The organism is Pseudarthrobacter sp. LMD1-1-1.1, assembly GCF_040676255.1.
In the GTDB taxonomy this organism is placed as follows: Bacteria; Actinomycetota; Actinomycetes; order Actinomycetales; family Micrococcaceae; genus Arthrobacter.
Window position 1 is genome coordinate 628,591 of sequence record NZ_JBEGHP010000022.1, and the last position, 54,173, is coordinate 682,763.

At 64.5% G+C, this 54,173-nt stretch carries 47 protein-coding genes, 1 tRNA gene, 1 rRNA gene and 2 pseudogenes (1 of these 51 running past the window's edge); 18 read left to right on the forward strand and 33 right to left on the reverse strand.

The window, feature by feature from the left end:
* On the forward strand, positions 1 to 46 hold the 3' portion of the coding sequence (locus tag MRBLMD1_RS13365; RefSeq protein ID WP_364400313.1) for a sacsin N-terminal ATP-binding-like domain-containing protein. It extends 5,303 nt beyond the left edge of the window; only the last 46 of its 5,349 coding nucleotides appear in the window; its start codon lies off the left edge, out of view; it ends in the stop codon at positions 44 to 46.
* A gap of 23 nt (positions 47 to 69) precedes the next feature.
* On the opposite strand, the gene MRBLMD1_RS13370 is transcribed toward MRBLMD1_RS13365, so the two are convergent.
* Positions 70 to 405, reverse strand: coding sequence for a hypothetical protein (locus MRBLMD1_RS13370; protein WP_364400316.1), 336 nt, complete (start codon positions 403 to 405; stop codon positions 70 to 72).
* Positions 406 to 575: 170 nt separating this feature from the next.
* On the opposite strand from MRBLMD1_RS13370, the gene MRBLMD1_RS13375 reads away from it, so the two are divergent.
* Positions 576 to 1,172, forward strand: a complete 597-nt coding sequence (locus MRBLMD1_RS13375) for a hypothetical protein (RefSeq protein WP_364400319.1) — start codon at positions 576 to 578, stop codon at positions 1,170 to 1,172.
* A gap of 44 nt (positions 1,173 to 1,216) precedes the next feature.
* The gene (locus tag MRBLMD1_RS13380) at positions 1,217 to 1,468 is read left to right on the forward strand and encodes an IS3 family transposase (protein WP_364400322.1); all 252 of its coding nucleotides are present in this window, start codon (positions 1,217 to 1,219) and stop codon (positions 1,466 to 1,468) included.
* A gap of 108 nt (positions 1,469 to 1,576) precedes the next feature.
* On the opposite strand, the gene MRBLMD1_RS13385 is transcribed toward MRBLMD1_RS13380, so the two are convergent.
* Positions 1,577 to 1,831, reverse strand: coding sequence for a helix-turn-helix domain-containing protein (locus MRBLMD1_RS13385; protein ID WP_364400325.1), 255 nt, complete (start codon positions 1,829 to 1,831; stop codon positions 1,577 to 1,579).
* A 270-nt stretch (positions 1,832 to 2,101) separates the two neighbouring features.
* Here MRBLMD1_RS13385 and MRBLMD1_RS13390 point away from each other — a divergent pair, with 270 nt between their 5' ends.
* From MRBLMD1_RS13390 to MRBLMD1_RS13400, 3 genes are all read left to right on the forward strand, one after another.
* Positions 2,102 to 2,434, forward strand: a complete 333-nt coding sequence (locus tag MRBLMD1_RS13390) for a hypothetical protein (protein WP_364400328.1) — start codon at positions 2,102 to 2,104, stop codon at positions 2,432 to 2,434.
* Entirely contained in the window at positions 2,415 to 2,741 is a 327-nt protein-coding gene (locus MRBLMD1_RS13395) for a hypothetical protein (protein WP_364400331.1), read from the forward strand. Before MRBLMD1_RS13390 ends, MRBLMD1_RS13395 begins: the two co-directional genes overlap by 20 nt.
* Before the next feature lie 112 nt (positions 2,742 to 2,853).
* Entirely contained in the window at positions 2,854 to 3,873 is a 1,020-nt protein-coding gene (locus tag MRBLMD1_RS13400) for an ATP-dependent DNA ligase (RefSeq protein ID WP_364400334.1), read from the forward strand.
* 76 nt (positions 3,874 to 3,949) lie between these two features.
* Here MRBLMD1_RS13400 and MRBLMD1_RS13405 read toward each other — a convergent pair whose 3' ends face one another.
* The gene (locus MRBLMD1_RS13405; RefSeq protein ID WP_364400337.1) at positions 3,950 to 4,720 is read right to left on the reverse strand and encodes a DUF6994 family protein; all 771 of its coding nucleotides are present in this window, start codon (positions 4,718 to 4,720) and stop codon (positions 3,950 to 3,952) included.
* A 422-nt stretch (positions 4,721 to 5,142) separates the two neighbouring features.
* On the opposite strand from MRBLMD1_RS13405, the gene MRBLMD1_RS13410 reads away from it, so the two are divergent.
* Positions 5,143 to 5,718, forward strand: a complete 576-nt coding sequence (locus MRBLMD1_RS13410; protein ID WP_364400340.1) for a uracil-DNA glycosylase — start codon at positions 5,143 to 5,145, stop codon at positions 5,716 to 5,718.
* A gap of 307 nt (positions 5,719 to 6,025) precedes the next feature.
* On the opposite strand, the gene MRBLMD1_RS13415 is transcribed toward MRBLMD1_RS13410, so the two are convergent.
* The 4 genes and pseudogenes from MRBLMD1_RS13415 to MRBLMD1_RS13430 all read right to left on the reverse strand — a co-directional run bounded on the left by MRBLMD1_RS13415 (position 6,026) and on the right by MRBLMD1_RS13430 (position 14,057).
* A complete protein-coding gene (locus MRBLMD1_RS13415) occupies positions 6,026 to 7,930 on the reverse strand; it encodes a Kelch repeat-containing protein (protein WP_364400343.1) in 1,905 nt (634 codons plus the stop codon).
* A 195-nt stretch (positions 7,931 to 8,125) separates the two neighbouring features.
* Positions 8,126 to 11,371: an SNF2-related protein gene (locus tag MRBLMD1_RS13420; RefSeq protein WP_364400346.1), complete on the reverse strand. Its 3,246-nt coding sequence runs from the start codon at positions 11,369 to 11,371 to the stop codon at positions 8,126 to 8,128.
* A gap of 818 nt (positions 11,372 to 12,189) precedes the next feature.
* Complete coding sequence (locus MRBLMD1_RS13425; protein ID WP_364400349.1) at positions 12,190 to 13,263, reverse strand: HNH endonuclease; 1,074 nt, start codon at positions 13,261 to 13,263, stop codon at positions 12,190 to 12,192.
* Between the two features lie 74 nt (positions 13,264 to 13,337).
* Positions 13,338 to 14,057, reverse strand: a pseudogene (locus tag MRBLMD1_RS13430) (hypothetical protein).
* A gap of 606 nt (positions 14,058 to 14,663) precedes the next feature.
* On the opposite strand from MRBLMD1_RS13430, the gene MRBLMD1_RS13435 reads away from it, so the two are divergent.
* Complete coding sequence (locus tag MRBLMD1_RS13435; protein WP_364400352.1) at positions 14,664 to 14,990, forward strand: hypothetical protein; 327 nt, start codon at positions 14,664 to 14,666, stop codon at positions 14,988 to 14,990.
* A 956-nt stretch (positions 14,991 to 15,946) separates the two neighbouring features.
* Positions 15,947 to 17,341 (forward strand): restriction endonuclease, encoded by a 1,395-nt coding sequence (locus tag MRBLMD1_RS13440; protein WP_364400355.1) that lies wholly within the window; start codon positions 15,947 to 15,949, stop codon positions 17,339 to 17,341.
* 1,494 nt (positions 17,342 to 18,835) lie between these two features.
* Here MRBLMD1_RS13440 and MRBLMD1_RS13450 read toward each other — a convergent pair.
* The 4 genes from MRBLMD1_RS13450 to MRBLMD1_RS13465 form a co-directional block, all read right to left on the reverse strand.
* Entirely contained in the window at positions 18,836 to 18,958 is a 123-nt protein-coding gene (locus MRBLMD1_RS13450) for a hypothetical protein (RefSeq protein ID WP_364400358.1), read from the reverse strand.
* Positions 18,951 to 19,391 carry a hypothetical protein gene (locus MRBLMD1_RS13455; protein WP_364400361.1) on the reverse strand — a complete coding sequence of 147 codons (441 nt, stop codon included), beginning with the start codon at positions 19,389 to 19,391 and terminating at the stop codon, positions 18,951 to 18,953. Before MRBLMD1_RS13455 ends, MRBLMD1_RS13450 begins: the two co-directional genes overlap by 8 nt.
* 124 nt (positions 19,392 to 19,515) lie before the next feature.
* Positions 19,516 to 21,024: a DNA primase family protein gene (locus tag MRBLMD1_RS13460; RefSeq protein ID WP_364400364.1), complete on the reverse strand. Its 1,509-nt coding sequence runs from the start codon at positions 21,022 to 21,024 to the stop codon at positions 19,516 to 19,518.
* An 86-nt stretch (positions 21,025 to 21,110) separates the two neighbouring features.
* A complete protein-coding gene (locus tag MRBLMD1_RS13465; protein ID WP_364400367.1) occupies positions 21,111 to 21,332 on the reverse strand; it encodes a helix-turn-helix domain-containing protein in 222 nt (73 codons plus the stop codon).
* A 157-nt stretch (positions 21,333 to 21,489) separates the two neighbouring features.
* Between MRBLMD1_RS13465 and MRBLMD1_RS13470 the strand changes: the two genes are divergently transcribed.
* Complete coding sequence (locus tag MRBLMD1_RS13470; RefSeq protein WP_364400370.1) at positions 21,490 to 22,107, forward strand: hypothetical protein; 618 nt, start codon at positions 21,490 to 21,492, stop codon at positions 22,105 to 22,107.
* 55 nt (positions 22,108 to 22,162) lie between these two features.
* On the forward strand, positions 22,163 to 23,350 hold the full coding sequence (locus tag MRBLMD1_RS13475) for a tyrosine-type recombinase/integrase (RefSeq protein WP_364400372.1): 1,188 nt from the start codon (positions 22,163 to 22,165) through the stop codon (positions 23,348 to 23,350).
* A 115-nt stretch (positions 23,351 to 23,465) separates the two neighbouring features.
* Here MRBLMD1_RS13475 and MRBLMD1_RS13480 read toward each other — a convergent pair.
* From MRBLMD1_RS13480 to MRBLMD1_RS13525, 10 genes and pseudogenes are all read right to left on the reverse strand, one after another.
* Positions 23,466 to 23,542, reverse strand: a tRNA-Pro gene (locus tag MRBLMD1_RS13480).
* Positions 23,543 to 23,679: 137 nt separating this feature from the next.
* The gene (gene der, locus MRBLMD1_RS13485; protein WP_364400375.1) at positions 23,680 to 25,227 is read right to left on the reverse strand and encodes a ribosome biogenesis GTPase Der; all 1,548 of its coding nucleotides are present in this window, start codon (positions 25,225 to 25,227) and stop codon (positions 23,680 to 23,682) included.
* A gap of 10 nt (positions 25,228 to 25,237) precedes the next feature.
* A pseudogene (locus tag MRBLMD1_RS13490) lies at positions 25,238 to 25,955 on the reverse strand (lysophospholipid acyltransferase family protein).
* Positions 25,948 to 26,661 carry a (d)CMP kinase gene (cmk, locus tag MRBLMD1_RS13495; RefSeq protein WP_159632267.1) on the reverse strand — a complete coding sequence of 238 codons (714 nt, stop codon included), beginning with the start codon at positions 26,659 to 26,661 and terminating at the stop codon, positions 25,948 to 25,950. Before cmk ends, MRBLMD1_RS13490 begins: the two are co-directional and overlap by 8 nt.
* Positions 26,661 to 27,770 carry a prephenate dehydrogenase gene (locus tag MRBLMD1_RS13500; protein ID WP_159632268.1) on the reverse strand — a complete coding sequence of 370 codons (1,110 nt, stop codon included), beginning with the start codon at positions 27,768 to 27,770 and terminating at the stop codon, positions 26,661 to 26,663. The genes cmk and MRBLMD1_RS13500 overlap by 1 nt, the downstream gene beginning before the upstream one ends.
* Before the next feature lie 3 nt (positions 27,771 to 27,773).
* Positions 27,774 to 28,982 carry a pseudouridine synthase gene (locus MRBLMD1_RS13505; protein ID WP_159632269.1) on the reverse strand — a complete coding sequence of 403 codons (1,209 nt, stop codon included), beginning with the start codon at positions 28,980 to 28,982 and terminating at the stop codon, positions 27,774 to 27,776.
* Between the two features lie 127 nt (positions 28,983 to 29,109).
* On the reverse strand, positions 29,110 to 29,796 hold the full coding sequence (gene scpB, locus MRBLMD1_RS13510) for an SMC-Scp complex subunit ScpB (protein WP_159632270.1): 687 nt from the start codon (positions 29,794 to 29,796) through the stop codon (positions 29,110 to 29,112).
* Positions 29,793 to 30,608, reverse strand: a complete 816-nt coding sequence (locus MRBLMD1_RS13515) for a segregation and condensation protein A (RefSeq protein ID WP_159632271.1) — start codon at positions 30,606 to 30,608, stop codon at positions 29,793 to 29,795. Before MRBLMD1_RS13515 ends, scpB begins: the two co-directional genes overlap by 4 nt.
* A gap of 7 nt (positions 30,609 to 30,615) precedes the next feature.
* The gene (locus MRBLMD1_RS13520) at positions 30,616 to 31,515 is read right to left on the reverse strand and encodes a ParA family protein (protein WP_079597205.1); all 900 of its coding nucleotides are present in this window, start codon (positions 31,513 to 31,515) and stop codon (positions 30,616 to 30,618) included.
* A 231-nt stretch (positions 31,516 to 31,746) separates the two neighbouring features.
* Entirely contained in the window at positions 31,747 to 33,090 is a 1,344-nt protein-coding gene (locus tag MRBLMD1_RS13525) for a cation:dicarboxylate symporter family transporter (protein ID WP_159632272.1), read from the reverse strand.
* A 159-nt stretch (positions 33,091 to 33,249) separates the two neighbouring features.
* On the opposite strand from MRBLMD1_RS13525, the gene MRBLMD1_RS13530 reads away from it, so the two are divergent.
* On the forward strand, positions 33,250 to 34,884 hold the full coding sequence (locus tag MRBLMD1_RS13530) for a sensor histidine kinase (protein WP_159632273.1): 1,635 nt from the start codon (positions 33,250 to 33,252) through the stop codon (positions 34,882 to 34,884).
* Positions 34,881 to 35,594 carry a response regulator gene (locus MRBLMD1_RS13535; RefSeq protein ID WP_159632274.1) on the forward strand — a complete coding sequence of 238 codons (714 nt, stop codon included), beginning with the start codon at positions 34,881 to 34,883 and terminating at the stop codon, positions 35,592 to 35,594. Before MRBLMD1_RS13530 ends, MRBLMD1_RS13535 begins: the two co-directional genes overlap by 4 nt.
* Positions 35,595 to 35,654: 60 nt before the next feature.
* On the opposite strand, the gene MRBLMD1_RS13540 is transcribed toward MRBLMD1_RS13535, so the two are convergent.
* Positions 35,655 to 37,559: a propionyl-CoA synthetase gene (locus MRBLMD1_RS13540; protein WP_364400457.1), complete on the reverse strand. Its 1,905-nt coding sequence runs from the start codon at positions 37,557 to 37,559 to the stop codon at positions 35,655 to 35,657.
* 173 nt (positions 37,560 to 37,732) lie between these two features.
* Between MRBLMD1_RS13540 and MRBLMD1_RS13545 the strand changes: the two genes are divergently transcribed.
* The 4 genes from MRBLMD1_RS13545 to MRBLMD1_RS13560 all read left to right on the forward strand — a co-directional run bounded on the left by MRBLMD1_RS13545 (position 37,733) and on the right by MRBLMD1_RS13560 (position 42,006).
* Complete coding sequence (locus MRBLMD1_RS13545) at positions 37,733 to 38,389, forward strand: GntR family transcriptional regulator (protein ID WP_159632276.1); 657 nt, start codon at positions 37,733 to 37,735, stop codon at positions 38,387 to 38,389.
* On the forward strand, positions 38,382 to 39,902 hold the full coding sequence (locus MRBLMD1_RS13550; RefSeq protein WP_364400384.1) for an MmgE/PrpD family protein: 1,521 nt from the start codon (positions 38,382 to 38,384) through the stop codon (positions 39,900 to 39,902). Before MRBLMD1_RS13545 ends, MRBLMD1_RS13550 begins: the two co-directional genes overlap by 8 nt.
* Positions 39,902 to 40,804, forward strand: coding sequence for a methylisocitrate lyase (prpB, locus tag MRBLMD1_RS13555; RefSeq protein WP_159632278.1), 903 nt, complete (start codon positions 39,902 to 39,904; stop codon positions 40,802 to 40,804). The genes MRBLMD1_RS13550 and prpB overlap by 1 nt, the downstream gene beginning before the upstream one ends.
* A 62-nt stretch (positions 40,805 to 40,866) precedes the next feature.
* A complete protein-coding gene (locus MRBLMD1_RS13560; protein WP_159632279.1) occupies positions 40,867 to 42,006 on the forward strand; it encodes a bifunctional 2-methylcitrate synthase/citrate synthase in 1,140 nt (379 codons plus the stop codon).
* Between the two features lie 83 nt (positions 42,007 to 42,089).
* Here the strand turns inward: MRBLMD1_RS13560 and MRBLMD1_RS13565 are convergent, their stop codons facing one another.
* Entirely contained in the window at positions 42,090 to 42,572 is a 483-nt protein-coding gene (locus tag MRBLMD1_RS13565; RefSeq protein WP_364400387.1) for an 8-oxo-dGTP diphosphatase, read from the reverse strand.
* 78 nt (positions 42,573 to 42,650) lie between these two features.
* Here MRBLMD1_RS13565 and MRBLMD1_RS13570 point away from each other — a divergent pair, with 78 nt between their 5' ends.
* Positions 42,651 to 43,352 carry a hypothetical protein gene (locus MRBLMD1_RS13570; protein WP_364400390.1) on the forward strand — a complete coding sequence of 234 codons (702 nt, stop codon included), beginning with the start codon at positions 42,651 to 42,653 and terminating at the stop codon, positions 43,350 to 43,352.
* Between the two features lie 21 nt (positions 43,353 to 43,373).
* Here MRBLMD1_RS13570 and xerD read toward each other — a convergent pair whose 3' ends face one another.
* The 10 genes from xerD to rrf form a co-directional block, all read right to left on the reverse strand.
* On the reverse strand, positions 43,374 to 44,414 hold the full coding sequence (gene xerD / locus MRBLMD1_RS13575) for a site-specific tyrosine recombinase XerD (RefSeq protein WP_275182030.1): 1,041 nt from the start codon (positions 44,412 to 44,414) through the stop codon (positions 43,374 to 43,376).
* Positions 44,414 to 45,073, reverse strand: coding sequence for an NUDIX hydrolase (locus tag MRBLMD1_RS13580; protein ID WP_364400393.1), 660 nt, complete (start codon positions 45,071 to 45,073; stop codon positions 44,414 to 44,416). Before MRBLMD1_RS13580 ends, xerD begins: the two co-directional genes overlap by 1 nt.
* Before the next feature lie 25 nt (positions 45,074 to 45,098).
* A complete protein-coding gene (locus MRBLMD1_RS13585; protein ID WP_364400396.1) occupies positions 45,099 to 46,874 on the reverse strand; it encodes a CTP synthase in 1,776 nt (591 codons plus the stop codon).
* A gap of 134 nt (positions 46,875 to 47,008) precedes the next feature.
* Positions 47,009 to 48,748 (reverse strand): DNA repair protein RecN, encoded by a 1,740-nt coding sequence (recN, locus tag MRBLMD1_RS13590; protein ID WP_364400398.1) that lies wholly within the window; start codon positions 48,746 to 48,748, stop codon positions 47,009 to 47,011.
* Between the two features lie 4 nt (positions 48,749 to 48,752).
* Entirely contained in the window at positions 48,753 to 49,778 is a 1,026-nt protein-coding gene (locus tag MRBLMD1_RS13595; protein ID WP_159632284.1) for an NAD kinase, read from the reverse strand.
* A 13-nt stretch (positions 49,779 to 49,791) separates the two neighbouring features.
* Positions 49,792 to 50,607, reverse strand: a complete 816-nt coding sequence (locus tag MRBLMD1_RS13600) for a TlyA family RNA methyltransferase (RefSeq protein ID WP_364400401.1) — start codon at positions 50,605 to 50,607, stop codon at positions 49,792 to 49,794.
* Positions 50,607 to 50,858 (reverse strand): hypothetical protein, encoded by a 252-nt coding sequence (locus MRBLMD1_RS13605; RefSeq protein ID WP_159632286.1) that lies wholly within the window; start codon positions 50,856 to 50,858, stop codon positions 50,607 to 50,609. The genes MRBLMD1_RS13600 and MRBLMD1_RS13605 overlap by 1 nt, the downstream gene beginning before the upstream one ends.
* Positions 50,859 to 50,867: 9 nt before the next feature.
* On the reverse strand, positions 50,868 to 51,857 hold the full coding sequence (locus MRBLMD1_RS13610) for an HAD-IIA family hydrolase (RefSeq protein ID WP_159632287.1): 990 nt from the start codon (positions 51,855 to 51,857) through the stop codon (positions 50,868 to 50,870).
* Between the two features lie 6 nt (positions 51,858 to 51,863).
* Positions 51,864 to 53,711, reverse strand: coding sequence for a tetratricopeptide repeat protein (locus MRBLMD1_RS13615; RefSeq protein ID WP_364400405.1), 1,848 nt, complete (start codon positions 53,709 to 53,711; stop codon positions 51,864 to 51,866).
* Between the two features lie 334 nt (positions 53,712 to 54,045).
* Positions 54,046 to 54,162: ribosomal RNA gene (rrf, locus tag MRBLMD1_RS13620) — 5S ribosomal RNA — on the reverse strand.
* Positions 54,163 to 54,173 lie beyond the last annotated feature (11 nt).

Here is a 54,173-nt window from a genome sequence, read left to right on the forward strand (position 1 = left end):
CTTCGTCGGCCAAGGACTCCGCCTCCGCTACGCTGCGGAGTTGTGATTGCCAGAGACATCTCTTCTGCCTTAGGGGTGCGGAGTGAACATGCTGATGAAAAAGGTTAGGTCAAAGACGGCAAGCTGCGCGGGACCGGCGACAAGTGCGGTGGCTGCCAGCACCGAGCGGTCCCGGTAACTGATAATCGCCGCTAAAGCCAGAGCGGGACCAGCCCCTACCGCTGGTGTCAGAACGGCCCAGGGGCTGTATGACAGAACTAGACCGACCACCAGGAAGGCCGCGGCCCACCACCCTGTCGGCGTTGTCGGCAGGAATCGAATGCTATCTCCCTCAGCCCGGAACGCCGCGAGGATGAACAGCACGGCCGCCACGGTGAGGGCATAGGACGCGCCGGAGATGAACAAGTCCGGAAGCCAATCCGACAGATATTTGCCATCGCGTCAAAGTTTAGTTAATAGCGTAATAGCTGGTCATCAATATGGAGTGCTCCGATATCTTTTTCAAAAGAACCCCTGTGCCGGTACGGCATATTGGACGCGCCACACCCTATTTCGGCATTGGAGAGAGACAAGGCATGGATCTGACTCGCGCAACATCCCTACTCGAGATCGGCCCAGCGCTCGACCATGCTGGCATGACCTGGAGCTATGACGACGATGGTGACGTCCGGATTCGATTCCGATCGGGGCAGCAGCCTTGGATCGATGTCGTCTTTTATGAGTTCTATTCCGTCAAGCAAGACTTCTCCATGCGCGGTCAATTCCTCAACGGTCGTGCCGTTCCACAGGCGAACGGTATGACGCGGTGGGAGGTACCACTAGAGTCTGGCCACACGCCCACAGCAGTGGCGCAGAAGGTCGTCACCATTTACCTGATGCCTGGGCCTGGCGGCGTAAGTGTTCAGATCCATGCGGCGATTGCACCCCTCGAACAACCGCGTCCGATGCACATTAAGATCAGGCCCGAAGATCGGCAAGTCAGCAGGATCGAGAACGATTTCCCGGGCTTCGTTCGTGCGGGAGACTCCGAGCAGGTTTGGATGTCGACGCGCGTTGGAGGAACCCGGGTCGCTGAGACGGATTTCTGTGACATGGTCATGACGGCCGCAGAAGTCGGCCTAGCCATGTTCGATGGCCCGTTCACGGGCTGGCTTTTCCCGAGAGATGTGTAGGTCCGCGTCTGTTGCCGACCGCCTCCGCACGTAAAGGTTATTCAGTGAACCGTCCCGGGTTTGATGCCGCACTCTTCAAGAACGAGGCCGTGGCAAAGGATTCACCGTTCCGCAGCGGGCCGTTGAAAACCGAAACCGACGTGATGGAGATCGTCTTCGAGTGGGTCCACTGGTACAATAACGAACGCCTGCATTCCGCCCTGGATCACCAGACGCCAGAGGAATATGAGCAGACATATTATGATCTACAAACCGGCCCGTTACCCGACGACGCCGCCAACAAACAGGCGGCATGATTCCCGGGACGGTTCAGTTTCGTACGCTTTCACAGCCTGGAGTCCGGGACCAGGAGAACCTCAGGATGTGTCGTGCTGGAGGTCAGGTCTGACCATGAGACGGACTAGCTACTCCTGGTCGCCGGTCTCCGCACCGTCATCGAGCTCGCCGGCAGCGATTCGCTCAGCGGTGCCCCGGTACGCCTTCTCGATGTAGTCCTCGACGTCTTGGCGGCCGATGCGCCACAGGCCTCTCCCGCCGACCTGAAAAGCCCGCAGCTCCCCTGTCCTGATGAGGCCCTGAACGAGACTTTGCTTCACGTTCAACTCATCTGCGACCTGCGCCAAGGTCAGGAAACGGGGCGTGTTCGGTTCAGCAGTCACTGGCCTATCCTATTCGCGGAACCTCCCACCCTCACGAACCTCGCAACACCATACGCAGACTGTGAGCCCCGTCATCCCGGGAACAAACCGCACCAGCGCAGGCTAACGGGCAGGGCACCCCGGGCGCCGACGTGCATGGCACGCCCTTGTGCCCGCAACTGCCCGATGTTTTTGTCGTACCCCTCCCCGAGTATTAGGAAGCGGCGGCCAAACACCCTTGGCCGCCATCCTTTGGCGTGTCGATTCGAATATATGTTCTAAGGTTGTGGTATGTCCTCCGAAAGTTTTGCTGCCGCGCTGCAGGCGCAGTACGCGCGGCGGGCCGGCCCCATCGGGCTGACCGTGGAAGAGCTTGATTTCGAGCATTTTCCGGTCAAGAACGGGTATCCGGGGATCCCCGTGAAGGCGTGGATTCGGTTCCCGAACTGCGCGGAACTGGTGGACGGTGAAGTGTTTGCCTGGACCGCGAAGGCAGCCGAAGTGACGTGGAAGGACGGTCCCGTTACGTATCGGACCTGGGTGTGGAGTTCGGCGGTCACCCGCCGGAAAGACGTGATGAACAGGAATCTTGGAGAGCGGACCCGTGGCAGAAACAGCAAGTGAAAATCCCCTGTATGTGCCGGTGCAGGTCCGGTTCACCGCGAAAGGCATTCCCCTGGCCGTCAGGTATGACGACCGGATTTGGGCCGTGGCCGCCGATCCGGTGCACTGGTTCACCCGCGCGGATTGGTGGAAGACCTCCAGGCGCGCCCCGGTGGGATGCGGTGACCTGGTCAGCATCGAACACTGGCAGGTCCAGGTCCGGCTGACCTCGATCTCGGCGCTCCGCACCTTCGTGCTGCGGCGCGACCCGCTGTCCGAGCAGTGGCTGCTGGTCAGCGTCACCGATTCCGGGGCGGCGGCCGCCTAAGATGTCGAGGGCCTGCAGCGGTAGCGTCGCCAGCAACCTCTCAGCCAGACCGTCACGGCTGGCTTGGTTGCCGGCTTGATCGCTCTCTGGCTGCCGGGACTATCCTGGGGGCATGAGGCGCTCCGGTGAGGTGATAGCCCCGGCGCTTCGCCCGCCCCTAGAGGTGGTGCTTGCGAGGGCTGTGAAGGGCATCCCGGCCCCTTCAGCGTTGCCCGGCCAGTTACTTTTTGAGCCGAAGTTCGACGGGTACCGGGTTCTGATCTTCCGCGACCAGGACCGGGTGAGCCTGTGGTCCCGGCAGGGGAAGGACCTGACACGGTACTTTCCTGATCTTGAAGAGGCTGCGGCGGCGATGATTCCTCTTGGTTGCGTCGTCGATGGCGAAGCGGTGGTGTGGTCGGAGGGCAGGTTGAACTTCGAGGCCCTGCAGCGCAGGTTGTCAGCGGGCCGGGAGGGGCTGCGGTCGATGGTTGTTGAAGTGCCAGCTAACTTTGTCGGTTTCGACGTCCTTGGTGTTGCAGGCCAGGATGCGAGAGCCCTGCCGCTCATGGACCGGCGGGCGCTGCTGGAAGAGCTGGCCACGCAGTGGTCCCCTCCGCTGTCGCTGTCACCTCAAACAACGGACCGGGAACTCGCCAGGCAATGGTTCGAAGGTCTAGCCGGCGCCGGGATGGAGGGGCTGGTGGCTAAGAGCAGCAGCCAGGCTTACCTTGCCGGGAAACGGATTTGGCTCAAGGCCAAGCACGTTTCCGAATTGGACGTCGTGTGCGCGGCTGTCATCGGCCCTTTGCGCCGGCCCACCGAAATAGTGGCAGGCCTTCCTATCGGTGGTGAACTGCACATCGTCGGCCTCAGTTCCGCTTTGAAGCCCGTCGATGCCCGGCCCATCGTCCCTTGGCTCCGGCCCCCTGCAGGAACGCACCCTTGGCCTTCCACGGTCAAAGGAACCACACTTGACCGTTTCAACCGTGACGCGTCACCGGTCGAACTAACACTCGTGGATCCCCTCGTGGTGGAGGTTATGGCCGATACCGCATGGTCAGGGCAAGCGTTCCGGCATGCTCTGCGCTTTCGCAGAGTACGTCCGGAGTTGCAGTGGGATGAAGTTTCATCACCCTTCGATGGGCCCTAGAACAGCGGATCATGGAGGAGAAAGTAGGAGGCTTCCCTCTCCGTTCCATGATGGGGTGAGGGCGTACCGATGTTCTTTACTGCCGCCGGACCTCAACGTCGGGGTGGTTCTTCTCGACCCAGTCAGCCATCCGGTTGGCCCGCAGCGTTATGAACTTCAGCGAGGCTTCCCGAACCTGGATGTACTCATCCTTCGTGACCGGGACGCCGGGGCGATCGAAGTTCTTGTCGTCCTCCCCGAGAAAGAAGACGATCTTCCCCTCCGGCGTCACGAGATCCTGGAAGTGGAAGAACTCCACGAACTTCTCGAACGTGCCGAAGAGTTGGAAGAAGTCCCCATAGTTGGTGGTGACGTCGGCGAGGGGGCTGCCTGGCTCCTTGGCGTAGTGGCGCCGGATGCATTCCAGAGTCAGGTCCATCCGGTCCGCAATCCGTATCCGCATTCCCCTGGCTGTGTTGAGGGTAGGCAGGTGTACTGTCCTGACGGGCCAGATCATGGCGCTGCCGATCGTGTACGGTGGGTCGAAATAGCGGCCCTTCTGCTCCTCACTCAACTCGGCTTTAGCCTCAACCAAGGCTTTGGGCCTCCCCCACCTGGTGTAAGAGTTCGTGATGGCGTCACTGCCGAACGTGAAACATTTGTCGGGCGTCTGCTGGAACATCAGGTAGTTTTTCCGACGCACCTTGGGAACTTCCGAGACCGCCAGTTCGAACAGCTGTCCCTCGCATAGCTCCTTCTTCCAAAGCAGCTGATGGTCAGCCTTGAGCCGCGGACTATGGGAGTCCGGGTCCTTTCCTGGAGGCGTGGTATCGAGCAGGTAGTCGAAGGCAATGTCGAAGACGCGCATGGAAGGAAGTCTATGTGCCCGCCTATTACGAACCGCGGAACCTGCAGCTGAAACAACCGCAGTCTTCGCAGGGAATTGGCCCTGCGTCAATAAGGGTGGCTGCGCTATCCAGTTCTGCACCCACCCCACCTGACCGGCGACCTGCCTCACAAAGGGTGCCCCTAACCCGTTCACAGTCGAAAGTGTCCTGTCGAAAAGGAAATTCCTTCCCGTGCCCACTGGCCTCGAGGGAAAGCCGAAAGGAATTCTGTCGGTCAGCAATACCGAAACCCCCAGGTGTTCGACCCCATCAAGGCCCCGCCTCGGCGGCCGTCCCCGCCAGGCTCCGCGCAGTAAGCGGTAGTCCGGTTCCTCGAGGCAGTCGCCTACCTGCCACGGGACTCGTCTGTCGACACACCTGGTGTGGCGGTTAGTATCCAAACATGGTCAGACAGATGAGAGACCCGGCGTTCAAGGCCAAGCAGTTCGCCGGCGTGCACCTGCCCCACGTCACCGAAGTGAACCAGCTTGTTGAGTCCCTCCGCCAGTCAGGACTTTCCAGCGGTGGCCGGGGCTGGGTTCCATACGTGGCTCCGATCCACGGTGGTACTGAAGCTCACATCCTAAGTATCCTGCGTGACCCCGGGCCCATGACCCACGAATCCAAGGGTTCTGGAATGCTCTGCGTCGAAAACTATGATGACTCGGCCGCGTTGCAGTGCGAGCTGCTTGCTTCGGTTGAGTTGACTCCTGCTGATCTCACCCCATGGAATACATACCCGTGGTACCGGCACGACCAATCCTCCGGATTGCGCAGCTCCCAAATCACCGAAGGACTCGCGCCCCTGGGCCGGCTCATCGAGCTGATGCCGAACCTGGAAGTCGTTCTCCTGCAGGGCGGCGAAGCACAGACCCTATGGAAACGGTTCACCCGCAAGCATCCGAGGATCGCCACCCAATACACAGCAGTTGGGACGTACCATCCGGGAAAGACCGCCCTACGAACCCCTGACCCCTGACCCCTGACCCCTCCATTAGGGAGGCTAGGGCAAAGCGGCGGTTCGAGGCCTTCCGGGAGGTCCGGCGGGCTCTCGACGGTAATACCCGCCGGCTCTAGCAAGTGGGCGGTCTACATGACGTCGCTGACCATACCGGAGCTGCTAAGGGACCGCCGCTTGCAATCGTCCTTGAGGGACGCGGCCCACAAGCCTCATACCCGTGCGCCAATATTCATCGGCGATGTAGTCCTCGACCTCGCTGGCGCCAACGTGCCATACACCGACCGTGAGATCCGATAGTTGCCGGGGCGCCCGTCTTTAGACACCGCTAGCCCCAAAATTCAACGCTAGCCAGAGTGGTGCCGTAGTCGCAGTTGCCGCCGGAGATCATTACAGTCCCATTGGCAAGCAGCGTTGCCGCATGTAGAAAGCGGGGGGCGCCGGTCCCAGCCACGGGGAACCAACTGTTCAGCTCAACGTCGTATATTTCAGCCGTACCCGGTCCTACAGGAGGTGTGGACGCTCCTGAGTTTGGAGGTGTTGTACCCCCGAAGATTAGGACACGCCCATTTGGAAGCAAAGTTGCACTCACTCCGGCGGACCGTTTCGATGCTGGGCTTGCAGCCGTTGACCAATCTCCTGATATCGGGTTGTAGAGGGATGCTCCGGCGGCACCGCTAACGAATAAGACTGAACCGTTGTCGAGCAGCGTTGCGGTTTTGTCGGCTTGCTCGTGGTGGGTGATTGTCGACCAGGTTCCGCTCGCTGGGTCATGGAGCTCACACGATTCGAGATAATCTTCGCCGTTGATCCCACCGTAGACGCCACCGCAAACGAGGACGGCGCCGTTAGAAAGCTGAATCATGCTGTGGTCGTAACGGGCACGCCGCAGGCTTCCCGTTGTTGACCATTCTCTGGTTACTGGGTTGTAGATCTCAGTGCTGTCGCAGGTCTCAAGGTCGTTGTGCCCGCCAACGACCATGACTGAGCCGTTCGGGAGCAGCGTGGCAGTGTGGGATTCACGGGCGGTCGCCATGCTGGAGGTGACGGCCCACGTTCCCGCCACCGGGTCGTACAGTTCGGCATTTGCCGTGGTGGCGTAGTTATCGTCCCTACCTCCGGCAATGAGTACTGTACCGTCCTGCAGCAGCGTCGCCGTGTGATTAGTGCGGTCGACATGCATCGTGGACGTACCCCGGAACTGTCCGGTTGACGGGTCGTATAGTTCGGCACTGCTCAGTACGCTTCCGCCCTCACCTCCGGCGACCAGAACCCTATCGTTGGGGAGAAGCGTGGCGGTGTGGCCGCGGCGGGCAGTGGTCATGCTCGTAGCGGGTGTGATTTCCTCGACAGTATCGCCGACCGGTCGCTTGACCTCAGTATTTGCTGCTCGCCACTTTTGGTAGTCCTGATGGAACCCCTTCAGGAAGTTGACGTATGGCGTGACGTCATGACCGCCCATTTGTTTAACGGAGAAGCCGAGGTCCCACACTTCCGCATTCTTGAGGATGATTCTCATCGCCATGTGAGGTAGTTCGAAGGCGGTGAACTGGGCGAGTTCGGCGGCTTCAAGTTCGCCGGGGATGCTTGTATACCCCACGTCTCTGATCGAGGACAAGTCCATGATTCTGTCACCGGGAATCGGGTCTCCGCCTTTTGCCAGGCTTTGCATAGTAAACAAGCCGACTTTGTCTTGCGCGCAGGCGATCAGGCCCTTCTGAACATCCATGGATTCTTCAGTCTCGAACATGCAGAACAGAGAATGTCCTCCTGCCAGCGCCTCAAAACCACGTCTAATCTTGTCTACGTTTGACGCAAATTCGCCTTCTTGAGGACCGGTGTACGACAGCTTAATAAACGCGGCATCAGCGGCGTCTTTGTGGAGCATCAAGTTGGGGACGATGCTGTCGGGCTGCATATCAGCTCCGCGACCATAGATTTCCTCCGGATCGATGCGTTCGTGCCACGATCCGGGCCCGAAGACCTTCTCCCACAGGATGATCCGTTGGCGGTGCGCCTCAGGTCCCGTCGGAAAAGGCCCCAATCGGTACAAAGTCTGGTTGATTTCGAACGAAACCTGTTGTCGTTCCAATACAGTGCTGGGAACCCCTTGTGCGCGTTTACGCTCCTTGATATAGGCAGCCTGCGCCAGACAATATGCCTCATCGGGGGTGAATCCTGCGGGTATCAGTCGCAAGACCATTCCATTAACTGCCCCATCCAGCCAAGCCATGAAACGAATACTGGCTCAAGAAAGGAGGTAACGTCAATGCTGACCGGCTCAAGCCTGCGGGGGTCGCCGCAGAATTTGCAGGAATGATTTGGCTTGTTCGTGATCCTTCTGCTTTCGACCAGAAACCAGAAGGAATTTCTTGTCAGCCCAGTGCATCCCGGAGGGGCGCCGCAGCGCCCGGTACTGCGGCCGTTGCTAACGGGTAGCCTCTGGGATGCCGAGGATGCAGGCTGTGACGCGTTTCGATAGCGGCGCCCCGAGCGGGAGTCCCGTGAACATCTTTTCCACCTGTTCGATTCCGAAGGGCTCTGTGCGGAGCATTGGGGTGATGTGTTTAAGACGTAGGTAGCGTGAGCGTCGGTGCGCGCTGCGGGCTTGGGCGACTAGCGGCTGGACGAGTTCAAGCCATCGCTCGGCCACCAGGTACGGGTCAGGGTGCGTCTCTTCGCTCGGGGTGGCCAGGGCACCGACTGCCTTCCAACGCTCGCTGGTCTCGTGGTCCCCCCGCCTTGCAGCATTGGTCGCCCACTGTTCGGTGGCTTGACTCATTTGGTCGAGTGCCCTTAGCAGGCGGCGCGGAAGGAGCAGCAGTTCGAAGCGGGTGGCCGCGGTGAGGTAGCGGTTCAGCCACTCCTCGCAGAGTGGATCGAAGGAAAGACTTGGCGGGTTGTCGCTGAGTTTCTCGCGGAGGGGTTCAACGATGTTCTCAAGTCCGATGATCGGTTGGGCATCCTTACCCTCAAGCATGATCCAACGTGGGGCACCATGTCCGACACCAGTGACGGCGAAGAACGCCCACGGCGTTGTCGAACTGATCGGACAGACCCGGGCCAAAACGCGATGCGTCGTCGCGCGGTGCTCCTCGTAGACTGGCCGAGAAATCAATGCGTCCGGCCCCTCAACCAGGCGGCGCACGGGGTCGAGCGCGTCGCGGATGCCGTCCCAGGCTTCGTCACCCTCGTCTTCCAGTGTGGCGATGTGCTGCTCAATGTCTACGATCTCCTGCCCGTCGGCGAGATTGGGCACCTTGAGGTTGGAGCCCAGCAGTGACGTGCTTTCCTGTGTACGGGCCGCAAGGAGCTCATTGGCCCTCGTCGCGAAGGAGGCGCCGTCGCGTGGCCAGTAGACTTCGATCGCGTCGTGGCGGCTGTCCATCCGGTCGACGCGCCCGACCCGCTGCTCGGCGACCCGAAGGGTCGTTGGTACGTCGAAGTGAACCATGGCCGACGCGCCCTGCAGGTTAAGTCCCTCGTTCATGGCATCGGAGCACAGCGCGATCCCACGGGCATCGCTGTCGGGGGCGAAGACGCGCTCCACCTCCTTGCGGTTCTTGTTGTTGGCGCCGGTTGCCACAGTCACCGGTGTGCTGCCCTTGTCTATGAGCGGTTGGATCGCCGAGAGGGTGATGAGGTGATGGTCGAAAGCCAGGACGCGTGCATGTTTCCGGCTGAGCTGCGTAATGAGGTCCGCCTTGGTCTGCTCGCGTGCCATCGACAACTGTTCGGCGGCTTCCAGGATCGAGCGGTAGCGCTCGATTTCCTGGTCGCAGGCGGCCCGCCATTCATCGACGTCGGTCAGCCACGACGGCACTTCGCAGCCGAGGAGCACCTCCGGAGGTCCTTCCCCGGCGAGCCTGGCGAGGGCTTCGATCATGTTGCCTGTGGGCTTGGGCTTGAAACCGCTCTGAATGGAGCACCGTCTGACCGCTTCATCAGTTCCGGCCACGTGCTCGATGAGGGCCGCCTTGGATGAACGCATCGCCGTCACGACATGGTGGTTGGCAAGTCCGCGGACGGACGCGAGCCGGATCTCCAGCCACCGCTCCTCCGTGTACTCGTGAGCCAGTGTTGCTGGAACCGCGATCTGGCCGCCGAGTAACGCTATGCCGGTCAGCTCCGCCGATGTTTGACGCACCCTGGCGGCGACTGCCTCATCTGCGCGGCTCTCTCCTGTCGCGTAGGTTATGGATTCGTGTCGCGGGTATTGGCAGACCCGCCCGGTGTCAGGATGACGGTAGGCCTCAGGATTTTCGTCGACCATGGCGTTCAGCATGGGCTTCGTGCGTCGTACCGTGAAGCGCTGGATCTCGCGGCGAAGCCGCTCCTGCTGCTCCGAGGACATTTCGATGCTTTGGCTGGGACGGCGTTCAAGCTTCTCCAAAACATCCAGCGTCTCATCCTCGAAGTTGTCCGCGCCTAAGAGACCGACCAACTGGAGAAGGTCGGCCGATCCGCGGTTAATCGGCGTCGCCGTGAACAGCAGGACATGCTCGGCCAGGCTCTCCCTGACCTGGCGAGTTCGGTTCGCGACCGGGCTCAGGAAATTGTGACCTTCGTCGACAGCGAGAATTTGTGCATTTTTGACCGCTAACTCCTCCGCACGTGGCCCGTCCTCTGACTGCCTGCTCAACAGACCGTGCGAGACGGTGTTGATTGAGACACCACATGAGACCGCCTCGCGAAACCAGGTGTTCTCTACCGCCGGCGGACAGACCAGCACCGTAAGATCACGCCGCACCCGGCCGGTGCTCCACAACCGGTCCCTCACGGCTCGCACAAGATGGGCTCCCATCCGGGTCTTGCCCGACCCGGTAGCGTCGGCGACAAGCACACTGCCAACGTTCTCCACGATCCAAAGGGCTTGAGCGATGCCGGACACCTGCGACGGCCAAAGCTGGGAGCCTGCCGCGGCGCCGGACAGATAGCGCTCCGCCCACGCCCCATCCAACAGATCAGAGCACGCCCTGGCCAGCGCCTCCTGCCAGGTGACGAACCGAAGCAATGCCCGAAGCAGCTCGCGGAACTGGTCATTCCATGGCTGCCCGACACTCCAGTAGTTCTCCGCCACTTGCACGAGGCCTCGATAGCGGTGGACGTCGGAGCGCCGATGAAACCTCGTGTTTGCCTCGACCTGGTTGCCGAGGCCGGCATGGGTGAAGTTGCTGGAGCCTATGGTCGCCGCGTCCGCCCCGACGTAGATCTTTGCGTGCAGTCGCGTGTGTCCATCGACGAAGCGGACCTCCAGCCGCCCCTCATCCAACACCTTGAGTACCCGGAGCACCTTCGCCGACAGCCGCAAGGACACACCTTCCTCCTCAAGCCAGTACTTCCGAACCTCATCGGTGAATATCACCTCAGCAGAAGCGAAGCTAGACCTTGCCGATGCGAACGGCTCCGTGCCGAGCAGCACCCTCGCCTTCGCTTGGGCACCATGGGACTCTCGATCCCAGGCCGCGATGAGTTCCACCAGTTCGGCGATCGAGGAAAACCCCGCCACGATAACCGGTGACTCCGACGAGACCAGATCCCCCCACACCTGCTTCCGCACTCGCCCGCCCGTGTGGTTGACCGGAAACTGATCAGCCGCCGGCCAGGCTAGGCTCGCCAACCGCTCCAACACGTAACCGTCCGGCTCTACTGAGAACAGGTCTGCCTGTCCCACCCACTGGTCACGATGTCTGCGCGGAGTGGCGCCTGCTCGGCTCACAGCCGGCCTCGAAGCGAACTGCCGAGCCGTCCGCGGGGCTGGTCACCCTCGACGACAAAGCCTGCGAGCGCGTGAACGGGCCGGCAGTCGCTGGTTACTGAAATGTGCACGAACGTCCTCCTCTCCGTGCTGCGCCGCATAGGACGACGAGCAAACGATGTGAGCGAGGCCAAACTAACAGGACCCACCGACAAACTGGACGGGAGCCTCGGGTCCACGCGCACGGGTGGGCCGTCTGCTTGCCACGTAGGGAGTTGGCCGTGGTTCAGCCAGTACAATGCGCTGCCGGCGCTCTGGATGAACAAACTGATGGGCGGCTCGGACAATTTTTCGCGTATCTGGCATCCAATCTTGAGCTATTACTGAGCAAGGAAAGATAACTTCGTTATCCGGTTCCTTTATAGTTGGTAGCCAAGAGTACCGAACGACCAGGCCCTCACCTACATGGCGCGGGCCTTGTCATGTCTCCGGAGAATGCCGCCCCGAGTCTCGGGTTACTGCGAACAGGGTTCGTCCTACGCGAAATGCAAGTGCGATTGCTGAAGCAAACTCTTCGTCGGTGGGCACGTGGTTCTAGCTCTCCGTGTCACTCCGTCCAAGCGCTCCAACTTTTGCCGCCACAAGCCCCGGCGCATCGATAAGCCGATACGTCAGGGACGGCCTACTCCCCTAGTCGTGCGAGTGACCGAGGCTATCCATGCCGGCCCGTGTGACGTGACGTTGTGACAGCCATATTGAAGTAGCAGTCCCGTTTCTCCCGAATCGTTCTTCTTCTACGATGAATTCCTGTCTTGAGGCCGCTCCGGAGCCAAAAATTCCGACGCTGCCTCCGCCCACATCGGCAGATCGCCTTGGAACCGAAAGAGTCCTGCGTCATGGGCCCTGTGATGGTTCGGGCACATGAGACGACCGTTCTCCAGAGATGAGGGTCCCCCTTGGCTGTCCGGGATGACGTGAGCGGCTTCAAGAATTTCGACTTGGTCGAAGCCGCACACGGCGCACTTGGGTTCATAGGCGCCCAACAGAAGATTGCGGAATTGCTGCTGGTGGTTGCGGCGCTTAACGATCGCGTAGGAGTAGCTGGCTACCACTTCAGCGCGTGTTGGGTCACCTAATGCGGCAAGTGAAACTTCGTTGGCATGTTCTTGCCAAAGCGCGTCGAGCGTGAGGGTTTGAAGACCGTCCAGCCTGGCACCGCCTCCTTGGTAGCGGTTTGGAAAACCTGGCACGGTTCGTTCGATGATCTCCCACGGAAGTACTTCCGGCGCGTCAAGGAGCCTGTCCCAAGCCACGGAGATATGCGGTCCCGGTTCCGGGTGATCAGCCGCCCAATGTGTATCGAGGTAGATGTCGCTGGCCGCGTGCCCCGATGCCACAAGCCCGCGCTCCTTTTGGCCGACCAGAAACAGGAAAATGCGGTCACCCTTCGAAATGTCTTTCTTCCGGCTTCCCGTGGACCAGGGCTCGGAGCCCGTTCCACCTGCCAAGATGCACTGCTGGATAGCGAGCCGTCGTTCTTCGTCCCAATGCCACAAGGTGGGATTCCACAAGAGGACGAACGAGCCGCGCCGCTGGGAAACAATCTCGAAACGCATCGCCGTGAGACGGGGCACGGCGCCTCGCCGACCGCCCTGAAACTCAGAGTTAGTTAGCAGTTCACCGGTCTGAAAAAGATGAGCGACGCCTGCAATGGCCTTCGAATCGTAGTACCGCCCCTCATGGGCCAGAACATATTCATCAGCAGTCCCGAATCCATAGGTTCGCAGGAAGGCGACCCGTCCAAGCTTGTCGTACTCCTCAAGTGCACGAAGTACTGCCTGCCGATCGTTAAGATCCTTCAACGCCATTCGCCACGTCCTCGCCAAGAAGGTGTCCGCCGGGAGTGCACTGACCGTGCAGCCACCTTAACAATGCCAGCCAGCTAAAGCCTTCTCCCAGTGGCAAAAGCCCAGCGCTCTACTTCGTCTGCTCCCACAATCCTCGCTGAATGGGACAATTCTTCTGCCCACACTTTCATCACTAGGAGGGCGTCCTCGTAAACCGCAGGGCCATAGTTTGTCGTCTGGTCCGGGTCCAGCAAGGGTCGCTCTGTTTCCCGATGAAGGCTGCGAAGCACCCGGTTATCGACGATAAGGCACGGGTGCCCTAACGCACCACCGCCAGCGAAGTACAGAAACTTGGTAAAAAAGTTGGGCCCGAGGGAGCCGATCGCATTTCGTCCTGGCTTCAAATGCAAGAATGCGCCGCCAGGATCCGTCGTCTATAGCCGAGCAGCCCTTCGGAGTATCAACCGGACGTCATCGTTTCCTGCGACGGATTCGATCCGTCTCGGAGAGTTTCGGTGGCTACTTCCTGTCCCCCACGCAAGTGTGTGCCAGAACAACCGCAAGGCACTGACCCCCGATTCGTCTTCTCGACCCGCCTCGGCAAGTGCGAAAATGTCACCTCGACTGATGAACCCTCTCTCCGTTTCGCCTGCACGGCCTGTTACAGGGGCTCCTTGGGATTCGGAAATCCGGCTATTCCACCAGTCAAGGTTCAGGTCGAAGCCATGGTTATCGATCGCCTCTATCCGCGGATGCTGCTCTATCCATCCCCGCAGGGCCTCGGGTGGCGGGACATAAGGGTCAAATTTGTTCATACCGGCCACCCTAAAGGATCCATAACGTCTTTGTAATCAGCTGTTGAAGGACCTCGTGCCTCCAACCGGCACTCCTTCCGCGTCGTATTCATATGCGGTAATGGTCGGATTCTTCGGGGCCAAAAGAATTCCGGATCCACACCTGACTTCAGGCAGCACTTTAGGCAGCAGCCGGAGAAGCAAAACTGCGTACCGTCTTTCGCCTCCACGTATCCAAAATTTCGCCTTTCGAGTGCCTACTACTCAAGCGCCTTCTAAAGAGTTGCGGAACACTGAGAGCTGGTAACCAAGAGTAGAGGGAAACAACTATCTACAGCTCTTCGGGAAGAGGCAAGCATAAATGCCGGAATTAAGCACTGCCGAGAAAGCTCGGGAATTCGCCGCGCGGGCGGCCCTGGAAGCCGCCCTGCCCCGTCTATGGGGCCCGAGGGCCGCTGCTGGCACGACACGAACCTCAGTGCCTCTATGTCCGCGATGCAGGTGCGTGATGGCACGCATCAAATACTGCCAGGCCTGCCGGACGAACTAGACCCGGTGCGGACAGGAGTTTGGTAGCCCTCCCGTCCTCCCCATTCTCTCGGCTACCAACGACCAAGGGGGAGAACAATGAAAGCCGTACTGAAAGTAGCAGGCATGGCAACGGCGCTGGCCGTCACGTTCGGGATCGGCTTCGTGTCCGCCAGCGCCAAGCCTGCCGAAGCAACCACCACCACGCCGCCATCCTGCCTGAAGTACATCGACCTGTCAGAGCAGTTCATCGGACTCGCTGCCGAGGGGCTGGGCTATGCCAGCGACGGGTTCACTTCGATAGGCAACCGCGACCTCTATGGCGCGGACAAAGCCAACGACAAGATCAACGCTCTCGCCCCGAAGGTGGACCGCTTGGCCACGCCGCTTCAGTCCGCCAAACAGGACTGCAAGGGAGGCAAGTAACCATGGCCGATGTCTGCTACGAGCAACTGCGCAGGTTCTAGGCATACGGCAGGGTGTATGCCTGTAACGCCATCGCCATGGTGAGAAAGTCGAGCAGAGGGAGGAATAGTGCGTATCTTCTTCCGGTCCCGCGTAGCAACTATTTCACTTTTCGAGTGCCAACTACTCAGGCAGAAGTTATAGAGCTGAGAAAAACTATGAATTCCCTGGCAACGAAACTAGGGGCACGTCGAACTCGAGCGCCTATGGGAGGGGCAAACGCAAATGCCGGAATTGAGCACCAATGAGGAAGCTCGGGAAGCCGCGGCTCGGGCGGCGCTGGAAGCCGCTGAGTCGTCCCGGAACGATTGGAAGGTACTTTGGGCGCGGGCGACCTGCCTGCGAGCCATCTCCCCCGTCCGTAGCCACTCCTAGGTATCCCATGAACGTCACGGGAGCAGCGAAGACGCTGGGAAAGCCAGTGGCCACAGTCCGCCCCTACGTCCTTGCCGGCAAGGCCCTTGCCCAAGCCGGCCGGGTGCAACTGACGTCACCCCCCCGAGCAGACCGACCTGGACATCGTGGAAGCGGCCATGGACGAGGCCGCCCGCGGGCCGCACCGCTCATCTCGCGCCGCAACGCGAAACAGGAACCGGTAGCAGGGTACTAATGAAAATTGACGACAATGCCGCCGGTGATGCCCTCAGCGTTTTCCAGTCCCTCCGGGAAAAGCTACAAGCCATACAGGCGCCTGATGAACAGCACGCAGAGCGCGGCAGGGACGAATCCCGGCCCGATGGCTCTAGTGTGCCTCGGGTTGGCGCTCCGCAAGTAGCTCCGGATGCTAATAGTCCGGCACCTGACGACCCGGAACATCTTCTTGCCATTGACCCTCAAAGCATGATGCTCCTATAGGCGTCAAATTGCAGCGGAAGTCTCAACCTGTAAGTGACGCGCGGTGAAAGTATGCTCTCTCCATGACTAGCCCGTTCCGTTCGTCGCGGCATACGAAAGAAATTCTCGTCTATGACTGGCGGGATGCCGAAGAATTAGCCGCATGGTACATGCGTGGAACCCTCGAATTGGAAGCAGTCGCGCTGACCCGCAGCGGAGCCGATGGTGGGATTGACGTCCGCTCCGCCACGGCCGCCGCCCAAGTGAAACATTACGCCTCGCCGGTCGGTGCCCCTGAAATCCAAAGGGCAAAGGGGGCGAGCCACGGCTCAGAACATGCCTTGTTTTTCGCTCTCTCTGGCTTCACAAAACAAGCGATCGAATACGCGTCGACTGCGGGCGTTGCTCTCTTTAGCTACACGATCTATGGCGATGTCACACCGCGAAATGCCCCCGCCCGGATGCTGTTGGAATCAGCACCTCAGAACGCGGCACGAATAGCCGCAGCGAAAGCAGCGCAGGCAACTAGGGAGGCTCTGGAGAAAGCCGCCCAGGCAACTAAGGAAGCTCTGGAGAAAGCCGCCCAGTCCGCCCGGGAACGGCAGAAAACGCTCGAACAACTCCATCAAGCGGCAAGCACGCTGTCAGTCCGATCACAACAGGGTGAGGAGATAGTGCTGGAATTATTGAGGGCGGCCGGCGAATTGGAAGTGCGCGTCGAGCAGCAAGACGTGGTGGGTGACGCAACGTTCGAGTTCATCATGGTTGAGTACTCGTCCTACTACAGAACGGCACGCCAACCTAAGGGAGCACCATGGGAGACAGCCCACAGACTTGTCCAAATTCTGGAGTGGGCACGCGAGGGCAAATGGCTTCCGTGGAAAGGCGTTAACGTCAGGTATTCCCCTGCCGTTATTGAACGGGCTGCCGAAGAGTTCCTGGAGCTGTACAAAGAGGTCACCGGCCTTGAACGCCTACGTGAACTGCTCCCGCATGAATGGGCATGGACACTTTGCGATTGGGAACTGCGGGAGGCGCAAATCAGCGCCCTGGTAGACGAAGCCGCCTTCACGGACCAAGAGGCTATTCCTGATACAGCTGAGATGACAAGGCGGGTAGTTGCCGGTCTGGGAACGATAGCCGGCGATTCCGTGACCCTCCATTCGCGCTGGCGCAATGAAGGCCGCGGCCGTCGCGACGACGAGGCCTGTGATCTGGTTGCCCGGCTCAATCCCCTTGGCCTGACCGAAGATCGTTGCCTGAGACGGCTATACGTCACTGGTTCTAGGTCAGAATTCGTGTCTGGTTCGGATCAACGGTTCCCGCTCGGGAGCAAACCAGCTGACGTCGAGATGCTCCGCGAGACTGTCGATGATACCGGCCCCCGAAATGCCTTCCGAGGTGACCACGAAGTTTTTCCGGCGCCACTTCAGCGGCTCAAGCAGGTCAGATACGAGATGGACCTCGCGGAGATCTAGCACCCGTGTTGCCTGCGAGCCGTCCCTGCCGGGAAACTTGGGTCCCCTTTCAGTGCGCTCGGGGGCTGCGCGATGCTCCTATTGCCGTCAAATCGGTCTTCGAGCGGAGGTTCGGGCTTCCCGCCACATCTCCGCGGGCTCCGCCTCAACGTGTTCTGGGCCACGCTGGGGTGGCTTGTGAAAAAGTGATATATCCGACGCTAAGGTCTTGCTGAGCGCCGTGGCGGCCCTGTATTTGCCGGTTTAAGCGGAGGCCCCGTGTAGTCCCCAGTGAAGGTGAACCGGCCAGCCGACGACCGAGGGCGCCATCCCAATCTATGGGTGAGAGAAACGGCAGGAGATCGGGTCCGTGATTGGGCCGTCTGCGGTGCCAGGGTGGTGATGGTGCGGTCGAGGTAGACCGTCTTCCTGACGATAACGGCGCCTGTAAGCAGGGTCAGTCCGCTGGCGCGCTAACGCTGCTGCTCGAAACTGCCGTCCCGGATTTCTACGAGCCGGTTGAAGCAGACGGCTCGGCAACGATGTTCCCGGCTCCGCTTTTTGTTCAGGCCAGCGGGTGAGCTTCCTACGTAGGCCGCGGTCCTGGAGCCAGTCCAGCAGGAAGACGGGGCATTAGCCTACGCTTCCCCCCCTCCCCCCGCATAGCGCCATCGCTGGCGCGGGGACGGCTTTGGTTCTTCTTGCATTTTCGGCAAAGGTTCCGGCCACCTCTTGGGCGGCAGCATGCTCCGCACGCGGCGCAACTCCGATACCCCCCGTAATGCAGCGGGCAGCAGACTCTGAGCCTCCCCAGTGCAGCTTCCTGGGTGAACCGTCGACCACATACAGTACAGGCCACAATGGGCCGTCGGCTGCGTTCCGGATCAAAAACAAAACGGGACCGCTTGGCGCAGCGGCGCCCGCAGTAAAGCGTGTCAGGGTTAGTAGTCAACATGTGCCGTTCGCATTGGGCGCATTCCTTCAAGTATTGCTTTTCCACTTGCTTTCCTTCCCACTTTGCTCAAAATACGCAAGGGGTCATGCGCAAATTTGAAAACCTGTCTGCGCGGTCACCCCGCCGCGCTTTCTGGGATCGGTACTGGCGATCCGGACGCCCCTACCCTCTGTGCGGCTCATGCCGCGGCCTTTCGCGCAACCCGGCACTCTGGTCCGGTGTGTGCCCCCCCAAAAAAACCCGGCCCGCTCCCCTGCGGCCAACGCGAAGGTGCCGCAGGCGACCAGGAGCTGGCAGGGCGTGGTGACTCTGAGCAGTGGCGCTGATCCTTCAGCTTCCGGGGTAGGCCATGCGCCTCCTCCCCGTCGATGGTGCCGGCACTGCAGCTGGAGGCTACGGCCTCAGCCTCTTCGATGGCCGGGGCGAGGCGTTCTGCCTGCGGCTGCTGCTGGTGTGCGTAGTGGTTGGCCAGAAGCACTGCGACTTCCTGCCCGCCGGGGAGGCTGTGCCAGGCCGCGGGGAGGACTTGGTGGACGGCCTCCCCGGCGGCGTAAGCAAGGTCAGCGGCGTTGACCTGTGGGGTGGGGCTGGGCGGGCCCGGCACGGACCGGGTAGCGACGGGGGCGCATGGAGTAGTCCGTGGTGTCCATGAACTGGCTAAGGTAGCGGGTGAGGTCATGCACAGCCGGGATTTCCTTCGGCAACGGTGGGTGCTGGGGCGGATGACGGGTAGGGCGCAGCTTTGGGCAGGACCAGCAGCGGAAGCTTGAGATACTCGTAGGTGAGAGTCTCACGCAGGTAGTCCTCCGGGGTTACCGGCGCCGGTTTCCGGAAGACAATGCGTCCGTCCTCAGTGGGTAGGGCTATCCGGCGGTCGTCCTCCTCGAGCCACATGCGGACAAGGGCGCCGGTTTCCTTCTGGCGGCCGATGAGTTCGAGGGGATCGGATTCGCCGAAGCGTTTGATGCCGGTCCGGACCCTGCCGATGGGCTCGAACTTCTCCCAGTCTTGGATGCGGAGCTCGTCGAGCTGCTGGGCCATGTCCCTGGTGATGGTGAGACCGTCGATGGTCAGAGTAGTGATGCTGGCTTGGAGTATGTTCAGGTTCGTTGTCATGTCGTTTTCCCTTGAGTTTTCGGGGGTTTTCGCGTTGTCGGTGGCGTAGGGGGCAGAGGAAAGGGGACTTTTCCTATACCTGCTCGTGTAGAAAGAACCAGTAGCTATGCCTCCTACGCCACCGCTATCGGTCACCGGAGTCTCCAAAAGCTGTTTGGACGGGCTTCGGCTGGATGCCTGCACGGTAACGAACACCCTTGCCACCCTTCCTTGCCTCGTAGCCGCGTTGCTCCAACGCGAGGCCAAATGACCGCTTGGTCATCGGGGGGACGTCTTCAGCGATCGCCCAGCCGCTCCACGCCCTGTGGAGGGTCTCGGTCAGGGTGGAGTAGCCGGGGCCGGTGTCACATTCCTCGCTGATGAATCGGCCCAGGGCGTCAGCGTCACTGTGGTAGCTCTCGGTGGCGGCGACCACCGCTGCTGCTTCGCCGAGGCCGTGCTCCTGATAGGCCTGCCAGCCCTCGACTGCCCAGGCGAGGATGGCGTCAAGCTCCAGCTCGAGCTTTTCGGCCAGGTGCGGGTCCTGTTCGGCGTCGGGGATGACCACGTCGAAGGGGACGACGCGGAGGCGCGCCCAGATGGCGGCGTCATCCCCGCTGACCTTGGGCAGGTGGTTGGTGATCAGGACGGGGGTGTGGGAGGGATTGAACTCGGTGAAGTTCTGATAGAGGCGGCGGGCGCGGAGACGGTCGCCGCCGGTGAGTTGTTTGACAGTGGCTTCGGCGAGCTGGCGATCCTTGTCGGATTCGGAGACCGCGGCGTAGCGGCACCCGAGAAGGTCCATAGTGCCCGTGGGGTGTGCGCCGTCGCGGTGCAGGAACAGGTCAGGTTCTGCGGTGATGGCGTAGTCGCCCAAGGTGGTGCTGAAGGCCTGGTTGCAGACGCTTTTCCCGTTGCGGCCTTTGCCCGTGTAGATGGCCAGGATGTGCTCCAAGACTTTTCCGGCGAGGGTAAGGCCGCAGAAGCGCTGCAGGAAGCCCCGCACATCGGGGTCGGGCAGGACTCGGGCGAGGAAGGCTTCCCATACGGGTCCTGCCGCGTTGGGATCCCAGGCGGCTGCCGTGCAGCGGGTGATGCGGTCTGCGGGGTCATGCGGGCGCAATTGCAGGGTATGCAGGTCGAGCGTGCCGTTGCGGGTATTGAGGAGGTAGGGGTCGGCGTCGAGCTGGTCTGTGGTGGTGGCGAACGGTGGCAGGGACCTGGCGATCTTGAGGACACCTTCGATACCGGCGGCGGACTCGCATTTCCGTACGTCCTGGCGGAGGTCGGGGTGGTCGAGGGAATCTGCCAGGGCTTTGCGGAGGATGGCGAGAACATATCTGGTGGCGCGGCCGGTGGTGTCTTCCTGCCACTTGCGGCCGTCGTAGTAGTGCCAGCCGATGCCGGAAACGTAGAGCATCTTGCCCTCGCAGTGCTCGGCGAGGCGGTAGGCGAGGCGCGCCTGGCCGCGGTGCAGGCTGATGTCCTCGGCGGCGGTATCGGCGGCGATGCTGGCTTTGTCGCGCTCGGCGTGGATGCGGGCCAGGGCTTTGTCCTTAATGTCCTCGCGCTGGGCGGGGCTGGCGTTGGTAATGCCACCGAGCTTTTGGTACTCGGCTGTTTGGAGCTTGATGAGCTGGGTTTTCTCTGCCATAGAGAGACTGGCGGTGCTTAGACTGGTTGGTGTTGGTTGTTCCTGCCCCTCGGTTTGCCCGACCGAGGGGTTATCCATGTCCTGGGTCATGCCGCTGCGCCACCGCCTTCTGACGTTTCTTCCTTGCCTGCTGGTTCCTTGCTGCTGACTCTGGCGGCGTAGGCCCGAACGCTTTCCGCCGTCACCAGCGACCGTCGACCAATCTTCGCCGTGGCGAGGTCCCCCTCTTTGATGAGCTGGTAGGTCATCGTCCGGCCGATTCCTAAGGCCTCGGCTGCCTCGTGGATCGCGACAAATACTGGTTCCATCTTTGGCCGTTCCTTCCTATGTCTGTTCCCGCTTCTTGCTTTCCGTACGTGTTCGCTAGAGGTTCTGCGGACGTTGCCAGTGTGACAGAGAAATGGCACACTAAACCGTGCCAGTAACGTGCGAGTTGGTGGCACCGGAAAGAAGAAGGAGAGCTTGATGGAGCAGCGAGAAATGAAGGGACGACGGCGCGTCAACCTGGAGGTTGGGTGGGCCGAGGCGGATCTCTTCGGGAAAACCGTTGAAGTCGGCGACCACGAAGTGCCGGAGTTCATCTTCGTGAAGTTCCCCGGCGTTGACGGGCAGCCCGAGCTGGAGATGACCATTGACTCCTCTTCGGGGGTCCCGAAGTGCACAAGGGTCATGATCTCCGCACTGCCCGAAGGCCGCGAAGTTCGCAACCACGACCTACGGCAGGCCGATCTTGAGACTTGGATCGAGTCGATCGTTCCGGTGTTCATGGACGAGATCGTTGATCGCGGCGGCGGGGACTTCCCCATGAAGACGGTTCAGCGTGTCGGTGACGGTGACGCCGCCTATGCCAGAGCAGCAAGGAAGGAACTCCAGAAGGCCCGACGTGCAGCGCGGCGGAAGATATCCCCCGACCTCCTGCAGCGGGTCGCCGAGGTGTACAGGTCAGAGGGGTCGAGGTCAGATGAGGCCAGACCTGCCAAAGCGGTGCGGACGGCTTTCGCAGTGTCGCAACGGACGGCTTACCGCTACATAAGTGAGGCGCGCAGGCTCGGTTTCCTGGAACCAGCGGAGGATCAGGCGTGAGCGGCACCGCCAAGACAATCGGGGCAATTGCCAGCAAGAAAAGGAAGTCTTAGCGATGAGCAAACGAGCAAATGGGGAAGGTTCCATTTACAAGCGGGAGTCGGACGGACGGTACGTCGGGGCGCTAACCTACCCCCACCCTGAGACGGGGAAGAGCTGCCGGAAGGTATTCTATGGCAAAACCCGCGCCGATGTCCGCACCAAAATGCGGGAGGCCAGCGACAGGCTCGAGGAAGGGCAGCCCGTCGCCGACTCGAAGGCTACCGTTGCCCAGTGGCTCACCCACTGGACGGCGACAACGCTGGCAGCCAGCCACCGCAAGGAATCCACGCGGTCCCTGTACCGGACGCTGGCCACCAAGCACGTGATGCCAGAGCCCTTCGGTGCCCTAAAGCTGGACAGGCTCAAGCCGTCCGACGTAGAAGCGCTGGTCTTGAACCTCCGCTCCAGGACAAAACAGGTCCCAGCCGACGGTGGCGGCCTGGAAGAGGTCCGGGCATTGTCTGACTCCACCATCAGGACTACCTACACGGTACTGCGGTCCGCCCTCGACGGCGCTGTTCGGGATGGACTGCTCGCGCGTAACCCTGCAGCCATGATCCGGCGCCCTGGAGTCAAGCGGACCGAAGCCAAGCACCTGTCTCCAACTGAGGTCCGCAGCCTGCTCCGCGCCGCCCAATCCTCCCGCTACCACTCTGCGCTGCTCCTGATAGCAGCCACAGGAATACGGCGCGGCGAATGCCTCGCACTTCGCTGGGCTGACATTGATCACGACGCCGGAGTGCTGAGGATCAGGGGCACGCTTTCGAGAAGCGGCGGACGTCTCGTCGTGACAGAACCAAAGTCCGAGCGGTCCCGCCGCCTGCTCCCGCTCACCCCCGTCACCGCCGCGCTACTGACGGCGCACCGGAAGGCGCAGGTCACGGAGCGACTGCATGCGGGAAGCGAATGGACCGACACAGGGTTTGTGTTCACAACCGAAACCGGGCAGCCAGTGGACCCACGGAACCTGTATCGGGTAGCCCAGTCCGCAGCGAAGCGCACCGGACTCGATGGTATAGGAATCCATTCACTGCGGCATTCCGCAGCGACCGCCATGCTGGAGGCCGGGGTGAACATCAAGGCGGTTTCGGATCTGCTGGGCCACTCTTCCGTCAGCATCACTGGCGACATCTACGGCCACACTTCGGATGAGAGCGCGCGGGCTGCTGTCACGCGGCTCTCCGATGTCATGGGTTTCTGACCGATATAGCCGCCAGGCTAACTGCGTTGCTACACCCGTTGCTACATTTGCCTTGTTAAACAGCAAAGGCCGCTCCCGAATTTATCCGGAAGCGGCCTCTGACCTGCGGTTTCTTTGGTCGGGCTGACAGGATTTGAACCTGCGACCCCTTGACCCCCAGTCAAGTGCGCTACCAAGCTGCGCTACAGCCCGCTGGTTCCGCCGTTCTCCGCTGAACTCAAATCCGAAGATTTTCATCAGCAGTCCGGCCGAACCACCTAGAAGAGCTTACACGATCCGGAGGGGTGCCAGTGACACTTTCCGGTGATCAGCCCCAAGGTGTGTCGCAATTAACGCTTCCGGCCACGCTTCTCGCGAACGCGCATGCTCACCTCGATGGGCGTGCCCTCGAATCCGAAGGTCTCGCGCAGGCGCCGCGTGATGAAGCGGCGGTACCCGGGATCCAGGAACCCGGTGGTGAACAGCACGAACTTCGGCGGACGGCTGGAGGCCTGGGTGCCGAAGAGGATGCGGGGCTGCTTGCCGCCGCGGACCGGGTGCGGGTGTGCGGCAACGAGCTCGCCCAGGAAGGCGTTGAGGCGCCCGGTGGGGATGCGCCGGTCCCAGTTCTCCAGTGCCAGGTCCAGGGCCGGGACCAGGCGGTCCTTGTGCCAGCCAGTCTTTGCCGAGATGTTGACCCGGGGGGCCCAGTCAACGTGTGCCAGGTCCTGTTCGATTTCGCGCTCCAGGTAGCGGCGGCGTTCGTCGTCGAGCAGGTCCCACTTGTTGAAGGCCAGGATCAGGGCGCGGCCGGACTCGATGGCCAGCTGGAGGATGCGGACGTCCTGTTCGCTGAGGACCTCGTCCACGGCGAGGAGCACGACGGCGACCTCCGCCTTCTCAAGCGCGGCCTGCGTCCGGAGCGAGGCGTAGTAGTCCGCGCCCTGTGCCATGTGCTGGCGGCGGCGGATGCCGGCGGTGTCCACGAAGCGCCACGTGCGGCCCCCGAGTTCGATGAATTCGTCCACCGGATCACGGGTGGTGCCGGCGGTGTTGTCCACCACCACGCGTTCGGATCCCGCGAGCTTGTTCAGCAGCGAGGACTTGCCCACGTTCGGGCGGCCGATCAGGGCGATACGCCGCGGACCGCCGGAGCGTTCCACGCCTTCAACGGTGGAAAACTCGGGCAGGACATCCATGACGTGGTCCAGGAGGTCGGCCACCCCGCGGCCATGCAGGGCCGACACGGGGTAGGGCTCGCCGAAGCCAAGGCCCCAGAGTGCTGCGCTGTCCGCTTCCTGGGCAAAGTCGTCCACTTTGTTGGCCACCATGATGACCGGCTTCTTGCTGCGGCGCAGCATCTTCATGACGCCTTCGTCCGTGGCGGTGGCGCCGACGGCGGAGTCCACCACGAACAGGACGGCGTCAGCGAGTTCCACGGCCATCTCGGCCTGCTCCGCGACCCTGGCGTGGATGCCGCGGGCGTCGTGTTCCCATCCCCCGGTGTCCACCAGGGTGAAGTTGCGTCCGTTCCAGTTCGCGGAGTACATCACGCGGTCGCGGGTTACGCCGGGAGTATCCTCCACGACCGCTTCGCGGCGGCCCAGGATACGGTTCACCAGGGTGGACTTGCCCACGTTCGGACGTCCGATAATGGCCAGGACGGGGTCCAGCTTGAGGGGACCTTCGAGGTCCTCGTCGCCGTACTCGCCGCTCAGCAGGGCGGCGTCGTCCTCGTCCAGCTCGTAGTCCTCCAGGCCGGCCCGGAGGGAGGCGGCGCGGAGCTCGGCCTCGTCGTCCCCAATCGCCGCCAGGCGCTCTGCAACCTGGTCGGTGCCGGTGGGGGTGTATTCGTCGTCGGCGCCGGAGTGCCCGGAAGCCTGGGTGGTGTCGCTCATTGCACTGTCCTTAGTGGTCATCTGCCGGCGTCCCCGGCTACTGCTGTCAAGTCTTTGTGGTCAGCGAAGGGCAGGGTCTGCCCGCTGAGTTGGATGGTGTCCTGGACGTGCCCTGCCAGCGCTGCACGGATGTCCTGCGCGGCCCTGTCCATTGAAGCACGGCCGGTTTCCCCGGCCCTGCGGGCCAGGGTCAGGGCTGACCCGAAGCTGACGTGGAAGCGCCGACCGGGCCGTGGGACGAAGTCCAGGTGCTCATCGCCCTGGCGGGTGCCCAGGATGGCTACCGGCACCACGGGGGCTCCGGAATTCAGCGCCAGCCAGGCCACGCCCCCGTTGATGTCCGCGGCTGCGCCGCTCCCCCGGGTCCCTTCCGGAAGAATCCCTACGCAGCGCCCGGCGTCGAGCACGTCCTTGCAGCGCTGCAGCGCTGCTCGGTCACCGCGGCGGTCCACGGGCAGCTGCCCGGACGCGGTGAGCACGCGGCCCAGGAAACCTTTGAACATCTCCTGCTTCACCAGGATGTGCATCGGCCGCGGCGCGGCGCCAAACATCACCGGCCCGTCAAGGAAGCTGATGTGGTTGCCTGCGAAGATCACCGGTCCGCCGGTGGGGACATTGGTCCTGCCGGTCACGGTGGTCCGGTAGACCAGGTGGTCAAGGATCCAGCCCACCGGCCTGCTCCATGCCGTGGTCAGCCCGGACGGCAGGCCGGGCCCGGCGTCAGTCACGGTTCAGGACCTTGGTGACGATGACGAGGGCGGCATCCACGGTCTGTTCGAAGTCGAGGTCCGAGGAGTCCAGCGTCACCACCCCGGAAGCGGCTTGCGTGAAGTTCACCACGGTGGAGTCCTTGGCATCGCGGTGCGTGACCTGGGCTGCCAGTTGCTCGGCGTTCTGGGTACCGCCCAGCTGGATGCCCCGCCGGCGCAGGCGGGCTTCCTCGCTGGCGGTGAGGAGCATGCGCACCTCGGCCCCGGGCGCGACGACGGTGGTGATGTCCCTGCCTTCCACCACCATCCGGCGGTGGTGCTTTTCGATCAGGTCCCGCTGCCGCCGGATCAGTTCGGTCCGGGCGCCCAGGGTGGTGGCGACGGCACTGACGGCGGAGGAGATGGCCGGCTCACGGATGGCGTCCGTGACGTCCACGCCGCCCACCCGGACATATTCCTCCATGGGACTGGTGCTCAGTTCCAGGACGAAGTCCCTGGATGCCTGTTCCACCGCCGCGCCGTCCTCAAGGTCGATGCCTTCGGTCACGCAGTACCAGGTCAGGGCACGGTACATGGCGCCGGTGTCCAGGTAGGCCAGCCGGAGCCTGCGCGCAACTTCCTTGCTCACGCTGGATTTTCCGGAGCCTGAAGGCCCATCGATGGCAACCACCAGCGGCCGGCCGATGCGCAGGGCGCGCATGGATTCGAGGAGTTCCTGTGTCATTACTGAAGTACCCGCCATCCGCGGTCGTTGAGAGCTTCGATCAAGTGGTCGTGCTTGTTCGGCAACACGGAGATTTCCACCATACCCACGTTTTGGCCTGACGAGTGGTCAAGCCGCATGTCCTCCAGGTTGACGCCGATCTCCCCGATCTCGGTGAGCAGCCGGGCGATCTGGCCAGGCTTGTCATCCACCAGGACGGTAAGCCATGCATAAGCCTGCGGCGGACCACCGTGTTTCCCGGGGATCCGCGCCTGGCCGGCGTTGCCCTCGCTGATCAGCTGCGCGAGGTCCAGCCGGGCCCCGGGTGCGGTGGGGTTCTCCAGGGTTCCAATCAACCGGTTCAGGTCGTCCCGGACACCGTAGAGGATCTCCACCACCTTGTCCGCGTTGCCGCCGAGGATCTGGACCCACAGGGTGGGGTCGCTGGCCGCGATCCTGGTGACGTCACGCAGTCCGTTGCCTGCCAGGGACAACGCGTGCAGAGGAGTTCCCTGCAGCCGGCTGGCCAGCAGTGAGGACATCACCTGGGGCAGGTGCGAGACCAGTGCCACGGCTTCATCGTGTTCGTCCGCCGTGAACTGCGAGACGACGGCCCCCAGGTCCGAGGCGAGCGAGCGGGCCACCTGCAGGGCGGCACCGGACGTTTCCTCGGAGGGGCAGAGCACCCAGGGCATGGAGGTGAAAAGCTCACCGCGCGCCGCTACGGGGCCGGACTTTTCCCGGCCCGCCATGGGGTGGGTCCCCACGTAGCGGGACAGGTCGACGCCCGATTCCCGCAGCCGGGCCAGGATGTCCGCCTTCACGCTGGCGATGTCGATGACCACAGCGTCCGGGTAGTTGGACAGCGCGGCAAGGACGACGTCGGCCGTGACGTCCGGCGGGGCGGCCACCACCACCAGCTGCGGCGCTGCATCGCCCAGTTCCGACAGCGGGCGGCCGGCACCGATGTCCACGGCCACCGCCTGGTTGGTGGGCGACGGGTCCGAGAGGAACACGGGTACGCCGCGCCCCCGCAGGCCCAGCCCAATGCTGGTGCCCAGCAGCCCGGTGCCAATGACCACCACCGGGCCATCCAGGTGGCCGCGGCCCTGGCTTTTGAACGCGGACATGCCTCAGAGCCCTACGGATGCCAGCAGGTGGCCGACTTCCTGCTTGCCCAGGTTGCGGATGCTGCCCTGGCGCTGGTCGCCGAGCCCGATGGGGCCCACCTTGACGCGGACCAGCCGCTGGACCGGGAAGCCAACGGCGTCGAAGAGGCGCCGGACAATGCGGTTCTTGCCGGAGTGGAGTACAACCTCAATCAGCACGTGGCCCGGGGTGGAGTCCACCAGGCGGAAGGAGTCAACGGAAGCGAAGCCGTCCTCCAGCTCGACGCCGGCCTTCAACTGCGCGCCGACGCCCTGCGGGAACGGTCCGCGCACCTGCACCAGGTAGGTCTTGGGAACCTCGTAGGAGGGGTGGGTGAGCCGGTTGGCGAGTTCGCCGTCATTGGTCAGCAGCAGCAGGCCTTCGGTGGCGACGTCGAGCCGGCCAACGTGGAAGAGGCGTTCGCCGGTGTTCTTGTTGTTCTTCAGGAAGTCGCTGATGCAGGGCCGGCCCTCGGGGTCCTCCATGGTGGACACCACGCCCTTGGGCTTGTTGAACACCATGTAGACCAGGTTTTCGTCCAGCTGGATCCGCAGGCCGTCGACGTGGATCACGGCAGTCTTGGGGTCTACGCGGACACCGAGTTCGGTGACTACCTGGCCGTCAACTTCGACACGGCCCTCGGCGATCATCTCTTCGCAGACGCGCCGGGAGGCGACTCCTGCGGAGGCCATCACCTTCTGGAGGCGCACGCCGTCGGCATCGTGGAGTTCGGACTGGGGAACGTTGCCCCGGGGACCCTTCTTCCGTGCAGGCTTGCGGACCGGCCCCAGGTTCTGGCCAAAGCGTTCGCTGCCGAAAGCACGGGAAGCGGCTGCTCCGGGAGCGCCCGTTCGCGGCTTGGGCTTGAGCGCACCGGGGGTTCCGGGGGCTTTCCCGGCACCGGGCTTGCGGGCCGCGGGCTTGCGCGACGACGGCTTGGCACCCCTGGCGGGCTCAGCTCCGCGTCCCTGCTGGTCCCCCGCGAGGTCGGGGTCGATGAAGCGCTCTTCGCGCGGCTTGGGCGCGCGGTGCGGGCGGTCCCCGCCGAATCCCGAGGATCGCTTGCCTGCTCCGCCGCGGGAGCCCCCGCTGAAGCTGCCGCCCTGTGCCGGGTTGCGCTGTGAACTGTTGCGTTCGTTCCCGCCGCGTCCCGAACCGTTACGTGGTGAACCCTGGCGTCCCGCCTGTGTCATGACCCGTCCTTCAAATGTGTTTTGGCCGGCTGAGATGTCCAAAGACAACCTTAGCCAGCCGCGCAGACTTCGTCTGCCCTGATAAATAACCGTGCTGGATGGACTGTTGCGGGCAGGGGTGTCCTGCCTACATCGTCCCGGCGTCGTAGAACTCTGCGATCCCGTCGAGCCCCGGAAGGTGCGGCGACAGTTGGGGCAGGTCCTCCACTGAACCGATTCCCATCCGTTCGAGGAAATACGAGGTAGTCCGGTAGAGGATTGCGCCGGACTCGGGATCTGTTCCCGCGTCCTCGATCAGCCCGCGCTGGGCCAGCGTCCGTACGACAGAGTCAACATTGACCCCGCGAATTGCAGACACGCGCGCCCGGGAAACGGGCTGGCGGTACGCGATGACCGCCAGTGTTTCCAACGCCGCCTGGGTGAGCCTGGCAGTCTGCCCCTCAAGCACGTACTTGCCCACAATGTCGGCAAATTCCGTGCGGGAGTAGATGCGCCAGCCACCGGCGATGCTCCGCAATTCAAAACCCCGGGGACTGGAACCGATACCAGCGCTGCTGGCACTCTCCACCTCCGGGGCTTTAACAGTATAGCCGTTATAATCGCGCTGCAGTTCTGCCAGCAGCGAGCGGACCGAGTCCACCGTCAGCCCCACCCCTGCCGCCAGCTCCTCCTCCGTGGCCGGTTCGTCCAAAACCATGAGGACGGCTTCCAGGGCAGCCTTGGCGCCGCCGGGAAGGTCGGCGAAGGCGGGGCCGTGGCCGGCGTCGTCCTGCCACTGCGTCTGCTGCGGCTGCGTATCCTCCTGCGGGTTCACAGTTGCTCCTCGAATTCTTCGCTTAGGTTTTCCGCCGACCAGTCCCGGCGGTCGGCCGTCCAGTGGATGGCAAGGTCCGCCAGCGGGGAGAGCTGGTCGAACGAGACAGCCCGGTCCCGGAACAACTCCAGCAGGGCCAGAAACCGGGCCACCACCACCAGGGTGGACTCGGCGTCGGCAATCAGGGAACGGAACGTCAGGGGTGACTCCTGCTGGAGCCTGAGGCCCAGCACTTCGGCCTGCTCCTTGACGCTGACATTGCCGCCGTGCAGGTGGCCGAGGGCAACCTGTGGTGGCTGCGCCGGCGCCTTGGGCCGGAGCGCGGCTTCTGCCAGTGCAGCGAACTGCCGGGGCGTATGTTTCCAGACGAGCTCGGGGAGCATGGCTGCGAAATGTTCCTCGAGCGCCACCTGCCGTGGAAAGCGGCGGCCTTCCTGGTGCAGGGTTTCACCCATGATGCCTGCCACCTGCTTGAAGGCCTTGTACTGGAGCAGCCGGGCAAACAGGAGGTCCCGCGCCTCCAGCAGGGCGATGTCCTCGTCATCCTCGACTTCTCCGGCCGGGAGGAGCCGTGCTGCCTTGAGGTCAAGCAGGGTGGCGGCAATCACCAGGAACTCGCTGGCCTCGTCCAGGGCCCATTCTTCGCCGAGCTCCTGCAGCTTGCGGATGTACTTGATGAACTCATCGGTGACCGTGGCGATGGCAACTTCGGTGATGTCCAGCTGATGCTTGGCGATCAGTCCCAGGAGGAGGTCGAATGGACCCGTGAAGTTGGCCAGCCGCACCTCGAAGCCGGGTTTGGTCTCGGCCACGGCGTGCTTAGGGTGCGCCGCCGCGGGAGATCAGCTCCTTGGCCAGCCGGCGGTAGGCGTCAGCACCCACATGGTTTCCGGCGTAACTGGTGATGGGCTCCGCAGCCACGGTGGCATCCGCGAACTTGATGGAGCGCTTGATGACGGTTTCAAAGACTTTGTCACCGAACGCCTCCACCAGCCGAGTGATCACTTCGCGGCTGTGCAGCGTGCGAGCGTCGTACATGGTGGCCAGCACGCCGTCCACCTGCAGCCGCGGGTTCAGCCTGTCCTGGACCTTGTCGATGGTCTCAACGAGGAGGGCCACGGCGCGGAGCGCGAAGAACTCGCAAATGAGCGGGATGATGACGCCGTGGGCCGCGGTGAGGGCGTTGACGGTCAGGAGGCCCAGGGACGGCTGGCAGTCGATGAGGACGACGTCGTAGTCGTCTTCGACCTTCTTCAGCGCGCGGTCCAGGACCTGTTCGCGCGCCACCTCGTTCACCAGCTGCACTTCCGCCGCAGAGAGGTCGATGTTGGCCGGCAGCAGGTCGACGTTCTCGACACCGGTCTGGTGGATGGCGTCGCGGATGTCCACCTTGCGGTCCATCAGGACGTTGTACACGGTGAGGTCGAGTTCGTGCGGGTTGACGCCCAGGCCCGCCGACAGCGCACCCTGGGGGTCGAAGTCCACCAGCAGGACACGCCGGCCGTATTCGGCGAGTGCCGCGGCCAGGTTAATGGTGGAGGTGGTCTTCCCGACGCCGCCCTTCTGGTTGACCATGGCGATGACGCGGGCCGGACCGTGGGAGGACAGCGGCGCGGGTTCCGGGAACTCGCGGTATGGGCGACCCGTGGGGCCCATCACCGCGTTTTCCAGGTCGAATTCCGTGCCCTCCAGAGTTGCTGAACCCTGTTCGCTGCTCACGTATCTGTCCACACTTTCGATGACGGTGATTTCCTGCCGCTGGCTGACCAGCGCCGTTCGTTCTGCTCCCTAGGTTACAGCGCCCGACACGGTATTCGACGGAACTTGACTTTCCGCGAATGTTGAGCCTTGACCCTCTAGCTGAGGTCGAAGGTTGCACTGCAGGGCAACGAAAAACCGCCCCCGCAGCAGGGCTGCAGGGGCGGTTTCACGTCTCTTATGGGACAGAGGCTAGGCCTTGGCGGCCTCGCGGGCGCCTTCTTCCTTCGGTGCCATCTCGCCGTGGCCGGCGATCATGGTCTGCTCGTCGAAGGGGACTTCGCCGGAGAGGACGCGGGCAACCTGGCCGCCGTCGATCTCCTTGACCCAGGTGCCCACCAGGACCGTGGCCACGGCGTTACCGGTGAAGTTGGTCAGGGCGCGGGCCTCGGACATGAAGCGGTCGATTCCCACGATCATGCCCACGCCGCCCAGCAGCTCGGGACGGTGTGCCTGCAGGCCTGCTGCGAGGGTCGCCAGGCCGGCGCCGGTGACGCCGGCGGCACCCTTGGAGGCGATGATCATGAAGACCAGCAGGGAGATCTGGGCGCCGAGGTCCAGCGGGGTTCCCATGGCGTTGGCAACGAAGAGGGACGCCATGGTCAGGTAGATGGCGGTTCCGTCCAGGTTGAAGGAGTAGCCCGTGGGAACGGTGACGCCCACGACGGGCTTGGAGACGCCGAGGTGTTCCATCTTGGCGATCAGGCGGGGCAGCGCCGCTTCGGAGGAGGAGGTGGAGAAGATGATGAGGTACTCGCGGGCCAGGTACTTCATCAGCTTGAAGATGTTCACTCCGGCAACGACCTGGAGGAGGCCGCCCAGGATGACCACGATGAACAGTGCGCAGGTGATGTAGAAGGCGATCATCAGCGTGAACATGCTCACGATGGCCTGGACGCCGGTTGCGCCGACGACGGCGGCGATGGCACCGAAGGCACCAATCGGAGCCAGCCACATGATCATGATGAGGATGCGGAAAACGAGGCCCTGGGCGTGGCCGATGGCCTTGAGGATGGGGGTCCCCTGCGTGCCCATCTTCTGCAGGGCGAAGCCCACCAGGATGGCGGCCAGCAGGGTGGGCAGGACGGGGATGTCACCCGGGATGATGCCCATCAGGAAGTCCACGGTGCTGTCAGTGGCGGCCTTCTTGTTGGGGTCGTAGGGCGTCAGCTTCAGGCCTTCGCCGGGGTGGATCAGGTTGCCCACCACGAGGCCGATGGCCAGGGCGAAGGTGGACATGATGATGAAGTAGCCCAGGGCGAGGCCGCCCACCTTGCCGACGGTGGCTGCCTTGGCAATGGATCCGATGCCCAGGACAATCGTGCAGAAGATGACCGGGGCAATCATCATCTTGATGAGCTTGACGAACCCATCTCCCAGGGGCTTGAGGGACTTGCCCACCTCCGGGAAGAGCAGGCCAACCACCGCGCCGAGGACGACGGCGGCGATAACGGCAATGTAAAGGTAGTGGGACTTGTCCAGTCCCTTGCGCCGCGGCGTCGCGGTCTCGAGCGACTCTCCTCGTTGAGAAGCCATGATGTGTCTCCTTGTGGATATTCTGATAGACGCTGCGGCGCAGTCTCTGGGCTCAACACGTCCGTGCAATGTGATATCCATCATTGGGCACCCCGTGATCCAGCTCACCGTTGCGTTCATATTGGTCGCGGCACCCCCGGGGTTCTGAAGGAGGCAGGCATGATCCACCGCTGGAGTATCGCCCGCCGGCTCTTCCTGGCGAACCTGCTGATCGTCGTATCCTTCATCGCCATTGTGGGGACTGCTGCCTACGTGGACGCCCGGGACCGTACGTATGACGAGGCGGGGCGCCGCATGGAAGGAGTGGCTGCCTCCATCGCCGCCAATCCCCTGGTGCTCCAGGCCGCGGCCACGCCGGACCCGTCCGCCCTCCTGCAGCCTTATGCCAAGGACGTCACCAGCGCCGCCCACATCGATTTCATCACCATCATGGCTCCGGACCGGACCCGCTGGACGCACCCCAGGGACGAAGAGCTGGGGCGGCCGTACATCGGTTCAATCGACGTTGCCCTGCAGGGCAGGCCGTTCACCGAAGTCACCGCCGGCACCCTAGGGCCTTCGGTCCGGACCATTGTTCCGGTCAAGGACGCCCAAGGGACCGTGAAGGCGCTGGTGGCGGCGGGTGTCACCGTCCGCAGCGTCGACGTGGCCTTCACTGGCCGCCTGCCGGTCCTGCTGGCCGTCGGCATCGCCCTGCTGGTGGGCGGATCCCTGGCGTCGTGGCTGCTGGGCAGGTATCTGCGGCGGGTGACGCGCGGCTGGGGGCCCGAACAGCTGGCGCAGTTGTTCACCTACTACGAATCAGTGCTGCACTCGGTGCGCGAAGGGCTGATCCTCATCGATGCCAAGAAGCGCGTGGTGATGTACAACGACCAGGCTGCCGAACTGCTGGGCCTGGCCGAAACGGGCAGCAACGATCCCACGCGGCCCCCATCCCTGGCGGACCTCCCCCTGGACAGCGAGCTGCGCAGCCTGTTCGATTCGGGGCGCACCACCAAGGATGAGATGGTGCTGACCGGTTCCCGCGTGCTGGTGGTCAACCAGGGGCCGGCCAGGGGGCCCGAGTCCCCCGGGGCGCGCGGGAAGGTCCCCGTGTACGGAACAGTGGCCACGCTCCGGGACCGGACGGAAATCGAGGCACTGGGCAACGAACTGCAGACCATGCGGACCCTTTCGGACGCGCTGCGGGCCCAGACCCACGAACACGCCAACCGGCTCCACACCATGGTCTCGCTCCTGGAGCTTGGCCGGACAGGCGAAGCCCTCGATTTCGCCACCCAGGACCTGGCCCTGAGCCAGCAGCTGACGGACGACATGGTGAGCTCGATTGATGAACCGGTGGTGGGAGCCCTGGTCATGGGCAAGGTGGCCGAGGCCCACGAGCGCGGCGTCCAGCTGGATGTTTCCACCCTCGGCTCGGGCGCCGCACCCGGGGTGGCCGTCCAGGACCTGGTGACGATCCTGGGCAACCTGCTGGACAACGCGATTGATGCTGCTGCCGACGCCCCTCCCCCGCGGCGGGTGGTGCTGACGCTGGAGGCGGACGAGGAAGGACTGGACATCGCCGTCAACGATTCCGGGGCGGCCATCGACCCCGCGGACTCGGAAAAGATCTTCCGGCACGGGTTCAGCACCAAGCCCGCCGGGATGGGGGGCCGGGGCATTGGACTGGCGCTGGTCCGGCAGGCCGTGCAGCGTTTGGGCGGTACGCTGGCCATTAATGGCCGGCGCGGCGCCAAGTTCGAAGTATTCCTGCCTGCGGCGGTCTCCGCGGATAAGGAGCACAGACAGTGAGCAACATCCGGGTCCTCGTCGTCGAAGACGAGGCCATCGCTTCCGCGGCCCATGCCGCGTACGTGGGGCGGCTGGAAGGGTTTGAGCTCGCGGGGACTGCACCCGATGGCCAGTCCGCCCTGCGGCTCCTCAATGAATTCGTGGCAGCGGGAGAGCCGGTGGAACTTGTCCTGCTGGATATGAACCTGCCCGACCTGCACGGCCTGGACATCGCCCGGCGGATGCGCTCCGCCGGGATCCTCGCGGACATCATCGCCATCACCGCCGTGCGCGAGCTGGCAATCGTCCGCAGCGCCGTCGCCATCGGCGTGGTCCAGTACCTGATCAAGCCCTTCACGTTCGCCACCTTCTCGGACAAGCTGGAAAACTACCGCCAGTTCCGGCAGCAGCTGGCGGGTTCCAACGGCGGTCCCGGCAAGGGGGGTGCCTCGCAAAGCGAGGTGGACCAGGCTTTTGCGAGCCTCCGTGCACCGTCCGAACTTCCCCTTCCCAAAGGCCTGTCTACCTCGACCCTCGGCTCGGTCCAGGAGTTCCTGCGCGGCCAGCCCGAAGCAGTGTCCGCCACCGAGGTCATGGATGCCCTGGGCATGTCCCGGGTAACCGCGCGGCGCTACCTGGAATACCTTGCCGACGCGGGCACCGTTTCCCGGACCGCGCGCTACGGCACCCCGGGAAGGCCGGAGAACGAGTACCGCTGGAACGCGCGCTGACGCGCCGATGCTAAACATGCGGGGGTCCACGTGCGAAGGTTGGACGCCCCGCCCTGACCGTCAGCGGGCTTCTGCCCCGCCCACCCGGAGGGTGCCGATCAACTGGTCGATGACCCCGGGATCCTCGATGGTTGAGGGTACGGTGTACTCCTCGCCGTCTGCGATCTGGCGCATGGTCTTGCGGAGGATTTTCCCGGACCGGGTCTTGGGCAGCGCGTCCACCACCGTCACATGCTTGAAGTCCGCAACCGCACCAATGTCCCGCCGGACCAGGGCCACCAGGTCCTTGGCCAGGACGTCTTCGGGGATGTCGACGCCGGATTTGAGCACCACGTAGCCGCTGGGGCGCTGGCCCTTGAGGGGGTCGGCGAGGCCGATCACGGCACACTCGGCAACCGCCGGATGCTGGCCGATCACCTGTTCCATGGCGCCGGTGGACAGCCGGTGTCCGGCAACATTGATGATGTCGTCGGTGCGGCCCATGACGAACAGGTACCCGTCCTCGTCGCGGTAGCCGGAATCGCCCGTGGCGTAGCAGCCCTCGAAGCCCTGCAGGTAGGACGAGATAAAGCGTTCATCGTTTCTCCACAGGGTGGTGAGGGTGCCCGGCGGCAACGGCAGCTCCAGGACGATGTTGCCTTCGGTGCCGGGCTCCACTTCCCCGCCCGCGCCGTCGAGGATCCGCAGCCGGAACCCGGGCATCGGAACGCTCGGGGAGCCGCCCTTGATGGGCAATGGCTCCAGTCCACGCGGATTGGCGCAAATGGCCCAACCTGTCTCGGTCTGCCACCAGTGGTCCACCACGGGCACGCCTAAAACCCTGGACGCCCAGTGGAACGTGTCCGTGTCCAGCCGCTCGCCGGCGGCGAACAGCGTCCGCAGGCTGGAGACGTCGTAGTTCCCCAGCAGCGATGCCTCCGGATCGGCCTTGCGGATGGCCCGCAGCGCCGTGGGAGCGGTGAACAGCACGTTGACCTTGTGGTCCTGGACCACGCGCCAGAACGCCCCGGCGTCAGGAGTGCCCACCGGTTTGCCCTCGTACATCACGGTGGTGGCTCCGGCCAGCAACGGACCATAAACGATGTAGGAGTGCCCCACCACCCAGCCAACGTCGGACGCCGTCCACATCACGTCGCCGGGGCCGATGCCGTAAATGTTTTGCAGGGTCCAGCGCAGGGCGACGGCGTGCCCTCCGTTGTCCCGCACCACGCCCTTGGGCGCGCCCGTTGTTCCGGAAGTGTAGAGGATATACAGCGGGTCCGTGGCCTGCACGGCGACAGGGGCCACGGGTTCGGCCGAAGCCATGGCCGAATCCCAGTCCAGCCATCCAGCATGGTCCCCGGCCGCCGATGCGAAGCCGTCGCGCGCTTTGACCACCACGGGAATGCCGGGCGTGCCGGCCAGCCCGAGGGCCTCCGCGACGGCCGGCAGGTATTCGATGCGCCTGGCCGGTTCGATCCCGCCGGAGGCGGTGACCACGGCGGCGGGGGCGGCATCGCGGATGCGCGCGGCGAGCTCCTTGGGCGCGAAGCCGCCAAAGACCACCGAGTGGACCGCGCCCAGCCGGGCAGTGGCCAGCATGGCGATGGCGGCTTCCGGGATCATGGGCATGTAGATCACCACGCGGTCGCCCTTGCCGACGCCGTGGAGCCGCAGCACGCCGGCAAAGCGGGCCACGAGGTCCGTCAGTTCCGCGTAGGTGTAGCGCTGCTGTGTACCCAGCATGGCGGAGTCATGGATCAGGGCATCCTGCCCTCCGCGGCCCTCGGCGACGTGCCGGTCCAGCGCGTTGTAGCAGGTGTTCAGGGCGCCGTCGGGGAACCAGCTGTAAAGCGGTGCCCGGCTGGAGTCCAGGGCCCGGCCCGGCGGAGAGGTCCAGGAAATCTTCTGCGCTGCCTCCAGCCAAAAATCTTCGGGCTGTTCGAGGCTGCGCTGGTAGCTGTCCCGGTAGCTTTTGGTGACCATGAGGGGTATCCCGTCCACGACGTTGTGATGCAGCTCATGGTAGCGGGCACGGTGCGGCCGCCACAAGGGTTCTGTATACAGAACTTGGATGAAATACGAATATTTTCCTTTATTGCTGCAACCCGGCGCCTCCTGTGTATACACTGATGCTGTCACCGAGGAAGGAGAGCAGCATGCGCGCCAGCGACAAGGCCTACGCGGCCCTGCGGGACGACATCATCGAATGGCGCCTCGCTCCCGGTACTGTCCTGGCCGAGGTGGAACAGTCCGAACGCCTTGGCGTGTCGCGCACACCGCTCCGTGAAGCACTGGGCCGCCTGACGGCAGAAGGGCTGACGACGGCAGGCGGCCGCGGCGTCGTGGTCACCGACATCTCCCTCGAGGACATCGACGAACTGTTCGAACTGCGCGAAACCCTTGAGGGCAAGGCCGCCGCCCTGGCTGCCCGGCGAGGGGACGCTGCCACGTTCGAGCAGCTGCAGCGCGAACTGCTCAATGCCCCCGCGCTGATCAGCGGCGGGGACCCCGCCCTGCATGACTATTACGAACTGGTGGGCCGGCTCGACGCAGCCATCGACGCCGCCATCTCCAACTCCTACCTGGCCCAGGCCATGCGAAGCCTGCGCGTGCACCTGGTCCGGATCCGCCGGCTTGCAGCGGACGACGCCCGCCGCCTCACCGCCGCAGCAGCCGAACACGCCGCCATCGCGGAGGCCATCGCAGCCGGCAACCCGAAGCTCGCCGAGGCGGCGACGATCGTCCACCTGCACCGAAGCCTCTCCCACGTCAAAGCAACCCACGCATCCCACCCGAAGGAGCACCATGGTTAAGGAACACCACGTCCGCGTCTACAAGAGCGAAGAGAACCTGCCCCGCGAGGACCAGCTCGCCTACAAGATCGCCGAGGTCGCGGCCGATCCCGTCGCCGTCTCCGACGAAGTCACCGACATGGTCATCAACCGTGTCATCGACAACGCCTCGGTAGCCATTGCTTCCCTGAACCGCGCCCCGATCGTCGCTGCCCGGGCCCAGGCGCTCACCCATGGTCCCAGCACCGGAGGCAAGGGCTCCAAGGTCTTCGGCATCGAGGAACGGGTTGCACCGGAATGGGCTGCCTGGGCCAACGGCGTGGCCGTACGGGAACTCGACTACCACGACACCTTCCTCGCCGCCGACTACTCCCACCCCGGTGACAACATTCCCCCGATCCTCGCCGTGGCCCAGCACGTTGGGTCCAGCGGGCACGACCTCATCCGCGGCATCGCCACCGGCTACGAAATCCAGGTCAACCTGGTCAAGGCCATCTGCCTGCACAAGCACAAGATCGACCACGTCGCCCACCTCGGCCCCTCCGCCGCCGCCGGCATCGGCACCCTGCTGGGCCTCGATGTCGAGACGATCTTCCAGTCGGTGGGCCAGGCGCTGCACACCACCACCGCAACCCGGCAGTCCCGCAAGGGCGAGATCTCCACCTGGAAGGCGCACGCCCCGGCGTTTGCCGGCAAGATGGCCGTCGAGTCCGCGGACCGGGCCATGCGGGGCCAGACCTCACCCGTGCCGATTTACGAGGGCGAGGACGGCGTCATCGCCTGGATGCTCGACGGTCCGGACGCGTCCTACATGGTCCCGCTCCCCACTCCGGGCGAAGCCAAGCGTGCCATCCTGGACACCTACACCAAGGAGCACTCCGCCGAGTACCAGGCGCAGGCCTGGATCGACCTGGCCCGCAAGCTCCACGGTGAGCACCCGGAGGTCACCGACCCGGCCAACGTCGAGTCCGTGCTGATCAAGACCAGCCACCACACGCACCACGTGATCGGCTCCGGCGCGAACGATCCGCAGAAGTACAGCCCCACCGCCAGCCGCGAGACCCTGGACCACTCCATCCCCTACATCTTCACGGTGGCGCTGCAGGACGGCGCCTGGCACCACGTGGACTCCTACGCCCCGGAGCGCGCCGCGCGTCCGGACACCGTGGAGCTGTGGCACAAGGTCACCACGGTGGAAGACGCGGAATGGACCCGCCGCTACCACTCCCTGGACATCGCCGAGAAGGCCTTCGGCGGTTCCGTGGAGATCACGCTCAAGGACGGCACCGTCATCACGGACCAGATCGCCGTGGCCGACGCGCACCCGCTGGGCGCCCGGCCGTTCGCCCGGGAACAGTACGTGAACAAGTTCCGCACGCTGGCCGCCGGCCTGGTGGAAGAGGCGGAAATCGAAAGGTTCCTCGCCGCCGTCGAACGCCTCCCCGAACTCGCCGCCGGCGAGCTGGACCAGCTGAACATCACCGCCGCCCCCGGCGTGATCGACCTCGCGGCGGCACCGAAGGGACTCTTCTGATGCTGTACTCAAAGACAACCCCGGAACAGAAGCGGATCCGGTTCCGGGAACTGCTGGCCTCCGGGACCATCCAGCAGTTCCCCGGCGCCTTCAACCCGCTCTCCGCCCGCCTGATCGAGGAGAAGGGCTTCGCCGGGGTGTACATTTCCGGCGCCGTCCTGGCCAACGACCTGGGCCTGCCGGACATCGGCCTGACCACGCTGACAGAGGTGGCCACCCGTGCGGGCCAGATTGCCCGTATGACGGACCTGCCCTCGATCGTCGACGCCGACACCGGGTTCGGTGAACCGATGAACGTGGCCCGCACCGTGCAGGAACTGGAGAACGCCGGCCTGGCCGGATGCCACATCGAGGACCAGTTCAACCCCAAGCGCTGCGGCCACCTGGACGGCAAGAACGTGGTGGACCTGGATACTGCCACCAAGCGGATCCGGGCCGCGGCCGACGCTCGGCGCGATCCGAACTTCCTCATCATGGCCCGTACCGACATCCGGGCCACCGATGGACTGGAGGCGGCGCAGCAGCGAGCCAAGGCCCTGGTTGAAGCCGGCGCGGATGCAATCTTCCCCGAGGCCATGAAGGACCTGAGCGAGTTCAAGGCCATCCGGGACGCGGTGGACGTGCCGATCCTGGCCAACATGACCGAGTTCGGCAAGAGCGCGCTCTTCACCGTGGATGAACTGGCGGGCGTGGGCGTCAACATGGTCATCTACCCGGTAACGCTGCTCCGTAGTGCCATGGGCGCTGCTGAGCGTACTCTGGAATCGATCAAATCCGACGGCACCCAGGAGGCACAGGTTCCAAACATGCTGACCCGTGCCCGGCTCTACGACCTCGTTGACTACGAGGCCTACAACCACTTTGACACCGGGGTGTTCAACTTCCGGATCCCCGGAGTCTGACACCCCCACCGGACTGCCGGCCCCGGCCGGTCAACAGGCGTTAGGAACAAAGGAGTTTCAGCATGGCTGAAAATGAGATCAAAAAGGGCCTCGCCGGCGTCGTGGTGGATTACACCGCGGTTTCGAAGGTCAACCCGGACACCAACTCGCTGCTCTACCGCGGCTACCCGGTCCAGGAGCTGGCCGCCCGCTGCAGCTTCGAGGAAGTGGCCTACCTGCTGTGGAACGGCGAACTGCCCACAAAAGAGCAGCTCGCGGAGTTCACCGCGCGGGAGCGCGCCGGCCGCGCCCTCGACCCCGTGGTCAAGCAGGTCATCGACGCCTTGCCGGTGACCTCGCACCCGATGGATGTCTGCCGGACCGCGGCCTCGGTGATGGGCGCCAGGCACCCGCAGGCGGAGGACTCGTCGCGGGAGGCCAACATGGGCAAAGCGGTGGACTTGTTCGCCGCCATGCCCGCAGTGGTGGCCTACGACCAGCGCCGCCGCCACGGCCAGGAGCTCGTGGAGCCGCGCGATGACCTGGGCTATTCGGCGAACTTCCTGTGGATGGCCTTCGGCGAGGAACAGGTGCCCGAGGTGGTGGATGCCTTCAACGTCTCGATGATCCTCTACGCCGAGCACTCCTTCAACGCGTCCACGTTCACCGCGCGCGTCATCACCTCGACGCTCTCGGACCTGCACTCAGCGGTAACCGGAGCCATCGGGGCCCTGAAGGGTCCGCTGCACGGCGGGGCGAACGAAGCCGTAATGCATACCTTCGACGAGATCGGCATCCGGCAGGAGGAGTCCCTCGAGGAAGCTGCGGCGCGGGCGAAGGCCTGGATGGAGGATGCCCTGGCGCAGAAGAAGAAGGTCATGGGGTTCGGCCACCGTGTGTACAAGCACGGCGATTCCCGGGTTCCCACCATGAAGGCCGCCCTGGACAAAATGATTGCCCACTACGGCCGCCCCGAACTGCTGGGGCTGTACAACGGCCTGGAAACGGCGATGGACGAAGCCAAGGCCATCAAGCCGAACCTTGACTACCCGGCGGGGCCCACCTACCACCTGATGGGCTTCGACACCCCCACGTTCACCCCCCTGTTCGTGGCCAGCCGGATCACCGGCTGGACCGCGCACATCATGGAGCAGTTGGACGCCAACTCGCTGATCCGCCCGTTGAGCGAGTACAACGGGGTGGAGGAACGGCACCTGGCCTAGGGTTTGGCTGGAACGTCCGACGGCGGGCGGGCACTGCGGTGCCTGGCCCGCCGTCGGCTTTTAACAACCTGGAGTTTGCCGCGTCAGCCCAGGAGGCTGCGGGATGACGCGACGGTCTCGTTGTCAGTGTGCATGGTGACCACTACGTTCACCCTGCGGCCCTCCAGCACCGCGGGCAGCCAGTGGTCCGCGTCCTGCCACATGCGGTCCACCGGGAGGGTGTCCACCGGGAACCACTCGGGCAGGATCTCGTCGCTGGGTTCCGGTTCGCCCTCCCAGGTACGGGCGGTGAACAGCGTGGTCTTCATGTTCCATTCCGGGCGGGCGGGAAAAAGGAAGTGGACCGATCCGGCATCCGCCAAGTCCTCCGCCTGCAGCACCACCCCGGTCTCTTCAAGGACTTCCCTGATCACGGCCTCCGCGTCGGTCTCCCCCGGCTCAACGTGGCCGCCGATGCCTACGATCTTGCCTTTGCCGAACCCGGTTTGCTTGAGTCCCAGGAGGACTTCGGCCCCGTCTTCCCCGTCACGGAGAAGGAAGCAGAGGGTCACAGCGGCTGCGGTCATTGCTCCAGCTTAACGTGACGCCGGCCCCGTACAGCGGTGCGGTGCCGCGCTCCGGTGCCCGTTGCTACAGTGAGCCCCATGAACACGGAAGGCGGGGAACAGTCCACGCCCGCTCCGGGAGTCCGGCCTCCGGGACGCAGCACCGTCCGGTTGCCTGGCTGGCTGGTAAGGAGTCCGTTGTATGCCGGATGGCTGTGGACCGGAGCGTGGGCGTTGCTGATCCTCGCCGACGAATACCTGGACCTGGCCGGCTGGGCCTGGTACGCGTGCGTGGGGATGGCCGCACTGCCCACCCTGGGCTGCACGGTGGCAGTCCTGCATGCCACTCCACGCACATACCTGCGGCCCGCGGGAGAGTCCGTGCTGGCACACTTCTTCGTGCGGTTCCTGGCGTTGACGGCCGCTTTCCTGGTCTGGGGCATCTCGGTGGTGGCCAGCGCCTCGGTTTCAACCACGGTCCAGGCGCTTGCAGGTGAATCGGAGCGGGCAGTCACCTCGCTCGGCCTGGATCTCCTCGTGGCCGCCGTGCCGTTGGTTGTGTCCGTGCTGTGGATGGCCCTGATCGTGCGTTGCGCCTGGTTCCTTGCCCGCCTCCGCGGCTGGCAACAGGCGCCTGGGAATTCGCGCGTCCCGGCAAAGTTCCTGCGACGTTCCCCGGAACTCCGGCGGGTGGTCATTGGCCTCGCCCACCCGGGCCTGCTCCTGGTGGCCGGGCTCGGCACTACCCTCCTGGCCCTGGTCCTCAGCGGACTGGAACTGACGCTCAACATGATGGAATGATCCCCCGCCCGCCCGCGGAGCCTAGCCCAGTGCCCGCGGGTGTGCCGCGGCGTAGATCTCGCGGAGTGTATCCGCAGTGACCAGTGTGTACACCTGGGTGGTGGTCACCGACGCGTGGCCAAGCAGCTCCTGCACCACACGGACGTCGGCGCCGCCTTCGAGCAGGTGGGTGGCGAAGGAGTGGCGCAGCGTGTGCGGCGAAACATCGCGGGTGATGTTGGCCTTCTCCGCCGCCGCCTTCAGGATGGTCCAGGCACTCTGCCGGCTGATCCTGCCGCCGCGGGCATTGAGGAACAGCGCGGGCGTGCCCTTTCCCTTGGCGGCCAGCAGCGGGCGCCCGCGGACCAGGTAGGCATCGAGCGCCCGGGCCCCGTAGGAGCCCAGCGGCACCAGGCGTTCCTTCGATCCCTTGCCGAACAGGCGGACGATCGCGGGCCCCGCTCCCGGTTCGGCAAGGGAGATATCGTCAACGTCCAGGCCCACCGCTTCGCTGATCCTGGCCCCCGTGGAATAGAGGAATTCGAGCAGGGCGCGGTCCCTCAGCCCGGTGGCGGTATCGGTTCCCGCCGCTTCGAGGATGCGGGTCACCTCATCGACGCTGATGGCTTTGGGAAGCCGCTTGCCGGCCATCGGCGGGTGTACCTCGCTGGCCGGATCCGCCGTTGTGTGGCCCTCCAGGGCCCAGAACTTGTGCAGCCCCCGGACAGCCACCACGGTCCTGGCGGCGGACCGCACCCCAAGGGTGGACCCGCCGTCGGAACCGTCCGAAAGGGCGCGGACGTAGCCGGTGACGTGGTGCCGGGTGATGTCGCCTGGACGTGTGCAGCCTGCGGCGGCGAGGTAGCGGGCGTAGCGGGCGAGGTCCCGCCGGTAGGCTGCCAGCGTGTTCGCGGCAAGCCCCCGCTCCACGCCAACATGCTGGAGGTAATCGGTGATTCCGCGTTCGATCGCGGCCGGTATTCCGGGCGGGGCAGCACCGGCCAAGGCGGCACCGTTTGCAGCGCCGGGGTTCGGAGCCTGTTCGACCTCCGGAGCCGCTTCAGCCGAGGGACCCGGAACCATCAGCGCTGGCTGGGGTGTGCGGGCCAAGGGGCGTCGGCGGGACGAAGCCCCTCATAGTTGCCGGCCCGGGCCGCAGCAGCGGCAAGGATCCCGACGACGGCGGACGGGTTGTGCAGGCGGCCTGCCAGGACAGAGGCCACGGCATCGTCCAGGCCGATCCAGTGGAACTCGATCTCCGCTTCCTCGTCCGTCCGCTCGTGGCGCTCGTGGTGCGGCACCTCGGTGAGGTCACGGGCCAGATAGATCCGGATGGCTTCACTCGAGGATCCGGGGGAATTGAAGACATCGGCCAGGACGTTCCATGTTCCGGCCGCCAGGTCCGCTTCCTCGGCGAGTTCCCGCGCCGCCCCCACCACGAAGTCTTCGCCTTCGACGTCCAGCAGTCCCGCGGGGACTTCCCAAAGGTCCATGCCGACGGGGTGCCGGTACTGCTTCAGCAGCAGGATCTGGCCTTCGCCGTTCATGGGCAGGACGGCGACAGCACCCGGGTGGTCGATGTAGTCACGGGTCAGGGCGTCCCCGGACTCGGAGAGCTGGAAAGTGTCACTGACGACGTCCCAGATCCGGCCCTGGTAGACCTTCTCCGTAGACAAAAGACGGCGCGGGCTTGGTGCATCCGAAACCTGTTTTGCAGGGGTGGCTTCAGGTGTACCAGGCATCGCGCCGTCCTTTTTGTTCTATTGACTACTTAGCGGTAACGCTACCCGATGCTGCAGGCTCCCCTGCCGCGGCAGCGTCCGTGTCGGCGGCACCCTGGTGGTTCGCGTTCTGGTGATCCAGGGCCGCCTTGACCAGTCCGGTGAACAGCGGGTGCGGGCGGGTGGGCCGCGAACTCAGTTCGGGGTGCGCCTGCGTCGCCACGTAGTACGGGTGGACGTCGGCCGGCAGCTCAACGAATTCGACGAGCTTGCCGTCCGGGGAGGTGCCGGAGAAGACCAGGCCCTTCTCGGCAATCTGCTGGCGGTACTTGTTGTTGACCTCGTAGCGGTGCCGGTGGCGTTCGCTGACCGTGGTCTTGCCGTATGTACCGGCGATGACCGAGCCCTCGTCCAGCTTGGCTTCGTAGAGGCCAAGGCGCATGGTGCCGCCCAGGTCGCCACCGCCTTCCACGAACTCCAGCTGCTCCTCCATGGTGGCGATGACCGGGTACTTGGAATCCGGCTCGAACTCGCTGGAGGAAGCACCTTCCATGCCCACCACGTTGCGGGCGTACTCGATGACCATGCACTGCAGGCCAAGGCACAGGCCCAGCACAGGCAGCTTGGTCTCGCGGGCGAACTTGAGGGCGCCCAGCTTGCCTTCGAGGCCACGGATACCGAAACCGCCCGGCACGCAGATGGCGTCCACGCCGTCGAGCGCCTTGATGGCACCCTCACGGGTCTCGCACTCGTCCGAAGGGACCCAACGGATCTTGACCTTGGCCTCATTGGCGAAGCCGCCGGCACGCAGGGCCTCAGTCACCGAGAGGTAGGCGTCCGGAAGGTCGATGTACTTGCCCACCAGGGCGATTTCGACTTGGTGCTTGGGGTTGTGGACGGCCTCCAGGAGGCGGTCCCAGCTGGTCCAGTCCACGTCCTTGAACGGCAGGTCCAAGGCACGGACGATGTAGGAGTCCAGGCCCTGGGCGTGCAGGGTCTTGGGGATGTCGTAGATGCTGGGGGCGTCCGGGCAGCCGATGACGGCTTCGAGGTCGACGTCGCACATGCGGCCGATCTTGGCGCGCATGGCTTCGGGGATCTCGCGGTCGGAGCGGATGACGATGGCTTCGGGCTGGATACCGATGGAGCGCAGGGCCGCCACCGAGTGCTGGGTGGGCTTGGTCTTCAGTTCCTGCGACGGTCCGATGTACGGGACCAGTGACACGTGCACGAAGAAGACGTTGCCGCGTCCCACGTCCTGGCGGACCTGTCGGGCCGATTCGAGGAACGGCTGGGACTCGATGTCGCCAACGGTGCCGCCGATTTCGGTGATGATGACGTCGGGGGCGTTCTTGCCTTCAGCAGGCAGCCGCATGCGGCGCTTGATCTCGTCCGTGATGTGCGGGATGACCTGGACGGTGTCGCCGAGGTATTCGCCACGCCGTTCCTTGGCGATCACGGTGGAGTACACCTGGCCGGTGGTCACGTTCGCGGAACCTTCAAGGTTCTCATCGAGGAAGCGCTCGTAGTGCCCGATGTCCAGGTCCGTTTCGGCGCCATCGTCAGTGACGAAGACCTCACCGTGCTGGAAGGGGTTCATCGTGCCCGGATCCACATTCAGGTAGGGATCGAGCTTCTGCATCGTGACGGACAGGCCGCGTGCCCGGAGCAGGTGACCGAGGCTGGAGGCCGTCAGTCCTTTACCGAGTGAGGACGCCACACCGCCGGTGACGAAGATGTGCTTGGTCATCTTGGAGGAGCCCGGGAACCGGGAATTTACACGGGAATTTGATCGCTGCACCACGGAATTTGAGCCTATCATCAATTGAGCCTTCCACGGATCGGGCCGAACCTGCACCCAAGCGTTCCAGTCTGCTGGGATGGGGCCGCTGAATCAAGGGGCGTCCATCCGGCTAATTGAAGGCCAACCGGCCCGCTCCCCCCGCTTTTGCCGCGTCAGGCCCGCTGTGGCAGGAGTTTGGCGTCGTCCAGCAGTTCCTGGGCGTGGGCCTGGGCGGACTCGGAGTCTTCCTGGCCGGCCAGCATGCGGGCGAGTTCACGCACCCGTTCCGGCCCGTCAAGGAGGCGGACGTCACTGGAGGTGAAGCCGGTGGCGGTGCCGCCGTCGGCTCCCCTGACGGACGTTTTGGTCACGGTGATGTGCTGGTCGGCAAAGGCGGCCACCTGGGGAAGGTGCGTGACCACCAGCACCTGCACGTGGCGTGCCAGCATGGCCAGCCGGCGGCCAATCTCGACGGCGGCGCGTCCGCCCACACCGGCGTCGACCTCGTCGAACACAAACGTGGGGACGGGGTCGACGGCGGCGAGCACCACCTCGATGGCAAGCATCACCCGTGACAGTTCACCACCGGACGCGCCTTTGCCCAGAGGCCGGGCCGGGGCTCCGGAGTGCGGCTGCAGCAGGAAGGTGATCTCGTCCGCGCCGTGGGGGCCCAGCTGCCCCGCGGACTCGAGGTTGATCACCAGGGTGGCGTCGGCCATGGCCAGGGCCTTCAGCTCGGCACTGACCCGGGCAGAGAGGTCCTTGGCTGCTTTGGCCCGGATCTTGCTGATGGCTGCCGACTGCTTGGTCAGTTCTGCTTCGGCGCGGACCACCTCCGCGTCCAGGGCTTCGATGCGGGAGGAGTCGTCCTGCAGCTCGTCGTACCGGACGCGGGCCTTTTCGGCCCACTCCAGCACTTCGTCGATGGTTGGGGCGTATTTGCGGACCAGCTTGGCCAGGGCTGCCCGCCGGTCCTCGATCTCGGCGAGCCGTTCCGGGCCCTCCGAGTCCAGGCCGGCCTGGTAACTGGCCAGTTCGGTGGCGATGTCATTGAGCAGGAAGCCCACTTCCGCCAGCCGCGCGGCGGCGGAACCGAGTTCGGCGTCGTGCTCGGCCACATGCTCCAGGGTGCGTTTGGCGGAATCCACCAGGGTGGTGGCGTCACCGGTCTCGCCGAAGTCCTCGGCGATGAGGGCCTGGTGTGCCGTGCTGGCGGCAATCCGCAGTTCCTCGACGTTGGCGAGCTTGACGGCCTCGGCCTTCAGGAGCTCGTCCTCCCCCGGCTGCGGATCCACCTCGTCGATTTCGGCCAGGGCCGCCTCCAGGGATTCGGCTTCGCGGAGCCTGTCCCGTGCGGCGCTCCGCAGGCTGTCCAGTTCTGCCTGACTGGCCTTCCACCTGCTGTACAGCTCCTGGTACGCGGACAGCGGTCCGGCCAGGCTGTCCCCGGCGAACTTGTCCAGGGCTTCCCGCTGGGCCGTGGCGCTCTTGAGCCTGATCTGGTCCGACTGGCCGTGCACCACCACCAGCGATTCGCCGATCTCGGCCAGGACGCCCACCGGCGCAGCCCGCCCACCGAGGAACGCACGGCTGCGGCCGTCCGCACCCAGGCGGCGGGCCAGGATGAGCTCGGCGCCGCCGTCGAACTCCTCGGCTTCGGCACCGGCATCAAGCGCACGGGCGATGGCCGGATGTCCGGCGTCGAGCTTGAGCACCGCTTCCGCGGTGGCACTTTTTGCGCCGCTCCGGACGGCGCCGGCATCGGAACGCGCCCCGAGGAGCAGTCCGACGGCGGTGACCACCATGGTCTTGCCGGCACCGGTTTCGCCGGTCACCACGCTCAGTCCCGGGCCAAGCGGAAGCGTTGCGTCGGTGATGACGCCCAGATCGCGGATTCTCAGTTCTTCAAGCATGGCTTCACTTCGCAGTCGACGGATCGGGATCGCTGCCAGGGTTCTCCGCATGCGGTACCGGCAGCGGCGGCATGGGCCGTGGCGTCCGCACAATGGGGATGGGACCGGTGTGCACGGCGTCGGACTTGGGCACCGGACCGCGCCAGCCATGGATGGGCAGCTCGAACTTGCGGACCAGGCGGGCCGAGAAGGGGGTCTGGTGGGTGCGGGCCAGCCGGACCGGGGTGGCCGATTTGGTCACTTCCACGCGGGCGCCGGGCGGCAGGTCCACCGAGCGCCGGCCATCGCACCACAGGACACCCTGGGCGTCGGTGCGTCCCAGCACCTCAACAGCGAGCCTGGAACGGGGCGATACGACAAGGGGCTTGGCGAAGAGCGCATGCGCACTGATGGGCACGATCACCAGCGCCTCCACCTCCGGCCACACCACGGGACCCCCGGCGGAGAACGCGTAAGCCGTGGAGCCCGTGGGGGTGGCCAGCACGATGCCGTCGGAGCCGAAGGACGTCAGCGGTCGCTCGTCCACCTCGGTCACCACCTCGAGCATCCGTTCCCTGTTGGCTTTCTCGATGGCGGCCTCGTTTAAAGCCCAGGTGTGCCAAATCTTCTGGCCGCGCACCCAGACCTGGACATCGATGGTCATCCGCTCTTCAACGGTGTACTCGCGGCTGGCAATCCACTCCACGGTCTGGGCAAGGTCCGCCCGCTCGCTTTCAGCCAGGAAGCCCACATGGCCCAGGTTCACGCCCAGCAGCGGCACGTCCACCTCGCGGACCAGCTCAGCGGCCCGGAGGATGGTTCCATCGCCGCCAAGGACCATGACCAGTTCCACATCGGGCAGCTGGACGTGGTCGTGGAGCACCTCCACCGGCTGGGCCAGGTGCCCGAAGAACCGTTCCATGTCGCCCAGTTCGGACTCCTGCATCACGGGGACCATGCCTGAAGCATGCAGCAGGGCGCAGGCTTCCCAGGCGGCTTTCAGTGACTCCTCGCGGCCGGTGTGGGCAAGGACCAGTACACGCCTGCTCATCAGGTTCCGCTCTCTAGTGGTTCGGCCAGATTTGTCCGAGCAAAGCAGCAGCTGCTGCCTCACGCTCTTCGATCTTAGGCAAGTCTTGGGTGATCCTGCGTTTTATCCACAGGAAGTATTCGACGTTTCCGTCCTGTCCGGGCAGCGGACTGGCCGCAAGGCCGCACAGGTCCAGGCCGGCGTCGAGCGCCGCCCTGGCCACCTTTTCCACGGCCATCCGCCGCTCGCGCTCCGACGTCACCACGCCGGTGCGGCCCAGGCGGTCCTTACCGATCTCGAATTGCGGCTTGACCATCAGCACCAGGTCGCCGCCGGGCTCCGTGCAGTCAGCCAGCGGCTGCACCACAAGGGTGAGGGAGATGAAGGACAGGTCGGCGACGGTCAGGGCGGCCGGGCCGCCGATGTCCGCGGGCGCCATGTACCGGACGTTCATGCCCTCGTGGACCTCCACGCGGGGGTCGTCCCGGAGGTGCGGCACCAGCTGGCCGTGCCCGACGTCGACCGCCACCACGTGTGCGGCCCCGCGCCTCAGCAGGACGTCCGTGAAGCCGCCGGTGGAGGCACCGGCGTCGAGGCACCTTTTGCCTTGGGCCGAAACCTCCGGGAATGCGTCCAGGGCGCCGGCCAGCTTGTGCCCGGCACGGCTGGCGTAGGTGTCCTGGTCATCATGTTCGACGGCCAGGTCCCGGCTGTCGTCAACCTGCAGGGAGGCCTTGGCAAGGACCTGGCCGCCGGAACGGACCTTGCCCTCGGCAATCAGCGAGGCTGCGTGCGTCCGGGACCTGGCCAGTCCGCGGGCCACCAATGCCTGGTCGAGGCGTACCGGCATCAGGCGGCCCCGCCGGTCTTTTCGCTGCCTGTGGGACCGCTGTCTGCGGGTTCGCTGTTGAGGGCGGCCAGCAGTTCATCGTGCAGCACGTTGTAAACGGCTTCGTGCTCCGCTGCCGGAAGGCCGGGCAGGTCGAGAAGCCTGGCGGTGGCCTGTGCCACCTGCGGATCCCTGATGTCCTGCCCGGGGGCCTGGGGCCACTCCGGGGCCGGCTGGTCTGTCGGATGGTCCGGTTCGGTCAGCTCGGTCATAGAACCAGTCTAGTGATCCAGCCACACCAGCTTGGGCGCCTGCGGGGTTGACGCGTCAGGCGTCCCGGCCCACCAGGCGGCACACGCCGCGCGCCACGAGTTGAGGTCGTCCTGGCTGCCAATGATGCCCACTGCTCCATTGGCCACGCGCGCCGTCGACTGCCCGCACGTGTAAGTGCCGTCGTCGTGCGTTATCTCCGGGTATGGCCGGTGCAGGTCCGTAAGGTTTTCGATGATGTACGCGGGACGTTCCGCGGCGCGGGCCGCCAGGATGGTCTCGCGCGTGTCGACGCCGGTCAGGACGGCCACGGTGGCGAAGCCGGCGTTATTGCCGCCCAGGATGTCCGTGTCCAGCCGGTCGCCCACCACCAGGGGGCGCCCGGCGCCAAGCCGCTTGGCGGCCGAATGGAAAAGCGGCGCTTCCGGCTTACCCGCGACTTTCGGCTGCTGCCCGGTGGCCGCAGCGACCGCCGCCACCAGGGTGCCGTTTCCAGGAGCGATGCCGCGCGCCTGGGGAATCGACATGTCCGTGTTAGTGGCCACCCAGAGGGCACCGGCGTTCACCACATAGGTGGCTTCCGCCAGGTCCTTCCAGCCAATGGCAGGGCTGAAACCCTGGACCACGGCGACCGGGTCCTCATCCTGGCCGGCCACCGGGACCAGGCCCGCCAGCTCAATTTCGCGGGCGAGGGCCGGACTGCCGGTGATGAGGATCCTTGACCCCGGAGCCAGCATCGAGGCGAGCAGCTCGGCCGCCGCCTGGGATGAACTGACCACCTGGTTGTCCTCTGCCGGCGCACCCAGCTCACGGAGATGCGCGGCCACTTCCGCCGGTGACCGGGAGGCGTTGTTGGTGACATAGCCCAGGCCAATGCCCAGCCCGGAAAGCTGCTTCAGCGACTCAACAGCTCCGGGTATGGCGTGGGGCCCGGCGTAGACCACGCCGTCCAGGTCGGCGAGGAGTGCGTCGAAGCGGGAAACCAGGGAAACATCGCTCATCTGTGTTCAGTCTTCCCGGCGGTCTTCGTCGTGCTCAATGCCTGCGTTGTCCTGGGCAGCGGTGTCGTCTGCGCTGGCATCGTCAGCACCGGCGTCGTCTGCACCGGCGTCGTCCGCGGGCACGGAGTGGAGCTCGTCGTGTTCCACCGAGTCCTGGTCCGATTCTGCATCGTCGGAAACGAAGTAGTCGGCATCCTGGTCGTCGATGCTGCTGTCCTGTGAGGACTTCGCCTCGGCTGCGCGGGCGCTCCCGGCAGCTGCCTCCGTGGAACCTGCTGCGGGCGTTTCGGGCCCAGTGCCCTTGGAGGCGCGGTCCAGCATCCGCCGGCGTTCTGCCTCTTCCCGGGCTTCCTCTTCCTCGTCCCAGCCGAGGTCGATGATTTCGGGTTCTTCGTCAGCGCCCAAGCCCAGGGCATTTTCTGCCACGACGGCCTGCCGGCTCCACTTCTGCGACTCGTCTTCGCGCCCCACTGCAGCCAGCGCATCGGCGTAGGCGCGGAAGAGGCGCGGGCTGTAGGAGAACGCGCGGTTCAAGTCCAGCTGCGGGATTTCAAGTTCGGCTACTGCCGCGTCAAGCTGGCCCAGGTCGGTGCGCGCACCGGCGGCGACGATTGCCAGTTCCACCTTGCCGGGGGCATCCAGGTCCTGGGCTTCCTCAGAGCGCGCCACATCCAGGGCACGGTCGGGGCGTCCCAGGCCACGCTCGCAGTCCGCCATGATGGGGAGGTGGACGTTGGAACCACTGATACGGCGGAAGGTGCGGAACTCGCGGAGCGCCTCACCGTAGTGCCCGGCGGCGTAGGCTGTCAGGCCAACGGCTTCCCGGACAGCGGCGAGCCGGCCGCCGCGGCGGCTGGCTGCCAGGGCGTGCTGGAAGGCAAGCTCCGGCTCGTCATCGATGAGGCGGCCGGCCATCACCAGGTGGCGGGCCACCCATTCCGAGCTCTTGGCTTCGAGGGTCTTGATCTGGTGCTGGGTGGCGCGGTCCAGTTCTTTACCCGTGACGTCTTCATCGATTTCGGGTGAGCGTTCCCGGTCCGGGCGGTTGGCGCTGCGGAGGTCAGCGGCGTTGGGGACGCGGACAGGACGGTCTTCCTGGAGATCGCGGCCAAAGCTGCGGGGGCCGGCTCCACGGCCGGACTCGGCGCGGGAGTCACCGCGGTCGAAGCTGCGGGGAGCCCGGTCCTGCCGGTCTCCGAACGGCTTGCGGTTATCGCCGCCGCCAAAACCACGGCGGTCGCCTTCGCCGTCGCGGCGCGGACGGTCACCAAACGGCTTACGGTCACGGTCACCGCCGCCAAAACCACGGCGATCACCCTCGCCATCGCGACGGGGACGGTCACCAAACGGCTTACGGTCACGGTCACCGCCGCCAAAACCACGGCGATCACCCTCGCCATCGCGGCGCGGACGGTCACCAAACGGCTTACGGTCACGGTCACCGCCGCCAAAACCACGGCGATCACCCTCGCCATCGCGGCGCGGACGGTCACCGAACGGCTTACGGTCACGGTCGTTGAACTGGCGACGGTCGCCCTCGCCATCGCGGCGCGGACGGTCTCCAAAGGGCTTGCGGTCACGGTCACCGAACGGCTTCCGCTCGCCACCGCCGGCACCGCCGCCAAAACCGCGACGGTCACCTTCGCCATCGCGACGGGGGCGGTCTCCAAAGGGCTTGCGGTCACGGTCACCGAACGGCTTCCGCTCGCCACCGCCGGCAGAGCCGCCGCGGGAGAAGTTGTTGCCATCGCGGTCGGACCGGGACCGGAATCCGCGGGGCTCACCGCCGGAGTTGTTGTTGCCGCGGAACGCGCCCCGGTCGTTGCCTCGGTTGCCACCGTTATGCTCGGCCATGTGGATTCCTCCTGTTGTGAGCCGACCACTGGCGCAACTGCAGCCGCTCGTTTCGTTTCCTACGCAACCCGAAATCAAGCGCTTCGAAGTCCGTACATCTTCATCAATTCTAGTGGAGCCACCAAATCCCCCCGGACAGTGCGGGCCCTGGGAGCGGGTATCGTGGCCATCTTCACAACGGGACAGCCCTGCGGCAGCCGCTGCCCGCTGTAACCAGGCATGGCAGCCGGCATGAACTCTGCCCGCCGGACGCCGCTTGCAGCTCCCGCGGGTTTTGTGTGTTAAATGTGGGAGGCCCCAACCGTGTGGTTGGGGCCTCGACCATTAATAGTTGTTCCGGCGGTGACCTACTCTCCCACACCCTCCCGGGTGCAGTACCATCGGCGCTGTGGGTCTTAGCTTCCGGGTTCGGAATGGGACCGGGCGTTTCCCCCACGCTATGACCGCCGTAACCCTTGTACC

Bases quoted from the DNA above. Each gene is read 5' to 3' on its own strand.
- MRBLMD1_RS13545 (WP_159632276.1), top strand. From the start codon at position 37,733: ATGCGCGCCAGCGACAAGGCCTACGCGGCCCTGCGGGACGACATCATC.
- MRBLMD1_RS13400 (WP_364400334.1), top strand. From the start codon at position 2,854: ATGAGGCGCTCCGGTGAGGTGATAGCCCCGGCGCTTCGCCCGCCCCTA.
- MRBLMD1_RS13605 (WP_159632286.1), bottom strand. From the start codon at position 50,858: ATGACCGAGCTGACCGAACCGGACCATCCGACAGACCAGCCGGCCCCG.
- MRBLMD1_RS13440 (WP_364400355.1), top strand. From the start codon at position 15,947: ATGACTAGCCCGTTCCGTTCGTCGCGGCATACGAAAGAAATTCTCGTC.
- xerD (WP_275182030.1), bottom strand. From the start codon at position 44,414: ATGGTTCCGGGTCCCTCGGCTGAAGCGGCTCCGGAGGTCGAACAGGCT.
- MRBLMD1_RS13425 (WP_364400349.1), bottom strand. From the start codon at position 13,263: ATGGCGTTGAAGGATCTTAACGATCGGCAGGCAGTACTTCGTGCACTT.
- MRBLMD1_RS13375 (WP_364400319.1), top strand. From the start codon at position 576: ATGGATCTGACTCGCGCAACATCCCTACTCGAGATCGGCCCAGCGCTC.
- cmk (WP_159632267.1), bottom strand. From the start codon at position 26,661: ATGACACAGGAACTCCTCGAATCCATGCGCGCCCTGCGCATCGGCCGG.
- MRBLMD1_RS13530 (WP_159632273.1), top strand. From the start codon at position 33,250: ATGATCCACCGCTGGAGTATCGCCCGCCGGCTCTTCCTGGCGAACCTG.
- MRBLMD1_RS13390 (WP_364400328.1), top strand. From the start codon at position 2,102: ATGTCCTCCGAAAGTTTTGCTGCCGCGCTGCAGGCGCAGTACGCGCGG.
- prpB (WP_159632278.1), top strand. From the start codon at position 39,902: ATGCTGTACTCAAAGACAACCCCGGAACAGAAGCGGATCCGGTTCCGG.
- recN (WP_364400398.1), bottom strand. From the start codon at position 48,748: ATGCTTGAAGAACTGAGAATCCGCGATCTGGGCGTCATCACCGACGCA.
- MRBLMD1_RS13435 (WP_364400352.1), top strand. From the start codon at position 14,664: ATGAAAGCCGTACTGAAAGTAGCAGGCATGGCAACGGCGCTGGCCGTC.
- MRBLMD1_RS13405 (WP_364400337.1), bottom strand. From the start codon at position 4,720: ATGCGCGTCTTCGACATTGCCTTCGACTACCTGCTCGATACCACGCCT.
- MRBLMD1_RS13505 (WP_159632269.1), bottom strand. From the start codon at position 28,982: ATGACACAGGCGGGACGCCAGGGTTCACCACGTAACGGTTCGGGACGC.
- MRBLMD1_RS13410 (WP_364400340.1), top strand. From the start codon at position 5,143: ATGGTCAGACAGATGAGAGACCCGGCGTTCAAGGCCAAGCAGTTCGCC.
- MRBLMD1_RS13550 (WP_364400384.1), top strand. From the start codon at position 38,382: ATGGTTAAGGAACACCACGTCCGCGTCTACAAGAGCGAAGAGAACCTG.
- MRBLMD1_RS13465 (WP_364400367.1), bottom strand. From the start codon at position 21,332: ATGGAACCAGTATTTGTCGCGATCCACGAGGCAGCCGAGGCCTTAGGA.
- MRBLMD1_RS13475 (WP_364400372.1), top strand. From the start codon at position 22,163: ATGAGCAAACGAGCAAATGGGGAAGGTTCCATTTACAAGCGGGAGTCG.
- MRBLMD1_RS13525 (WP_159632272.1), bottom strand. From the start codon at position 33,090: ATGGCTTCTCAACGAGGAGAGTCGCTCGAGACCGCGACGCCGCGGCGC.
- MRBLMD1_RS13415 (WP_364400343.1), bottom strand. From the start codon at position 7,930: ATGGCTTGGCTGGATGGGGCAGTTAATGGAATGGTCTTGCGACTGATA.
- MRBLMD1_RS13460 (WP_364400364.1), bottom strand. From the start codon at position 21,024: ATGGCAGAGAAAACCCAGCTCATCAAGCTCCAAACAGCCGAGTACCAA.
- MRBLMD1_RS13565 (WP_364400387.1), bottom strand. From the start codon at position 42,572: ATGACCGCAGCCGCTGTGACCCTCTGCTTCCTTCTCCGTGACGGGGAA.
- MRBLMD1_RS13570 (WP_364400390.1), top strand. From the start codon at position 42,651: ATGAACACGGAAGGCGGGGAACAGTCCACGCCCGCTCCGGGAGTCCGG.
- MRBLMD1_RS13610 (WP_159632287.1), bottom strand. From the start codon at position 51,857: ATGAGCGATGTTTCCCTGGTTTCCCGCTTCGACGCACTCCTCGCCGAC.
- MRBLMD1_RS13585 (WP_364400396.1), bottom strand. From the start codon at position 46,874: ATGATAGGCTCAAATTCCGTGGTGCAGCGATCAAATTCCCGTGTAAAT.
- MRBLMD1_RS13540 (WP_364400457.1), bottom strand. From the start codon at position 37,559: ATGGTCACCAAAAGCTACCGGGACAGCTACCAGCGCAGCCTCGAACAG.
- MRBLMD1_RS13470 (WP_364400370.1), top strand. From the start codon at position 21,490: ATGGAGCAGCGAGAAATGAAGGGACGACGGCGCGTCAACCTGGAGGTT.
- MRBLMD1_RS13595 (WP_159632284.1), bottom strand. From the start codon at position 49,778: ATGAGCAGGCGTGTACTGGTCCTTGCCCACACCGGCCGCGAGGAGTCA.
- MRBLMD1_RS13560 (WP_159632279.1), top strand. From the start codon at position 40,867: ATGGCTGAAAATGAGATCAAAAAGGGCCTCGCCGGCGTCGTGGTGGAT.
- MRBLMD1_RS13580 (WP_364400393.1), bottom strand. From the start codon at position 45,073: ATGCCTGGTACACCTGAAGCCACCCCTGCAAAACAGGTTTCGGATGCA.
- MRBLMD1_RS13600 (WP_364400401.1), bottom strand. From the start codon at position 50,607: ATGCCGGTACGCCTCGACCAGGCATTGGTGGCCCGCGGACTGGCCAGG.
- MRBLMD1_RS13615 (WP_364400405.1), bottom strand. From the start codon at position 53,711: ATGGCCGAGCATAACGGTGGCAACCGAGGCAACGACCGGGGCGCGTTC.
- MRBLMD1_RS13455 (WP_364400361.1), bottom strand. From the start codon at position 19,391: ATGACAACGAACCTGAACATACTCCAAGCCAGCATCACTACTCTGACC.
- der (WP_364400375.1), bottom strand. From the start codon at position 25,227: ATGAGCGACACCACCCAGGCTTCCGGGCACTCCGGCGCCGACGACGAA.
- MRBLMD1_RS13500 (WP_159632268.1), bottom strand. From the start codon at position 27,770: ATGTCCGCGTTCAAAAGCCAGGGCCGCGGCCACCTGGATGGCCCGGTG.